53 protein-coding genes and 2 pseudogenes (1 of these 55 running past the window's edge) are annotated in these 57,671 nt (G+C 41.5%); 13 read left to right on the top strand and 42 right to left on the bottom strand.

The genetic code is table 11. The features are described from left to right. Positions 1–560 carry the 3' portion of an SMC-Scp complex subunit ScpB gene (gene scpB / locus WAE57_RS04385; protein WP_337708589.1) on the top strand. The gene continues 31 nt to the left of window position 1, outside the view, so 560 of the gene's 591 nt are visible here — the last part of the coding sequence; its start codon lies off the left edge, out of view; it ends in the stop codon at positions 558–560. Positions 561–601: 41 nt separating this feature from the next. Continuing rightward, a pseudogene (rluB, locus tag WAE57_RS04380) lies at positions 602–1,456 on the top strand (23S rRNA pseudouridine(2605) synthase RluB); the annotation flags it as partial. A 418-nt stretch (positions 1,457–1,874) separates the two neighbouring features. On the opposite strand, the gene bioD reads toward rluB, so the two are convergent. The 5 genes from bioD to WAE57_RS04355 all read right to left on the bottom strand — a co-directional run bounded on the left by bioD (position 1,875) and on the right by WAE57_RS04355 (position 6,561). Continuing rightward, entirely contained in the window at positions 1,875–2,519 is a 645-nt protein-coding gene (bioD, locus tag WAE57_RS04375) for a dethiobiotin synthase (protein ID WP_337708587.1), read from the bottom strand. Beyond that, on the bottom strand, positions 2,516–3,286 hold the full coding sequence (gene bioC, locus WAE57_RS04370; RefSeq protein WP_337708585.1) for a malonyl-ACP O-methyltransferase BioC: 771 nt from the start codon (positions 3,284–3,286) through the stop codon (positions 2,516–2,518). Before bioC ends, bioD begins: the two co-directional genes overlap by 4 nt. 9 nt (positions 3,287–3,295) lie before the next feature. Next, positions 3,296–4,453, bottom strand: a complete 1,158-nt coding sequence (locus tag WAE57_RS04365; RefSeq protein WP_337708584.1) for an 8-amino-7-oxononanoate synthase — start codon at positions 4,451–4,453, stop codon at positions 3,296–3,298. Continuing rightward, positions 4,450–5,745, bottom strand: a complete 1,296-nt coding sequence (bioA, locus tag WAE57_RS04360; protein WP_337708581.1) for an adenosylmethionine--8-amino-7-oxononanoate transaminase — start codon at positions 5,743–5,745, stop codon at positions 4,450–4,452. The genes WAE57_RS04365 and bioA overlap by 4 nt, the downstream gene beginning before the upstream one ends. Before the next feature lie 84 nt (positions 5,746–5,829). Continuing rightward, positions 5,830–6,561 (bottom strand): hydrolase, encoded by a 732-nt coding sequence (locus WAE57_RS04355; RefSeq protein WP_337708579.1) that lies wholly within the window; start codon positions 6,559–6,561, stop codon positions 5,830–5,832. A gap of 147 nt (positions 6,562–6,708) precedes the next feature. On the opposite strand from WAE57_RS04355, the gene WAE57_RS04350 reads away from it, so the two are divergent. After that, on the top strand, positions 6,709–7,278 hold the full coding sequence (locus WAE57_RS04350; protein ID WP_337708577.1) for a peroxiredoxin: 570 nt from the start codon (positions 6,709–6,711) through the stop codon (positions 7,276–7,278). Between the two features lie 151 nt (positions 7,279–7,429). On the opposite strand, the gene bfr is transcribed toward WAE57_RS04350, so the two are convergent. Next, a complete protein-coding gene (bfr, locus tag WAE57_RS04345) occupies positions 7,430–7,894 on the bottom strand; it encodes a bacterioferritin (protein ID WP_086174911.1) in 465 nt (154 codons plus the stop codon). Between the two features lie 477 nt (positions 7,895–8,371). On the opposite strand from bfr, the gene WAE57_RS04340 reads away from it, so the two are divergent. Then, positions 8,372–9,439, top strand: a complete 1,068-nt coding sequence (locus tag WAE57_RS04340; protein WP_337708574.1) for an aldehyde reductase — start codon at positions 8,372–8,374, stop codon at positions 9,437–9,439. A 42-nt stretch (positions 9,440–9,481) separates the two neighbouring features. Here the strand turns inward: WAE57_RS04340 and ligA are convergent, their stop codons facing one another. From ligA to WAE57_RS04315, 5 genes are all read right to left on the bottom strand, one after another. Next, positions 9,482–11,515, bottom strand: a complete 2,034-nt coding sequence (ligA, locus tag WAE57_RS04335) for an NAD-dependent DNA ligase LigA (protein WP_337708572.1) — start codon at positions 11,513–11,515, stop codon at positions 9,482–9,484. 91 nt (positions 11,516–11,606) lie between these two features. Beyond that, entirely contained in the window at positions 11,607–12,548 is a 942-nt protein-coding gene (locus WAE57_RS04330) for a cell division protein ZipA C-terminal FtsZ-binding domain-containing protein (protein WP_337708570.1), read from the bottom strand. A gap of 1 nt (position 12,549) precedes the next feature. After that, on the bottom strand, positions 12,550–16,002 hold the full coding sequence (smc, locus tag WAE57_RS04325) for a chromosome segregation protein SMC (protein ID WP_337708890.1): 3,453 nt from the start codon (positions 16,000–16,002) through the stop codon (positions 12,550–12,552). A 10-nt stretch (positions 16,003–16,012) separates the two neighbouring features. Continuing rightward, positions 16,013–16,708 (bottom strand): GntR family transcriptional regulator, encoded by a 696-nt coding sequence (locus WAE57_RS04320; protein WP_301433857.1) that lies wholly within the window; start codon positions 16,706–16,708, stop codon positions 16,013–16,015. Between the two features lie 349 nt (positions 16,709–17,057). Continuing rightward, the gene (locus WAE57_RS04315; protein ID WP_337708566.1) at positions 17,058–17,867 is read right to left on the bottom strand and encodes a sulfite exporter TauE/SafE family protein; all 810 of its coding nucleotides are present in this window, start codon (positions 17,865–17,867) and stop codon (positions 17,058–17,060) included. A gap of 440 nt (positions 17,868–18,307) precedes the next feature. On the opposite strand from WAE57_RS04315, the pseudogene WAE57_RS04310 reads away from it, so the two are divergent. The 3 genes and pseudogenes from WAE57_RS04310 (at position 18,308) to WAE57_RS04300 (ending at position 20,501) form a co-directional block, all read left to right on the top strand. Continuing rightward, positions 18,308–18,834 (top strand): annotated as a pseudogene (locus tag WAE57_RS04310) (GNAT family N-acetyltransferase). A 161-nt stretch (positions 18,835–18,995) separates the two neighbouring features. Then, positions 18,996–19,754 carry a biotin--[acetyl-CoA-carboxylase] ligase gene (locus WAE57_RS04305; RefSeq protein WP_337708564.1) on the top strand — a complete coding sequence of 253 codons (759 nt, stop codon included), beginning with the start codon at positions 18,996–18,998 and terminating at the stop codon, positions 19,752–19,754. A gap of 9 nt (positions 19,755–19,763) precedes the next feature. Beyond that, on the top strand, positions 19,764–20,501 hold the full coding sequence (locus WAE57_RS04300) for a type III pantothenate kinase (RefSeq protein WP_337708562.1): 738 nt from the start codon (positions 19,764–19,766) through the stop codon (positions 20,499–20,501). On the opposite strand, the gene WAE57_RS04295 is transcribed toward WAE57_RS04300, so the two are convergent. The 3 genes from WAE57_RS04295 to ffh all read right to left on the bottom strand — a co-directional run bounded on the left by WAE57_RS04295 (position 20,480) and on the right by ffh (position 23,416). Continuing rightward, positions 20,480–21,067 carry an alpha/beta fold hydrolase gene (locus WAE57_RS04295; protein WP_337708560.1) on the bottom strand — a complete coding sequence of 196 codons (588 nt, stop codon included), beginning with the start codon at positions 21,065–21,067 and terminating at the stop codon, positions 20,480–20,482. The genes WAE57_RS04300 and WAE57_RS04295 overlap by 22 nt on opposite strands. A 189-nt stretch (positions 21,068–21,256) precedes the next feature. Continuing rightward, entirely contained in the window at positions 21,257–21,838 is a 582-nt protein-coding gene (locus WAE57_RS04290) for an alpha/beta hydrolase (protein ID WP_337708558.1), read from the bottom strand. A 168-nt stretch (positions 21,839–22,006) separates the two neighbouring features. Beyond that, on the bottom strand, positions 22,007–23,416 hold the full coding sequence (ffh, locus tag WAE57_RS04285) for a signal recognition particle protein (RefSeq protein ID WP_086174922.1): 1,410 nt from the start codon (positions 23,414–23,416) through the stop codon (positions 22,007–22,009). 138 nt (positions 23,417–23,554) lie between these two features. Between ffh and ccsA the strand changes: the two genes are divergently transcribed. Continuing rightward, the gene (gene ccsA / locus WAE57_RS04280) at positions 23,555–24,361 is read left to right on the top strand and encodes a cytochrome c biogenesis protein CcsA (RefSeq protein WP_237788379.1); all 807 of its coding nucleotides are present in this window, start codon (positions 23,555–23,557) and stop codon (positions 24,359–24,361) included. Between the two features lie 168 nt (positions 24,362–24,529). Here ccsA and WAE57_RS04275 read toward each other — a convergent pair whose 3' ends face one another. Beyond that, complete coding sequence (locus WAE57_RS04275; protein WP_337708554.1) at positions 24,530–25,069, bottom strand: TetR/AcrR family transcriptional regulator; 540 nt, start codon at positions 25,067–25,069, stop codon at positions 24,530–24,532. Between the two features lie 92 nt (positions 25,070–25,161). Here WAE57_RS04275 and WAE57_RS04270 point away from each other — a divergent pair, with 92 nt between their 5' ends. Both WAE57_RS04270 and WAE57_RS04265 read left to right on the top strand, forming a co-directional pair. After that, on the top strand, positions 25,162–25,692 hold the full coding sequence (locus tag WAE57_RS04270; protein WP_337708552.1) for an HPP family protein: 531 nt from the start codon (positions 25,162–25,164) through the stop codon (positions 25,690–25,692). A 357-nt stretch (positions 25,693–26,049) separates the two neighbouring features. Continuing rightward, complete coding sequence (locus WAE57_RS04265; protein ID WP_337708550.1) at positions 26,050–26,985, top strand: tRNA-dihydrouridine synthase; 936 nt, start codon at positions 26,050–26,052, stop codon at positions 26,983–26,985. A 38-nt stretch (positions 26,986–27,023) separates the two neighbouring features. Here WAE57_RS04265 and WAE57_RS04260 read toward each other — a convergent pair whose 3' ends face one another. From WAE57_RS04260 to rpe, 7 genes are all read right to left on the bottom strand, one after another. After that, positions 27,024–27,683 carry a nuclease-related domain-containing protein gene (locus WAE57_RS04260; protein WP_337708548.1) on the bottom strand — a complete coding sequence of 220 codons (660 nt, stop codon included), beginning with the start codon at positions 27,681–27,683 and terminating at the stop codon, positions 27,024–27,026. A 46-nt stretch (positions 27,684–27,729) separates the two neighbouring features. Next, positions 27,730–28,215 (bottom strand): methylated-DNA--[protein]-cysteine S-methyltransferase, encoded by a 486-nt coding sequence (locus tag WAE57_RS04255; RefSeq protein ID WP_337708547.1) that lies wholly within the window; start codon positions 28,213–28,215, stop codon positions 27,730–27,732. Positions 28,216–28,262: 47 nt separating this feature from the next. Then, the gene (gene sugE / locus WAE57_RS04250; protein ID WP_166171056.1) at positions 28,263–28,580 is read right to left on the bottom strand and encodes a quaternary ammonium compound efflux SMR transporter SugE; all 318 of its coding nucleotides are present in this window, start codon (positions 28,578–28,580) and stop codon (positions 28,263–28,265) included. 237 nt (positions 28,581–28,817) lie between these two features. Next, the gene (locus WAE57_RS04245; RefSeq protein ID WP_337708546.1) at positions 28,818–29,732 is read right to left on the bottom strand and encodes a copper resistance protein B; all 915 of its coding nucleotides are present in this window, start codon (positions 29,730–29,732) and stop codon (positions 28,818–28,820) included. Further along, complete coding sequence (locus WAE57_RS04240) at positions 29,719–31,656, bottom strand: copper resistance system multicopper oxidase (RefSeq protein WP_337708544.1); 1,938 nt, start codon at positions 31,654–31,656, stop codon at positions 29,719–29,721. Before WAE57_RS04240 ends, WAE57_RS04245 begins: the two co-directional genes overlap by 14 nt. 45 nt (positions 31,657–31,701) lie before the next feature. Continuing rightward, on the bottom strand, positions 31,702–32,157 hold the full coding sequence (locus WAE57_RS04235; RefSeq protein ID WP_337708542.1) for a hypothetical protein: 456 nt from the start codon (positions 32,155–32,157) through the stop codon (positions 31,702–31,704). A 394-nt stretch (positions 32,158–32,551) separates the two neighbouring features. Then, positions 32,552–33,238, bottom strand: coding sequence for a ribulose-phosphate 3-epimerase (gene rpe, locus WAE57_RS04230; protein WP_337708540.1), 687 nt, complete (start codon positions 33,236–33,238; stop codon positions 32,552–32,554). Positions 33,239–33,427: 189 nt separating this feature from the next. On the opposite strand from rpe, the gene WAE57_RS04225 reads away from it, so the two are divergent. Then, a complete protein-coding gene (locus WAE57_RS04225; RefSeq protein WP_337708538.1) occupies positions 33,428–33,703 on the top strand; it encodes a DUF2218 domain-containing protein in 276 nt (91 codons plus the stop codon). 39 nt (positions 33,704–33,742) lie between these two features. Here WAE57_RS04225 and fghA read toward each other — a convergent pair whose 3' ends face one another. The 7 genes from fghA to WAE57_RS04190 form a co-directional block, all read right to left on the bottom strand. After that, the gene (fghA, locus tag WAE57_RS04220) at positions 33,743–34,579 is read right to left on the bottom strand and encodes an S-formylglutathione hydrolase (protein WP_337708536.1); all 837 of its coding nucleotides are present in this window, start codon (positions 34,577–34,579) and stop codon (positions 33,743–33,745) included. Positions 34,580–34,590: 11 nt separating this feature from the next. Further along, positions 34,591–36,003 carry a C13 family peptidase gene (locus tag WAE57_RS04215; protein WP_086174934.1) on the bottom strand — a complete coding sequence of 471 codons (1,413 nt, stop codon included), beginning with the start codon at positions 36,001–36,003 and terminating at the stop codon, positions 34,591–34,593. A 123-nt stretch (positions 36,004–36,126) separates the two neighbouring features. Next, the gene (locus tag WAE57_RS04210) at positions 36,127–36,933 is read right to left on the bottom strand and encodes a class I SAM-dependent methyltransferase (RefSeq protein ID WP_337708533.1); all 807 of its coding nucleotides are present in this window, start codon (positions 36,931–36,933) and stop codon (positions 36,127–36,129) included. Beyond that, the gene (locus WAE57_RS04205; protein WP_086197691.1) at positions 36,933–37,754 is read right to left on the bottom strand and encodes an undecaprenyl-diphosphate phosphatase; all 822 of its coding nucleotides are present in this window, start codon (positions 37,752–37,754) and stop codon (positions 36,933–36,935) included. Before WAE57_RS04205 ends, WAE57_RS04210 begins: the two co-directional genes overlap by 1 nt. Positions 37,755–37,762: 8 nt before the next feature. Continuing rightward, on the bottom strand, positions 37,763–38,431 hold the full coding sequence (tsaB, locus tag WAE57_RS04200) for a tRNA (adenosine(37)-N6)-threonylcarbamoyltransferase complex dimerization subunit type 1 TsaB (protein WP_337708527.1): 669 nt from the start codon (positions 38,429–38,431) through the stop codon (positions 37,763–37,765). Between the two features lie 131 nt (positions 38,432–38,562). Continuing rightward, positions 38,563–39,093 carry a gamma carbonic anhydrase family protein gene (locus WAE57_RS04195; RefSeq protein ID WP_337708525.1) on the bottom strand — a complete coding sequence of 177 codons (531 nt, stop codon included), beginning with the start codon at positions 39,091–39,093 and terminating at the stop codon, positions 38,563–38,565. A 35-nt stretch (positions 39,094–39,128) separates the two neighbouring features. Then, positions 39,129–39,746: a CoA pyrophosphatase gene (locus WAE57_RS04190; protein WP_337708523.1), complete on the bottom strand. Its 618-nt coding sequence runs from the start codon at positions 39,744–39,746 to the stop codon at positions 39,129–39,131. Between the two features lie 125 nt (positions 39,747–39,871). Here WAE57_RS04190 and WAE57_RS04185 point away from each other — a divergent pair, with 125 nt between their 5' ends. Further along, positions 39,872–40,420 (top strand): NUDIX hydrolase, encoded by a 549-nt coding sequence (locus WAE57_RS04185; RefSeq protein WP_086174940.1) that lies wholly within the window; start codon positions 39,872–39,874, stop codon positions 40,418–40,420. Between the two features lie 66 nt (positions 40,421–40,486). Here WAE57_RS04185 and WAE57_RS04180 read toward each other — a convergent pair whose 3' ends face one another. The 6 genes from WAE57_RS04180 to WAE57_RS04155 form a co-directional block, all read right to left on the bottom strand. After that, positions 40,487–42,418, bottom strand: coding sequence for a hypothetical protein (locus WAE57_RS04180; protein WP_337708521.1), 1,932 nt, complete (start codon positions 42,416–42,418; stop codon positions 40,487–40,489). 21 nt (positions 42,419–42,439) lie between these two features. Continuing rightward, the gene (filE, locus tag WAE57_RS04175) at positions 42,440–43,606 is read right to left on the bottom strand and encodes a putative pilus assembly protein FilE (RefSeq protein WP_337708519.1); all 1,167 of its coding nucleotides are present in this window, start codon (positions 43,604–43,606) and stop codon (positions 42,440–42,442) included. 32 nt (positions 43,607–43,638) lie between these two features. Further along, positions 43,639–45,303, bottom strand: a complete 1,665-nt coding sequence (locus WAE57_RS04170) for an outer membrane protein transport protein (RefSeq protein WP_337708517.1) — start codon at positions 45,301–45,303, stop codon at positions 43,639–43,641. Positions 45,304–45,315: 12 nt separating this feature from the next. After that, complete coding sequence (locus WAE57_RS04165) at positions 45,316–46,548, bottom strand: hypothetical protein (RefSeq protein ID WP_337708515.1); 1,233 nt, start codon at positions 46,546–46,548, stop codon at positions 45,316–45,318. A 46-nt stretch (positions 46,549–46,594) separates the two neighbouring features. Further along, entirely contained in the window at positions 46,595–47,428 is an 834-nt protein-coding gene (locus WAE57_RS04160; protein ID WP_237788397.1) for a C39 family peptidase, read from the bottom strand. A gap of 198 nt (positions 47,429–47,626) precedes the next feature. Continuing rightward, positions 47,627–48,580 carry a DUF6160 family protein gene (locus WAE57_RS04155; RefSeq protein WP_237788398.1) on the bottom strand — a complete coding sequence of 318 codons (954 nt, stop codon included), beginning with the start codon at positions 48,578–48,580 and terminating at the stop codon, positions 47,627–47,629. Between the two features lie 256 nt (positions 48,581–48,836). On the opposite strand from WAE57_RS04155, the gene pabB reads away from it, so the two are divergent. Then, positions 48,837–50,189: an aminodeoxychorismate synthase component I gene (gene pabB, locus WAE57_RS04150; protein WP_337708511.1), complete on the top strand. Its 1,353-nt coding sequence runs from the start codon at positions 48,837–48,839 to the stop codon at positions 50,187–50,189. 101 nt (positions 50,190–50,290) lie between these two features. Here the strand turns inward: pabB and hisC are convergent, their stop codons facing one another. From hisC to WAE57_RS04115, 7 genes are all read right to left on the bottom strand, one after another. After that, complete coding sequence (gene hisC, locus WAE57_RS04145; protein ID WP_337708509.1) at positions 50,291–51,382, bottom strand: histidinol-phosphate transaminase; 1,092 nt, start codon at positions 51,380–51,382, stop codon at positions 50,291–50,293. Positions 51,383–51,617: 235 nt separating this feature from the next. Then, a complete protein-coding gene (gene hisD / locus WAE57_RS04140) occupies positions 51,618–52,916 on the bottom strand; it encodes a histidinol dehydrogenase (RefSeq protein ID WP_337708889.1) in 1,299 nt (432 codons plus the stop codon). Between the two features lie 182 nt (positions 52,917–53,098). Next, on the bottom strand, positions 53,099–53,794 hold the full coding sequence (gene hisG / locus WAE57_RS04135; RefSeq protein WP_337708507.1) for an ATP phosphoribosyltransferase: 696 nt from the start codon (positions 53,792–53,794) through the stop codon (positions 53,099–53,101). Beyond that, positions 53,794–55,050 carry a UDP-N-acetylglucosamine 1-carboxyvinyltransferase gene (gene murA, locus WAE57_RS04130; protein ID WP_086174949.1) on the bottom strand — a complete coding sequence of 419 codons (1,257 nt, stop codon included), beginning with the start codon at positions 55,048–55,050 and terminating at the stop codon, positions 53,794–53,796. Before murA ends, hisG begins: the two co-directional genes overlap by 1 nt. A 6-nt stretch (positions 55,051–55,056) precedes the next feature. After that, on the bottom strand, positions 55,057–55,308 hold the full coding sequence (gene ibaG / locus WAE57_RS04125; protein ID WP_086174950.1) for a BolA family iron metabolism protein IbaG: 252 nt from the start codon (positions 55,306–55,308) through the stop codon (positions 55,057–55,059). A 137-nt stretch (positions 55,309–55,445) separates the two neighbouring features. Next, positions 55,446–55,778, bottom strand: coding sequence for a ribosome-associated translation inhibitor RaiA (gene raiA, locus WAE57_RS04120; RefSeq protein WP_337708502.1), 333 nt, complete (start codon positions 55,776–55,778; stop codon positions 55,446–55,448). Positions 55,779–55,950: 172 nt separating this feature from the next. Next, positions 55,951–57,405: an RNA polymerase factor sigma-54 gene (locus tag WAE57_RS04115; protein WP_337708500.1), complete on the bottom strand. Its 1,455-nt coding sequence runs from the start codon at positions 57,403–57,405 to the stop codon at positions 55,951–55,953. Between the last annotated feature and the right edge of the window lie 266 nt (positions 57,406–57,671).

The raw sequence follows: 57,671 nt of genomic DNA, 5'->3' as shown, positions 1-57,671 counted from the left end.
TTGCTGATAACCAACATGAAGTTTTGATGCAACTGGAAGCCATTATTTTTGCCAGTGAAACAGCTGTTTCGCTTGCACGTTTGAAAGAAGCCTTCCAAAATCAATATAATAAACAGGAATTGCGTCAGTTGTTACAACAGCTCGCCATGCTACAACATGGCAGATCAATCGAACTGGTAGAAACCGCACAAGGGTTCCGTTTCCAGGTTCGGGCTAAATATCGCAATATCATTACTCAGGTGTGGCCGGAACGACCAACTCGTTTATCGCCTACCCTGCTCGAAACCCTTGCTGTGATTGCTTATCATCAACCAGTAACCCGAGCAGATATTGAACAGATTCGTGGAGTTTCAAACAATAGTCAGATCCTTCGATCATTGTTTGACTGGAACTGGATTAAAGAGTCCGGTTTTAGAGAACTTCCGGGAAGACCCGCGTTGTTAGTTACAACGCCACAATTTTTAAATGCTTTTGGCCTGTCTTCACTGGGTCAATTGCCTCCCCTGCAGGATGCCAAGGAAGCTTTTATGGCGCTCGATGCTCACGCACCGAGGTCATAGATAGGTGAACTGTTGATGATAATTTCTAAGGTTATGCTGTCATGAGTGAAAAATTACAAAAGGTGCTTGCACGCGTAGGTTTGGGTTCTCGCCGTTATATGGAAGAAGTCATTGCTGCTGGTCGTGTGAGTATCAATGGACGCGTTGCCCAAGTGGGTGAACGCATTGAACCGGGTGATGAGCTTCGCATCGATGGTCGTAAAGTCCAATTCCAGATTGAAGATGAAATTCGTCGTCGTGTTCTGATTTACTACAAACCAGAAGGCGAAATTTGCTCACGCAATGATCCTGAACAACGTCCAACCGTATTCGAGCAACTGCCTGCGATTGCCAATGATCGCTGGGTCATGGTCGGCCGCCTGGATATTAACTCGACCGGTCTTTTACTGTTCACGAATGATGGTGAATTGGCCAACCGCCTCATGCACCCATCAAACGAAATTGAACGTGAATATGCGGTTCGCGTAATGGGTGAAGTAACACCACAAATCAAAAACAATATGCTTAAAGGCGTTGTTTTAGATGATGGTCCGGCAAAATTTGAATCATTCACTGAAATTGGTGGTGACGGGATTAACCGTTGGTATCAGGTGGTGGTGAAAGAAGGTCGTAACCGCGAAGTGCGTCGTATTTTCGAATCACAAGGTTTAAAAGTCAGCCGCCTGCTTCGTACCCGTTATGGTACTGTCATTCTACCGCGCGAACTTCGTACCGGTCGCTGGATGGAACTCGATAAAAACGATATCGATAACTTAACCAAAGCTGTTGAGTTAAAACCGCGTCAAGGCACAGGCTTGTTTGGTATGGCAAAACGTCGTACTGAGCGCATGCAAGATAAACCAATGGCGGCACGTCGTGGCGGTTATTTACGTCAGCAACGCCGTGACACCGAAGAGGGTGAAAATCAAAACCCAATGGCCTATGCACAGCGTGATCGCCGTGAAAACCAGAATGGTCATGCGCAACGCCGTCAAGAGAACACCCAGACCGGTAATGCTCAACGCGAACGTCGTGATAGCAATAGCAATGGTTTTGCCCAACGCGGTGAGCGTCGCCAAGACAGCAACCAAAACACTTATGCTCAGCGTGAATCACGTCAAGGCAACAGTAATAGCTATACACAGCGTGAAAACCGTCCTGAAAACTTTGGCAATCAAGGTACTTATGGCCAACGCGAACGTCGTGATGAAAATGCACCACGTAAACCATTTGGCAACAAAAGCTTTAAGAAGTTTTAATTTTTAAAGCTTTTCCTTGCAAATAAAAAGGCCACTCTATTGAGTGGCTTTTTTATACCCTTTTTTTAGGGGAGAATTAGGATAAAACAGGAATATCAATCCAGTGTGCTTTGGGAAAATGTTTCGCCAAATACGCTTTTAAATACTCAGATGTATCTTTAGAAATCAATGCATCTTGCGATTCGTCATTTAAATTATAAGCCAGGGCAAACAGTTCCAGACCACGACTTTTTAAAGCTTCTAAGCTCAGCAAAGTATGATTAATACTGCCTAAACGACCTGAACTGACCAAAATTACCGGGAATTTCTTTTCTGCCACATAATCAATGGTCAGTAATGTTGTGGTTAAAGGCACCATCAAGCCACCAGCACCTTCCAGCAAAACCACCTCATATTTATTCGCCAATTGCTGAGTTGCATCTGCAATTTTCTGAAAATCAATTTCGCGACCATCAATTTTGGTCGCCAAATGCGGCGAAGCCGGATAAGTAAAAATTTCCGGCATGGTCAATTTAGTTTCATCTTCCGGAAACCAGCCCATTTTCATAATTTCACGATGCTGTTCGATATCTTCAGAAATATCGGTATTGCCGGTTTGCACCAGCTTTTGGGTAATGGTTTTTTTGCCCTGCCGATTCCATAACTTGGCCAAGTAGCCTGTGGTATAAGTCTTGCCAATTCCGGTATCAATCCCACTGATAAAATAAACATCTGCTGTCATGCTGTGCTCCGAGCAATGCAATAAATAGGATGGTAACTGAGCTGGTATTGTCGTTGTCCCATCTGATCAAGTTGTGAAAATTGCTGATAGCCCTGATAAAACTGCTGTAAAGACTGTTTGCTCCAGCGATGCTGCGAAGCGGTTGCAGTGACCCCGGTAGCCTTTAAATGTTGTAGCACAGCTTTAGGATGGGAAAAGCTCAGCATTTCCAGGTTTTCGGAAAGATGCAGGATTTCAAAGCCTTGTTTGAGCAGCTTGTGCTGAATCTCTGCAAGAGTGAGATAATCTAATCCCTGTCCAGTCAGTGCCTTAATTTCTTGTAAATTCTGCTGACCAAAAGTCGAGAAACACAAATAGCCTTGCTGCGTTAAAGCATCTGCACAATTTTTAAAAACAGCCTCCAGATCACCGACCCATTGCAAGGCCGAACTGGACGCAACCAGATCAAGGGATTGTGGAAAATCCAATTGCTCAATATCGCCAATCCACCATTTTAGTTTCGGATCATTTTGAAAATGCTGCTGAACTTCAGGATACAGGTCATTTAAAAACAGTTGTTGGATTGCAAAATGCTGCATCAGCAAGTGACTTAAATTGCCTGATCCACAACCGATTTCAAACACACGGTCTAAACTGTTTTTGGATATGTATTCTTGCATCAACCCAATTAAATGCTGGCAAATCTGTTTTTGCACCACCGCATGTTGAGCATAACTTTGCCCGGCCTTGGCAAAACGCTGTGAAATTTGGGATTTATCAATATTCACGGCTAGAACTCACAACAATGCCACCAATTGTTCAAGATCGGTCTGATTGACTTGTGAAGTCAGTGAAATACGCAATCTGGAACTGTGTTTTGGCACTGTGGGCGGACGTACCGGCATAATATAAAAACCGGCCTGTTGTAGCTGCTTGGCCTTTTCCACCGTGCTTTGCGACTCACCAATAATTACCGGCACAATATGTGAAGTCGATGGACACTCAAAGCCTTTGGCCTGTACCGACTGTTGCAGATTTTGGCTGATCTGTTGCAGATGCTGGCGTTGTTGCTGTAAGTCCAAAACTTTCTGGAAAATAAAATTGCTCCAGGCCATACACATGGGTGGCTGGGCGGTACTGAAAATCAGTGGACGCATGGTATTAATCAGATATTCACGGATAATGGGATGACAGATCAGATATCCTCCGACCGAAGCCATTGCCTTACCAAAAGTTCCGACCAGCAGGTCAATATTATCAATCACGCCATATTGTTCTGCACAGCCCAAGCCTTGCTCACCTCTCACACCAATGGCATGTGCTTCATCGACATACAGCATGACTTTAGAAAATTGCTGTTTGATGCGCACCAGTTCAGCTAAATCTGTTTCATCACCATCCATGCTGAAAATGGATTCCGTGACCACAATAATGCGCTCAAAAGCCTCATCTGTATGATATTGCTGTAAAAGCTTTTGCAGATGCTTCAGGTCATTGTGCCGATAACGCACATATTTGGCGGTAGATAAACGAATACCGTCAATCATGCTGGCATGCACCAGTTTATCGGCAAGAATCAGGGTTTTACTGTCACTAAGCGCAGGTAAAATACCGATATTCATGTGATAACCACTGTTAAATAACAGCGCAGCGCGACCATGAAAAGCCTGACTTAAGCTGGCTTCCAGCTGTTCATATTCAGCAAAGTTACCGGTCAGCAAACGTGAAGAAGATGAACTCATTCTGCGCAGCTCATTTGGCGTTTCATCAAAAAATTGTTCACGTAAACTCAAGTCAGAGGCCAAACCCAAATAATCATTGGATGAGAGATTAAGCATTTTATGACCCTGGATTTCAATCATTCGGCCTTGCTGAACATTGGAAGTAAATTGCCGCAAATTGCCCTGCTGTTTTAATTCATCCAGCTTCGCTGCATAGTTATCCAACAGGCTCATGCCATTTCCTCCTGCATCTGTTTTACGACTTCGACCAGTTGTTGCAACAAGGTATTGAGTTCTACTTCAGTAATGACATAAGGCGGCATTACATAGACCAGTTTGCCAAAGGGACGAATCCAGATGCCGCGTTGCACAAACTGCTGTTGCAGGGTTTTCATATCGACGTTAAATGTCAGCTCCACCACACCAATCGCCCCCAGCACCCGAACATCCTGCACATAATCGAGCTGTGCCAGCGGTTGCAGCTGTTGCTGTAACTGTTCTTCGATGCGTTGAATATTGCTTTGCCAATCTTGTGCCAATAAAACTTCGGTACTTTTTAGCGCTACAGCACATGCCAGTGGATTGGCCATAAAGGTTGGGCCATGCATAAACACACCCGCCTCACCCTGACTGATGGTTTCTGCTACATGTTTGCTGGTTAAGGTAGCCGAAAGCGTCATATAGCCACCAGTTAGCCCCTTGCCGATACACATGATATCCGGTTCAACCCCGGCATGTTCCCAGGCAAACAGCTTGCCGGTACGACCAAAACCGGTGGCAATTTCATCAAAAATCAGCAGCACATTATATTTTTCACACAGCAATTTGGCCTGACGCAAATATTCAGGATGATAAAAACGCATACCACCCGCACCCTGAACAATCGGCTCCAGAATTAAGGCAGCAATGCTTTGATAATGTTCAGCTAAAATTTTTTCCAGTTCAGCAATATCATCCTGATTCCATTCATCATAAAAACCGACTTGCGGCGCAGCAACAAAGAAACGGTTGGGTAAACTGGAGCCAAAAATTTGGTGCATGCCCGTGACTGGATCACAGACTGACATGGCATTCCAGGTATCACCGTGATAGCCAGAACGCGGCGTGACAAAATTGGTTTTCTGAGTTTGGCCTTGTGCAGTCCAAAACTGTACCGCCATTTTTAACGCCACTTCTACCGCGACCGATCCAGAGTCCGCATAGAAAATTTTGTCCAGACTGGGCGGCGTTATTTTTAATAAAAGTCTGCCGAGTTGAATCGCGGGATCATGAGTTAATCCACCAAACATGATATGCGACATGTTTTGCAGCTGATCGGTTATTGCCTTGTTCAGTTCAGGATGGTTATAACCATGAATGGTACACCACCAGGAAGACATGCCATCAATCAATTGTTGTCCATCTTCCAGCTCAATGATTGCTCCATAAGCCTGCTTAACCTTAAAGGTCGGCAATGGATCAGTCATGGAGGTATAAGGATGCCAGATATGCGCAAGATCAAAGTCCAGATCGGTTAACTCGGTCATCCATCACTCCATGCAGATGCTTGAAATCAATTTTTCATGATCTTAAACCTGACGAAAATAAAAAGAAATTGCGAGATAAACCAGTTATCCGTTTATTTGTTCTATTTTCTTTAAAAAATGACAGATTTTGCCAGTTATTATTTCAGCTTCAAACAAAGGAAAACCATGAGAGCCACTCATCAGCTCAGACTCTAAAAACTTTGCATTGAATTTCTGATAATTTCTTTGAACTTTGTAACTAACTAAAAAATCCTGTTTTGCAAAGACATGCAATTGAGCACCTGAATAGTTTTTCAAGATATCTACATTATTTAACTGTTCAAGACACAATAATCCCTGTTTTAATAGGTCAATAGATTGTGGCTGAATCAAACTTTGTAAAGTGATGAAGTCAGCTTTGGTGGTTGCTGTGCCCTGACACACCATATAGCCAAACTTTTTTAAGGTTGAAATGGCATCCTGCTCAAATGACTGTTTGAACTGCTGAAATGTCGGCTGATCCATTGCCATAGACCATGTATCATTTGCTACGAAACAGGGATTAGAACCCAAAGTAATCAATACTTTTTCCAGCCCATGCTGCTTTTGAATCTGATCGACCAAAACTGTGGCCAGCTGACCACCCAATGACCAGCCAGCAATTACATCAAACTGGCGGGCCAGTTCGGCTTGCTGCACTAACACCTGCTCATCCAGAGCATTGAAGATATTCCACAGTTCAACCTGATGCCCTTGCTGTTCTAAAGCCTGCTTTAAAGGATTGAGCAGTTTGCTGCCACCGCCCCAGCCTGTGATGAGTAAAATACGTTGCTGCAATGTTGACCTTTAAACTTATGCTCTGATTGACTGCAGTATATAAAATTTTATTGCTTTTAAACTGCACCAAATCCATCAAAAAATGATGTACGTCTAATGAAGATTATTTTGTTAGTATTTAAGCATTCTTCCAACAACAAAAATATTATGAAAGCTTCTAAAATATGCAAAGCTGGATTGCTATGGATCAGTTGTATGACTGTATTGTCTCAGCCGGGTTATGCTGAAAACTCCATTTTTTCTAAATCAGAACAGGCTCAAAAACAGTGGGTCGGAAAAGCTGCACCTGCATTTAAATTGCAGGATCAAAATGGTCAATGGCATTCCTTGAGCCAGTACAAAGGCAAATGGGTGGTGTTATATTTCTATCCTAAAGACAACTCTCCCGGCTGTACTCAGGAAGCCAATCAGTTTAAGGCACTCTATCCGCAGTTTATAAAAAATAATGCGGTAGTACTTGGCGTCAGTCTGGATGATGTGAAGTCTCATCAAAAATTTTCAGAAAAGTTAGCTTTACCTTTTCCTATTCTGGCAGACCACAATCATCAATTGGCAGATCAATTCGGAATTGTCCGTAACCTAGGTATTACTAAAATAGCCAAACGGGAAAGCTTTCTGGTTGATCCCAAAGGAACCATTGTTTACCACTACAATAGTATTAATACACAATCACATGCGGCTCAGGTTCTGACAGATATTCAAAAGTTTTCTAAATAGATCTTCGCTTATTCAAATATTCAAATATTCAAATATTCAAACTCTAGACAGTACGATTCGGCACAAATGATAAACCGGGTTCAAATAATAAAAATAAAGATATAAAAAAAGCCCGACTACTGTCAGGCTTTCTATGTCTAAATTTGCAATCTTACATTTGCGATTGAATATAGTTTTGCAAACCAATGAGTTCAATTAAACGAATTTGTTTTTCCAACCAGTAGGTATGATCTTCTTCAGTATCAGACATTTGCTGACGCAGCATCTCACGGGTAACGTAATCGCCTTTTTCTTCGCAAAGTTTCACACCTTGCGCCAGTTTTTCACGCACATGATATTCGAGTTTTAAATCCGCTTTTAAACATGTGACCACATCTTCACCTGTTTCGATGTCATCACGGTTCATATTCGGTGTACCTTCCAGGAATAATACACGGCGAATAATCGCATCGGCATGCGATGCTTCTTCCTGCATTTCATGGTCGATCCGTTCAAAAATCTTAGTTAAACCCCAATCTTCATACATGCGAGAATGAATAAGATATTGATCACGAGCCGCCAGTTCGCCACCGATCAACATATTTAGATAGTCTACGACTTCTGGATTGCCACGCATTTCAATTACTCCATACCCTTTTTCTAATATTATGGACAAAACCGCCCCTTAATGCAAAATATAAATTATGTAAGTTTATGATTTTTATAAAATTAAAATGAGAAACATACGCATTTGCAGTTTATTTAACAAAACTTTCCATATATAAAATAAGCCTTTGCGTAATTGAAGAAATTTCCACAAGGCTTATTTAAACTGTAAAAGTATATTTTTAAGATTTGTAACGCTTACAAATAGTTCTTATTTCCTCCGCCAATAAAAAACATGAACTTTGCAATACCTGTCTCACTTGACAGGCGTTCAGCAACCCACCCTGCTGGTTTTAAACCAATTAGATACAAGTAGATTATTTATTTATAGGAAATAGAGCATTACCAAGTACAACTTTTAGCTAAAGTAAGCATCAATCAGTCAAAGACACGCCTGTGATTTCACTCTAAGATATGCGCAAACTTAAAAACAACAATGGTTTAACTCATGACGAATCTACAACATAGCACACCCATTCTTGTGACAGGTGCGACAGGCTACATCGCTAGTTGGGTCATTAAAAATTTACTGGAGCAAGGTTATACCGTACATGCTACTGTCCGTGACCTGAACAAAAAGCCAAGCTTTGCACATTTAGATAAAATTGCCGCTAAAACCACGGGAACACTTAAACTATTTAAAGCCAATCTACTTGAAGCCAATTCATTTGATGAAGCCATGCAAGGCTGTGAAATCGTGTTGCATATGGCATCGCCTTTTGTGGTGAACAACTTTAAAGATGCGGTAAAAGACATTATTGAACCTGCTATTTTAGGTACTGAAAATGTGCTGAACAGTGTCAATAAAACCGAGTCAGTTAAACGTGTGATCGTGACCTCGAGTATTGCCTCTACTTATGGAGATGCGATTGATATTCAACACACCGCAAAGAATGAGTTTGATGAGTCACATTGGAATACCACCAGTTCAGAAACACATCAACCCTATTCCTACTCCAAGGTTATGGCAGAGCGTAAAGCATGGGATATGCAACAAGCACAGCAACGTTGGGACTTGGTCTGTATTAACCCTGCGCTGGTTCTCGGTCCCTCATTAACCGCAAATACCCAGTCAGGCAGTGTAGAAGTGCTGCAACAGTTTGCCAACGGCATGACTTTACTCGGTGTACCGCCGATGTGGAATGGCATTGTGGATGTCCGAGATGTAGCGGATGCACATACTCAAGCTGCTTTTAATCCGGATGCCAAAGGTCGCTACATTATTAGTGGCGGCACAATGAGCTTACTGGAAATGGGGAAGATTTTACGTCTGAACTTTGGTCCTAAATTCCCTTTCCCACGCAACCAGCTCCCGAAAGCGGCTTTCAAACTGTTTGGGCCTTTGGCTGGTTTTTCCAAGTCATTTGTTGAACTGAATATGGGTTATCCAATCTATTTTAATGCCAGTAAAAGTCAGCAGGAACTGGGCATGCAATACCGTAATATTGAAACCAGTTTGGTTGAGCATTTCCAGCAATTACTGGATGATGGTGTGGTGAAAAAGTACATTCCTTAAGCTGTAAAAAAGCCACCTTCGCGGTGGCTTTTTAGTTGAACTTTACATTTGTCCGTATTCAGCCATCAAGCTTAAAAAGTCAGTTTCATTCATCACTTGCACGCCCAGCTTTTCAGCTTTTTCAAGTTTAGAACCGGCTTTTTCACCTGCAACCACGCATTTGGTTTTACTCGACACGCTACCGCTGACACGCGCGCCTAAGGCTTGGAGTAACTGTGTCGCTTCATCACGTCCCATACTGCTTAGCGTCCCGGTAACCACCCAGCTCTCACCATTAAGAGGCTGACGTGTAGGTGCAATTGGTGCATCCCAGTGAATGCCGGCTTCAAGCAAACGATTCACCACTTCCAAGTTATGTTCAGCCTGGAAAAAATCGATAATCCATTCAGCGGTAATATCACCGACATCTGGTGTTTTCTTTAAGGCTTCAAGATCGGCAGCTTTGAGGGCATCAAAAGTCTGGAAGGTATTGGCTAGCATGCGTGCTGTGGTTTCACCTACGCCACGAATCCCCAGTGCATAAATGAATGAAGCCAGCGTGGTTTTCTTGCTGTTTTCAATTGCATCAAACAGGTTCTGAACAGATTTTTCCCCCATTTTTTCAATGCTGAGTAGTTGTTCACGATGTTCATGCAAGCAATAAATATCGGCCACATTTTTCAACAACTCGAGGTGCAATAAAGATTCCACCCAGCGATCACCCAGGCCTTCAATATCTAGCGCTTTGCGCGAAACGAAATGGCGAATCGCTTCAATACGCTGTGCTGCACAGTACAAACCACCTGAACAACGCGCCAAAGCTTCACCTTCCGGCATCACCACCGGCGAATCACAGACTGGACAATTTTCAGGAAGATGGACGGCTACCGCCTCATCAGGACGAAACTCAGGCCAAACTTTTTCCACCTTGGGAATCACATCACCACTACGGTAAACACTGACCGTATCGCCAATACGGACATCCAGACGGTGGATTTCACCAATATTATGCAAAGTGACATTGGATACCGTTACCCCACCCACTGCAACAGGGTTTAAACGCGCGACTGGGGTTAAAGTACCGGTACGTCCCACTTGCCAGTCAATATTTTCAACCGTAGTTAAAGCGGCAACTGCGGGGAACTTGTACGCTGTTGCCCAACGTGGTTCACGACTTAAGAAACCCAATTGTTTCTGCTGTTTTAAGTCATCGACTTTAATGACCATACCATCAATTTCAACACTCAAATTCGCGCGTTTCGCATTGATTTCTTCATAAGCCTTTTGCACATCCTGAATATTGTCACAAATAAAATGACATTCCCCCACCGCAAAACCAAATTGGGTGAGCCATTCCAGGCTGGCATACATAGTAGTTTGACCATGATGCGGTTCACACTGCGCAATACCATAAGCATAGAAGGCCAAAGGACGCGAGGCGGCAATATTTGGATCGAGCTGACGCAAACTGCCTGCAGCGGCATTACGCGGATTGGCAAAAGTCTTCTCACCTTTGGCTTCATTTTCCGCATTCAGTTTTTCAAAGCCGGCTTTAGGCATCAGCACTTCACCGCGCACTTCTAATAGCGCAGGAACTGAACCTTGAGCAGATGAAAGCACTTTCGGCAAGTTACGAATGGTTTTGACATTATGGGTAATATCTTCACCGGTTTCACCATCGCCACGTGTAACCCCCCGTACCAGCACCCCATTTTCATACCACAGTGAAATCGCCAAGCCATCAAACTTCAGTTCGACATCATATTGAATCTTCTGATTCGGTAAACGCTCTTCGATACGGCGGGCAAAGGCAAACAGGTCTTCCTGGTTAAATACATTACCCAATGACAGCATTGGTACCGCATGGGTCACGCTTGCAAATTTAGTCAGTGCTTTGCCGCCAACTTTATTGGTCGGGGTATCCGCTTGTATATATTCTGGGTATTGTTCTTCTAAGGCTTTGAGCTGATGAAAGAGCTGATCATATTCACTATCTTCAATGCTTGGTTGATCCATCACATAATAAGCATGATTATGCTTGGCTAAAATTTGAATCAATTGACGCATTTGCGCTTTGATAGTTGAATCTTGAGTCATTTCTACACCATAAAAAAGGGCGGTCTAGTTCCGCCCTTCACAAATATTTGATCTACTCGCTATTATAGAAATCGAGTCGTCCAGTTTCAAATTAAACTTCTGTACTCTGACCTACACGGTAGTCGATCGCAAAATGACGCCATTGCTCACGCAGTTGTGGCGTAAATTCCTGATTATTCTGATCATACACGGTACCGTCAACTTCACGCGCAATTAAACGTGAAAGACTGTCCATGGTATCAAAGGCATTTTGTACATCACTATGTGGTAAAGCCAGGAAGAAGGCCAAGCCTTTCACCTGTTCAGTGGATAAGGTTTCCAGATCGAAACCGGATGCACCCTCATCGGTAATTTGCAATACCGAGAACAATAACTTACTGCCATCTTCACTATAGCGATGGAAACAAGCCATTTCACCAAAACGCAGACCGTATTTAAGCAATACTTTTAGGGTTTTTTCCCCTGAAAGTACGCGACGTTCTGGATAAACATTTAAAGCCACAAACTCGGCCGCAGTAGATAATGCACTGGCTTCATCCACGCGTTGCTGTTCGTGCAAGTGTTCATCCAGAATGCTGCTTTCATCTTCAAAGTCTGAAATTTCAGCTTTGTCGATATTGCTGTTCAGGTTAAATTCAGCTGACGCTTGTTCTGCAGTTTTTTCAGCTTGAAGTGTTGACTCCTGTTTCACTTCTGCTGTTGTATCTGCCAGTGTATTTTTTGCTTCTACAGGTTCAACTTGAGCAGTTTCAGATTTTTCAGTTTTTACTTCTGCCTGCTTCGGCTCTGGTTCCTGTTCAGCAGTCTTTTCAGCTAAAGTCGGTTCAACACGTTCTGCTTTTTCAGCTTCTTGGGCACTTTGTAATTGATCACGGACATGGCGAGGAATGACCGGTTGCTGGCTATCTGTATTTACATGAAGTTCTGAATCTAATGAAGGTGCTGCATCCGCAGGTTTTTTAAACAATAACCTTAAACCGAATAACATAATGATAACGGCGATAACAATACCAACAATCGTGGTGACTTCCATTTTATGACTCCGCAACTAAACCGTATTCTTTTGCCTGTTCCAAATCGACAGTGACTAATTTTGAGGTGCCCGGTTCCGGCATGGTAACACCTAACAAATCGGTTGCCATCGTCATTGCAACTTTATTATGGGTAATGTAAATGAATTGAACCTGTTCAGAAAGTTCTTTTACCAGGTTACAAAACCGACCCACGTTTGCATCATCTAAAGGTGCATCCACTTCATCCAGTACGCAGAACGGTGCCGGATTTAAACGGAAGATGGCAAACACCAATGCCAATGCTGTTAATGCTTTTTCACCACCGGACAATAACGCCAGAGAACTGTTACGTTTACCCGGTGGTCTGGCCATTAGTTTTACACCCGATTGCCAGTCATCTTCAAGGCTTAAACTGGCTTCCCCGCCATTAAATACTTTAGGGAACAAGTCTTGCAGTTCATGATTGACCTGATCAAAGGTGGTCATAAACAATTTACGGGTTTCCTGGTCAATGCTCTTCATAGCACCTTGCAATTGATCGACCGTTTTTTCCAGATCTTCAATCTGGTGGCTCAGTTCTTCAAAACGTTTGGATACTTCCTCATATTCTTCAGAAGCCGCCAGGTTGACCGCACCCAGTTTTTCAAAGCGCTGCTGTGCCTGTTCCAGCTGTTTTTGATGTGCGGTCGGATCAATCGTTAAACCGCTAATCACTTCACTATTCAGTGCAGCCAATTGTTCTGAATAATGCTGGAAGTCCGATTTAGCCACTTGCCAGGCCAGACGCTTCTCTTCTAACTGACCACGCAATTTTTCATCTTGCTGCTGGTGCTGATGACGCTGTTCAGTCAACTGCTGCTGTTTTTCCTGAACACTGTTCAGCTCAATTTGCCATTCACTCCAGGTTTTTTGCAACTTCTCGGTAATTTGCGCCTGCTCGTTGAATTGTGATTGAAGCGCTGGCAGTTCCAGCTGCACCGGATCGACAAACTTTTTTGCTTGCTCCATTTGCGCAATAATCTGCTGATATTGCGCTTTTGAGAATGAAGCATCTTTTTCCAGTAGCTCAATCTGCTGCTGGGTCTGCGTGGCTTGACGACGCAACAGTTCCAATTCCTGTTGCGCCTGCTGCCAGCTGTGCTGGGTATTTTCCAGCTGTTCACTCAGCTCATCAACCTGAAACTGCATGGTTTTGTAATTGGGTAAAGCCTGCTCCAGTTTCAGATTCAAGGCATGCAAATCAATTTCCAGATCATCTTTCTGCATGGCATCTTCTTCCAGCTGCTCATCCAGTTGTTGTAACTGACTTTGCAATTGCTGCTTTTGTACTGAAAATGCCTGAACCGTGCTTTGTATTTTCGCAATGTTGACATCAAGCTGTTGCAAGGCCTTTTGCTGTAGTTTTAACTGCTCTTGCTGCTCTTGAAGGTTTTTTTGCAGGCTCTGAGTCTGTTGTAACACGGCTGGCAATTGCTGTTCCGCGGCTTCAAGCTGAGGTAGCTGCTGTGCCAGTGCAGTTTCAATTTCATCTAAACGGATACGATGGCTGAGTGCCCCTTGCCCGGCTTGACTTGCTTCGTCATAAAACAGACCGATCACCCAATCCGCACCGACATGATAGCCATCCAAACTCAAGATAGTCTGACCCATGCTTAATTGTGATTGCAAAGACAAGGCTTGAGTGAGCGTGTCTGCTACAGCAACCTGCTGCCAAATAGAATGTTGCGGTGACTCAATCCAGTCGGCTAAACACGGTAAACCAGCTAGCTGCATCCGATCTTGCGAACTATTGCTTTTAAGCTGACGGGCAATACTCTCACTAAAACCAGCATTCGCCTCTAATACTTGTGCAGAAAGCCATTTTGCCAAAAACTTTTCAATCAGATTGGCATGTGCTTTGGCCTGATCTTTCAGTTTCAAGACTTGCATCAACTGTACAGCATCATTCTGAACTTTCGGACTATGCTTAATCAGCAACTGTTCGAGATTTTTCTGTTCCGATTGCAACACATGAATGGCTGACTTCAAACTTGCAGCATCATTTTTTTGCTGCGCGTATTGTGTCTGTGCAAGTTCTAAAGTTTGCTTCTGGGTTTGAATATTGTGTTCTAACTGCTCAATCTGCTGGCTAAGTTGAACTTTTTCATGTTCCAGCTGTTCAATGTCATCTTGCTGATCCTGATTTTGAATCTGCGCTGTTTGCTGTTGCAGGGTTTGTTTTTGCTGCTCGATCCGGGCAATGTTTTTGGCCAGCTGCTCACTTTGCGCCAGCATCTGCATTTTTTGCTGCTGCTGTTTTTCAACCTGGGTTTTGACCAGTTCAAATTGCTGTTGTACCTGTTGCTGTTGCGCTTTCAAGTCACCCAGATTTTGGCTCTGATCCTGCCCCTGACTTTCTTGCTGCTGTAACTGTTCGGTCTGCTGCTCATGCTGAGCTTGCAAAGTTTCAATTCGCAGTTCAATCAGTTGTAATCGCTCTTTGGTCTGTGATTTTTGCTGTTCCAGCTGGCTTAACGTTGTCGAATTTTGCTGGAACAAGGACTGCTTCTGTTCCAGCGTCATTTTCAGTTCAGAGAGTTTCTTTTCAGCCTGTTGCCACTCATTTTGCAGTGGCGTGGACTGCTGAATCAGGCGCTGAAATAACTCACTGGTTGCGGTCAGGTCATGTTCCAGCGTGGTGAGTTCAGAGCGCACCAATTTAAAGTTATCACCCAAGTCGTTCATTTGAAGGGTATATTCTTGCTGTAAGCGGCTGCTTCGCTCACATTGAAAAGACAGCACTTCCACTTTGATGGTGCGAATCTGGGTTTCCAGTTCTTTATATTGAATGGCTGTTTCTGACTGACGTTTTAGGGTTTTCAGCTGCGACTTCAATTCCGCAGCAATATCTTCCAGACGCGATAAATTCTGTGTGGTGTGATCCAGATGCAATAAAGTTTCACGGCGGCGTGCCTGATAGCGTGAAACACCGGCAGCCTCTTCAATAAACACCCGCATTTCTTCAGGTTTGGCATCGACCAGACGGTTAATCATGCCCTGTTCGATAATCGCGTAGGAACGTGGACCTAAACCGGTTCCCAAGAAAATATCGGTAATATCACGACGACGACATTTGGTGCCATTCAGGAAATATTCAGACTTGCCATCACGGTTGACCTGACGACGTACTGCCAGTTCATTATAGGCATTGTAGGCTCCGCCGAGTTTGCCGTAGGTATTGTCAAAACGCAGTTCTACGCTGGCTACCCCGACAGGTTTACGTTTCGCAGTTCCGGTAAAAATCACATCCTGCATGCTGCCGCCACGCAGCTGGCGCGCGCTGGATTCCCCCATCACCCAACGTATGGCATCAATCACATTCGATTTACCACAACCATTGGGTCCAACCACAGCGGTACGATTCGCCTTGAAATGTAAAGTCGTACTATCGGCAAAAGATTTAAAGCCGGAAAGTTTTAAGCTGCTTAAACGCATAATGTCCTGATCAACGTCGTGAACGTCTTGCCCATGCAAGTTCGATTTGTTTCATCCGTGTTAGAGATTCCAACACAAGGTTGCGCAAGTGTCGACAAAAATCGTCCATAAATAAAGTAGCTTGTTGTGATTTTCGGATCAAAACTGCATCAGTCACCAACTTAAACAAATCAAATGATTCCTGTAGCTCACGACGCGAGATATTTAAGGTTAAAAAATAGCTGCGGCGCAGTGACGGTAACAGTTCCTGATAGACCTTCATTAAGTAGGGATTGCCGACCATTTCATGTTGCCGAGCCAAGCCTTGAAAGATCAGGTCATAGAATTTTTCGGTATGCCCCTGACGGGTTTCTTCCTGCAATTGTTCCAATAAGGCCTGAATTCTTTCGGCTTCATGGCTACGCCAGGTTTCGGCCATGCGTTGCACAATTTGACCACAGAGCAATGCACACAGCTCAAACAAGGCACGTACCTGTTGAGCAGACATTTCCGAGACAATCGCACCACGGCGAGGGTAAATTTCAATCAGCTGCGTACGTTCCAGCAACAGTAGCGCTTCACGTACCGAACCGCGGCTGACATCCAGTTCCGAGGAAATTCGCAATTCTTGAATGCGCTCACCCTCAACCAGTTCACCGCGAATGATTTGTTCACTAATATGCCTGGCAATTTGCTCGGACAAACTGTCCTTTTCTTGTTCTTGCATACTGTTCCTATCTTGTTTTTATAAGATGCAACCAAAGAACTTTGGATAAATCCTGATTGTTACTTGCTTTTTTACTTAATTTTAACTGTAAAAAATATGACATTGTCAGACAATTTTTAAGTCGTTAAAGCCAATATCAATTGGTTATAAAAGAATAGAATAAAACTGTTTCTCCCCTTTTATCATCTATCCTTAGATTAACCTCACAATAAGTTATTAATTTTAATTAAAAAATAAATTTCATTTTTTGAGTATTCACATCCTATAAAATAACAGGATGAGCAATACTCAAGTGTGTATGCAAAAAACATAGCACACTTTTTAATCTCTTTTATATCGCTTTTTAAAATTAAAAAAAGGTCGAAAAACCTTGATAAATAAAATACAAACCCACAGTTGCCAATAGACAGGCAAAACATCTTTTCAGCATGGCTGGCGATAACTTATGCGCCACTTTTGCGCCTAATTTCGCTGTCATAAAACTCATGATACTAATACCAATGAAAGCATAGATATGCACATAGCCAATGCTATGCGGTATTTTGGCCTCAGTATTGGAACCAAACCACATAAAGCCCAAAGCGCCGGCAATGGCAATCGGCAAGCCACCTGCGGCCGAAGTCGCCACCGCTTTTTGGATCACCACGCCGTGACGGCTTAAATACGGCACGGTCAGGCTGCCACCACCAATACCAAAAATGGCAGAAGCAACACCGATTCCTGCACCCACCATGATTTGCATACCTTTGGAAGGTAAATGATGGTTAGGGTCAACCGGTTTGCTTGCGCCATTAAACATGGTGTAAGCCACCCAAATGGCAAAAAAGCCGATCAACAATTGCAAGCCCTGACCAGACAGATAATCTGCAATGCCTGCCCCTAAAAATGCCCCGAATGCCAAACCCGGAGCCAGATTGCGAAATACGTCCCACATCACTGCACCTCTTTTATGATGTGCTGTAATGGAGCTAATAGAGGTCACAATAATGGTGGCCAGGGAAGTCCCCAGAGCCAAATGCATAATCACCGAAGGATCATAATGTAACTGGGTAAAGACGATATAGAGGATGGGAACAATAATCAGGCCGCCACCGACACCAAACAATCCAGCAGCAAAACCCGCCATTGCACCAATCAATAAATATATGATTAATTCCATTCGGTCATTTCCAGCCATTCGTAAATACAAGTAGAGCGTGATATTAGATGAGTTTTACCGTTTTTTCCAAAAAATTAGTAAAATCATTGAATTGTATTTCTTGTCATCATCCATTTAACGCATAATCATCCTATCCATTAAAAGAGCTGTTCTTTCCGGCTCAATTCTGGTTTTGATGATGCATCATTATTTTATGATAAACCGAGTTTGAATAAGGAAGTGGATCGTTTTTTAAAAATTAGCAACGATTTGTATTCCATTCATTCCCCTACCTTTCAAGTTTTTTAAACCCTCTGCATTTTTTAATCTATAGCATGAATTTCATGGCTCACCATGCAATTCAGAAGTATGGCTTGAATCATCCACATTTCGATTATCCGTATGATCAGAATTACAAACAGGCTAAAATTTATTCTTCATTTTGCTGTTGGATGGATCGCATGATAGAAACTGAGCGCTTAATACTTCGGCAATGGCAAGCAAGGGATCATGCAACTTTCATCAAGATGGGATTAGATCCTGACGTAATGAAATATTTTCCCCGTTGTTTAACCCCAGAGGAGAGCCTGAATTTTGTTGATAGCGTGACAAGCTTTATTGATAAAAATGGATGGGGATTTGGGGCTATAGAATTAAAACAGATGCATGAATTTATTGGATTCATTGGCTTACGCAGCCAACCGACCCAATTCGATTTTTCTCCCTGTATGGAAATCGCCTGGCGCTTAGCAAAACAGTTCTGGCAAAAGGCTATGCCACCGAAGGCGCTCAAGCTGTTTTAGATTATGCCTTTAATATGCTAAAGCTGAATGAAGTGATTTCCTTTACCGCTTCAGTCAATACGCCTTCTGAAACGGTGATGAAAAAATTGGGCATGCACAAGGTCAAAGAGTTTAATCACTCTCAACTACCTGTAAATCATGTTTTGGCAAGACATGTTTTATATGAAAAATATAAGCCTATTTAGCATAATGAGCATGAGATAAAAATCACGCATAGCTTGATTCATGCTTCATCGTTTAGGCTTTACTCCCTCTTCCGCAAAGACCTGTAGTACCAGCTACCATTGCACCCCTCCATACATATATGATTAACTCCATTATTCACATGCCACTAGCTTAGATTTAAATGGATTTAGAGACCCGACAGCTGCAAAAAATCCTCGATGATGCCCATCATCTTCCTGAAGTTTTGTTACTCAAACCCGTCACCACCTCGACCAATGATGATGTACGTGAAATTGCACTCAAAGGCGTACACAGTGTTCTGGTTTGCAGTACCCGACAAACCCAAGGTCGTGGACAGCGTCAACGAGAGTGGGTATCGCCTGAAGGCAACATCTATTTGAGTACCTTGCTAAATACACAAACACCTATTGACGGCCGACTGGCGCTTGAAATTGCACTGAATATTTTGCAAATGCCCAGCCTTATCCCGCTTGAACTGCAAGTGAAATGGCCAAATGATCTGTATAGCTCCCAAGGTAAATGGGGCGGTATTTTGATTGAACCGATTTCCCCGCATCAGGTCATTGTCGGGGTCGGTATCAATCTTGAACCTGTTCCACAACAACAGATTGACCAGCATGCAACCTCGTTGCGTGAATTGGGATTAAAAGATATTTCCCGTATTCAGCTGATTGCAGAATTGTATATGGCCATCCAGCAAGCCAGTGCATGGTTTGATCATGACTGCTATAACCTGGCAGCACGCTTTAACCACTATGCCGCTTTTAAAGATCAGGCGGTTGAATTTGAAGACCATTCAGGGCTATGTTCGGGTATCTTCTTGGGAATTCAGGACGATGGTTCGGTCAGTATTGAAACCCATGAAGGATTAAAACAGTTTTATCAAGGGCGTTTACGCTGCCTGAACCCCTCTGCGTAGAGAAATGCAATGAAGAATTTATGGCTGGATATCGGCAATACCCGACTCAAATACTGGATTACTGAAAATGAGCAGATTATTGAACATGCTGCAGAATTGCATCTGCAATCTCCTGCCGAGCTGCTATTAGGCTTAATCCAGCATTTTAAAAGTCTAGGTCTGCAACAAGTCGGGGTGTCTTCGGTTCAGGATAAAAAGAACAATGACCGTATCCAGAAAATTCTCAAGTTTTTAAATATTCCGGTGACTTTTGCCAAAGTACATGCCGAATATGCCGGTTTGCGCTGTGCTTATGAAGATACCACTAAATTCGGTATAGACCGCTGGCTGCAAATGCTGGCCGTAGTCAATAATCCAGCGCAAAAATATTGCGTGATCAGTTGTGGAACCGCATTGACCATTGACCTGACAGATGGCATGCAACATTTGGGCGGTTATATCCTGCCAAATCTGTATTTACAGCGTGATTCGCTGATTCAAAATACCAAAGGCATCAAGATTCCCGATGCAACATTTGATGAACTGACCCCAGGTCGTAATACCATCGATGCCGTACACCATGGCATTCTGCTCAGTCTGGTCAGTACCATTGAAAAAGTGCTGGATAAATATCCTAGCCAACTGATTCTGACGGGTGGTGATGCGCCATTATTTGCCAGATATCTTGCACAATATCAGCCTGCAATTGAGCCTGACCTGCTACTCAAAGGTTTGCAGAATTATATTTATTCGCTCACTGAAGCCTGATCTTGCCGAATCAAATAGGGTTGGATGCTGTGCCAGACTTCAGGCAGTTCGGTACAACCTTGGGAATCGATAAAATGTCCCTGATGCTCGGCGGCAATCAGTTCGGTATCCAGACTTTTGGCCTGTTCGATGCTGAATTTGGGCTGGACGCGATCATCCCCTTCTGAATAAATCACTACCCGATGTTCGATCTGACGTTTTAGCAATTCAAAATCTATCCGGGCAGCGTCAATAAAAGGATTCACTTCATCTAAGCGTCCCAGACGCCCATTAAAACCGGCAATCAGAATCAGCTGCTTGATACGTTGGGTTTTTAAATGTCGGGATAAATAATGCAGTGCCGCAATACAACCCAGACTATGGGCAATCACGATACTGTTTTCATCCAGACTGCCAGCCTGCTCAGCAATTTGCGCTTCCCACACCGACAATTCCGGACGTGGTGAAGGATCGAGATGCAGGATTTTCAGGCTAAAATGTTGTTGAGCCGCAAGCTGCTGAAACCACGGATACCAGTTTTCTTCCGGGCTTGCGGTATAACCATGTATCACAATCACTTGAGCCATTGTTATTGTTCCTTATCCATGAACTCTTTGAGGATGTAACCAGCCTAACCTGAATAAGATGTTTCAATTGTTATATGTTTTTATCTCAACGGAACTGGAGTAGGTATTTTTTTATCTCTGTCCAATCAACCTGATATTTTCTCAGAATTTAGCTTAAGCCTCATAGCCTTTAGCTACCCAACATAGCCTTTAGCTAGCCAACATAGGCTTCAATATCTCCCACACCTCTTTAAACTCAGTAAAGCCATCTTGACGCATAAAATGCCCCGCATCTTGCACTTCCTGCATTTGCGCATTGAGATAATGCCCAAGCAGTACGGCCATCGGCGGTGGAACAAAGGGATCATTGCAAGAAAATAATACAAAACGTCGGGAAATCTGTTTTTGTAAAATCGACATATTGAGTTTGGCTTGCTCAATAAAAGGATCCAGTTCAGGGAGCGCAGTCAATTTATCCTTAAAACCAGCGACCAGAATCAGACCTTTAATTTGAGTTTCACTTAAGGCTTGGGCTTGCGATAAAAAATGTAGGCTGGCCAGACTCCCCAAGCTATGCGCAATAATAATACTTTGCTGATCCAGTTGAGGAATTTGCATCTTTAACGCTTGTTGCCAGAGCTGAAAATCAGGCGCATTGGCATCTGGCAATATTAAACGTCTGGCAAAATTCCCAGAATGCTGTATCTGCTGGCTCAACCATGGAAACCAGTGTTCATTAGGTGAGGTACGATCACCATGCACGATATAAACTTTCTTTTGAATCGATGGCATCTGTTTTCTTCTTATTATGTGTTTTAGTGTGATTGTTTTCACGTAATTATTAAGCAAAGGGCTACAAAATGGAATGAGAAAATCCAGCTGATTGGTAAAAAAATGAACTGAAAAATTGAAATAACAATAAAAAAGACGCCCTAAAGCGTCTTTTTGGTGTTCAAAAGATTATTTCTTTTGATCGTTATTACCGAACAATGGTCCCATACCGCCGCCACCGCCAAATTTATTTTGCATGCCACTCAATGACTTCATCATTTTTGCCATACCCGACGGATTGGCAAATTTCTTCATCATTTTAGCCATTTGTGCATGTTGTTTAATCAGTTTATTGACTTCAACAACTTCCATACCACAACCCGCTGCGATACGTTTTTTACGGCTCGGGTTCATCAGGTCTGGGTTACGGCGTTCTTTAATGGTCATCGACTGGATAATCGCTTCCATTTTTTTCACTTGCTTTTCAGGGTTCGCTTGCGCAATCGCATCTTGAATACCTGAGTTGCTCATGCCTGGAAGTTTATCCAGAAAGCCCATCATGCCGCCCATTTTGTTCATTTGTTCAAATTGCATCAGCATATCTTCAAAGTTGAAGCTGCCGCCTTTTTGCAATTTTTTCGCCATTTTTTCGGCTTTTTCTTTGTCGATTTTACGTTCAACTTCTTCGACCAAAGAAAGTACGTCACCCATACCCAAGATACGCTGTGCAATACGCTCAGGATGGAATGGCTCAAGCGCATCGAGTTTTTCACCCATACCCAGGAATTTGATTGGCTTGCCGGTAATGGCGCGTACAGAAAGCGCTGCACCACCGCGTGCATCACCATCAGTCTTGGTGAGGATCACACCTGTTAAAGGCAAGGCATCATTAAAGGCTTTGGCAGTATTTGCAGCATCCTGACCGGTCATGGCATCGACCACGAACAGGGTTTCAGTTGGCTTGATGGCTGCATGAAGCTCTTTAATTTCGTCCATCATGTCGTCATCGACATGCAAACGACCTGCGGTATCGACAATCAGCACATCAGCAAACTGGATTTTAGCTTGCTCAATGGCACGAGTGGCAATAGTAATTGGTTTTTCATCGGCGCTAGATTCAAAGAAAATCGCGCCAACTTCACCCGCAACGGTTTGTAGCTGTTTAATCGCTGCAGGACGGTAAACGTCGGCAGACACCATTGCGACTTTTTTCTTTTGACGCTCTTGTAAGAATCGAGCAAGTTTTGCTGCAGTCGTGGTTTTACCTGCACCTTGCAAACCAGCAAGAAGTACAACTACAGGAGGTTTTGCAGCAAGGTCTAGGCTTTCATTGGCCTCGCCCATCATTTTGGTCAGTTCGTCATGTACAATTTTGACGAACGCCTGGCCCGGTGATAACTGAGTCATCACTTCTTGGCCCAATGCCTCTTCCTTAACTTTCGCGATGAACTCACGAGTTACAGGTAACGCCACATCGGCTTCAAGAAGTGCCATACGCACTTCACGTAACGTATCTTTAATATTGTCTTCGGTTAGCTGCCCTGAGCCAGTAACATTTCTTAAACTCTGCGTGAGTCGTTCTGTTAAGGTATCAAACATTGCAAATTCCGCTTAAAATAGCCGTGAGCAAAAAATTGTTTCTTAAAATAGAAAATTTATGCATAGAATGCTATAGGATACTGTAGTTCGCATCGAATTTATATAAATGAATATTCATCATCCTGAAAAAGGTTTGACATGATTAGCCTGCCCTTGGTTTACACGATCTTAGCATTAATCGCTTATACCTCATCTTTCTGGTATCTGTTTATCCACTTAATGTCAAAACGTGATCCAAACCATTGGCTTATTGGGCTGGTACTGGGTTTAGGGGTAATGTTGCACGGGGCTGTGCTGTATAGCGATATGCTGACCCCTTTAGGCATCAATTATGATGTTTTTGTATTAATGTCATTTACCTCTGGTCTGATGCTGCTGCTTAGCCTGCTGTTCAGTACCTTTCGTCCCATTTTGGCACTGAATTTACTGGGTATTCCTGTTGCTGCAATCGGTCTCATTTTAGGTTTTACCTTAAGCAAGACCAATCAGGTGATTGAACAGCATTCTTTGGGCCTAGACATTCATATTATTTTGTCTTTATCCGCCTATGCGGTTCTGTTGATGGCCACCATTCAAGCCGTGATTTTGTGGTTTCAAGACCGGGAATTAAAAAATAAAACCAAAAGACTATGGGTTAATTTATTACCTTCATTCCAGGCGATGGAATCCTTACTGTTTGATTTAATCATTACCGGTTTTATCTTGCTGACTTTAGCGCTTGGTTTTGGTTTCTTTACCATTGAAAATTTCTTTGCACAGCATTTGGCGCATAAAACGGCGTTTAGTATTATTTCCTGGTTTGTTTATGGCTTCCTGTTGATTGGCCATTACCAGTTTGGCTGGCGCGGTCAGAAAGCCATTCGCTTTACTTTGATTGGTTTCTTCTTATTGGCAGTGGGTTTTATTGGTTCCAAGTTTGTACTGGAAATGATTTTGGGCAAGTAAAATTCTTTTGTTCAGTTTGCCTAATTAAAAGCGTGGAACATGATAAATTATTAAAAAGGCCCACCCCTTATGGTTTGGACCTTTTTTTTCACACGATATATCATTGATTAAAAATAATAAATTGATGGTTTCGTATAACTTGTATATGTTAATTTTAGAAAATCTTAATCATCGATCAAATAAATTATTAATATTTTTCTTCAGAGTAGTAGCAACATTAGGATCAAATCCATCTACTAAAAATCTACTAATTAACCCTTCTATTAAAGTATAAATTAGCTCAGACAAATCTTGATGATCTGCTAATAGGCAATTTTTCGATACTAAATCTTTTATCCACTGCTTATGCTTTTTAGAAACGGAAATTATATCTTTTTCATTTTGACCAGACTCAGCTACAGCTCTAACAAATAAGCACCCTTTGAAAGATTCTTGTTGAAACCATTCCATATGCCAATCAAAAATTTTATTAATTGCACAAATACCTTCTGCCGTTCCAATGTATTTGAATAAGCTCTCTTTAAATTTTTCATCACGAGCTCTAAGAACCGACTGAACCAACTGATTTTTATTTTTGTAGTAAGTGTACATAGTGGTTTTAGAACAACCAGATTCATCTCGAATTAGATCTACCCCGACGCCAACAAAGCTATTTTGATTAAATAGTCTTTCTGCTGTATCTAAAATTTTTAATGCTGATTTTGACATTTGTCGCATCCTAAAAAATAGTACAGATCTGTACTATTTTTTATTTTATCTATATTATGGTTTGAAAACAATATTTTGAAAGAGGGATAGACATGTTTTCGATTTTTGAAGGAAAGGAAAAATTAGCTGCATTTCCCAAAAGGCATGAAGTTTTTAGAAGTTTATTTGGAGGAACGATCAGCATCTTTCTTCTACTTTTGCTTACTAAATTAACAGGTAATCTCTACATCATGGCTCCTTTTGGCGCTACTTGTGTAATTCTGTATGCTGTTTCACAGTCACCATTGGCACAACCTAGAAATGTTATATTTGGTCATTTCATTTCAGCTTTTATCGGCTTATTTTTCCTTAAGTTTTTCCCTGATTCTATTTTGACTATAGCTTTATCTGTAGGCTGTGCAATTGCCTTAATGCAAGTTTTTAAATGTGTACATCCCCCAGCGGGAGCTAATCCATTAGTGATACTTTTAACAGCAAATTCCATCAACTATGAATGGAGTTTCTTGGTTTTTCCTGTGTTATTAGGATCTATAGCTTTAGTTTTGGTTGCTACTGTTGTAAATAATATTAAAACTAATAATAAGTGGCCTCTATATGGCTTAGGTTTAATCAGAACCAAGTAATAAATTGACTGAAGGTTAAATCTATTTAACAGAGTGGCACTTATGCGAAATGCAAATGTTAGAAACCATTTAAAGTATCTGTATTCTTACCAATTAAAATGTATAGTCTATGATATACATCAACATCATGGATTGAATATGCATTTGAGATGCTGATCACTATGTCTAACAAAGAGATTTAAATCCTGTTTTTGACTCTTGCAGTTTAAAACAGGACATTTCTACTTAGGAATAACAATACGAAATATAAGGCTTAAGACCTATCTCACACTACAATATTTCAAAGCCCTTTACCTAGACAACCCACATAAAAAAACGTATAACACCGTTTTTCAAATTTAACGGGTAAACCTCACTGTGAAACTCATCCTTGCACCCATGGAAGGCTTAACAGACCCCATTATGCGTGATGTACTCACGTCTGTGGGCAGCTTTGACTGGTGTGTAACCGAGTTCATTCGTATCACGGATTCCGTTCTGCCTGAACACATTTATCATAGCTACTGCCCAGAACTCCTCAATGATGGTAAAACCACTGCTGGCACACCTGTGCATGTACAGTTTTTAGGAAATAATCCTGAAATGCTGGCAGCCAATGCCATTCGTGCAGTGGAACTGGGGGCTCCTGCGATTGATATGAATTTCGGTTGCCCTGCAAAAACGGTTAATCGTCACCGTGGCGGTTCAGTGCTGCTGGATGAACCCGAAGTGGTACATCTGCTGGTCAAAGCCGTTCGGGATGCTGTACCCAGTCATATTCCAGTTTCAGCCAAAATGCGCCTAGGCTATATGGACCGTAACTATACTCTGGAAAATGCCCATGCCATTGAAGATGCGGGAGCAGCCTGGGTCACTGTGCATGCACGCACCAAAGCAGAAGGTTATACTCCGCCAGCGTTCTGGGATCAATTGCAACCGATTCGTGAAGCACTAAAAATTAATGTCATTGCCAATGGTGAAATCTGGACCAATGCAGATGCCAAGCAATGTCAGCTTGAATCCGGTTGTGAAGATTTAATGATTGGTCGGGCTGCAGTAACCACACCGGATATCACGCAATGTATCCGCCAAAATCAAGATGATCCTATGATTACCTGGGACGAGCTATTGGCTTTGCAAAGCCGCTTTTTAAGTGGTCCCTATAAAAAAGAAATTAATATGGTGGGACGTTATAAACAGTGGCTCGGCATGATGTCCAAGCATTATCCAGAAGCCAAAGAATTGTGGAACGAGGTCAAAAGGATTAAAGCTTTGACTGAAATCATTGAAAAGTTGAATCAACTACAGCACTAAAAAATAAAAGCCTTTGCATATGCAAAGGCTTTTTTCGATCAAGTTCCCTGTTTACGCTGTTTTAAGTTTGCTACATGTAGGCGATTGGTTTTCCAGGATTTCTCTAAAACTTCTTTTTCAATCCGTAATTGAATCCGTTTCAATTTCATCGCAGGAATCACTTCGTCCTGAAAACCTCTAACATAATCAGTCCATGCCGCGCCACGAAACACATTACTTGGCATGGCAGTTTTAAATTCACTTTCTGGCATAAATACAATCACCGAATGCAAATGTTGCGGTTCAATAATATCGGACAACACATCTTCCAGCACTTTCGTGTGTTTATAATTCTGATGTAAGGGGTTTTGAAATTTATAGCTTTTTTTATAAATCTTTTGTGTCCACATTTTTTGACGTTCACCACCAAAAATCCAACCCGTATAATTTTTGGTCTCGATAATAAAGATGCCATAGGGACTTAACAGAATATGGTCTATTTGGGTCGTTCCTGCCTGTTCATCTGGCAAAGTACAATCATTTAATAAAATATAACGCTGGTCTTTCAAATAGAGTTTGACGTGTACAGCTACCGCTAATTCCCCAACTTTTCCTTTCAAAAAAGGTTTAAATATCTTAAAAAGAACAGCGGCAGCAAATAATAAAATGATCCACCACAACTGTGAAAAAAGTGGTATAAAAATTTGAGAAATGTTCATTCAATGAAGTTCATATTATATTTTTAATAACAATAACATAAACTTATTAAATTAGTGAAGATTCAAGTTTCAATAAAATTTCTTTGTTCTCCAGTCCACCGGCAAAACCCACCAGTTTTCCGTTTGCACCTACTACGCGATGGCACGGCGCGATAATCGAAATCGGGTTTTTGCCATTGGCTGCACCCACTGCACGTACCGCTTTGACGTTACCGACTTGCTGGGCAATATCTCGGTAACTGCGGGTTTGACCAAATGGTATGGTGAGTAAGGCTTGCCAGACTTTCTGCTGAAATTCAGTTCCTTCAAAATCTAAGGGCAAATCGAATTGCTGTCTTTTTCCAGCAAAATATTCATTTAACTGCTTTTGAGTTTCCAACAAAATAGGATGATTAACCTGTTCGATCAATTCAGCTAAACGTAGCCGTTTGGGATTTTCATTTTCCCAAAGTACTGCCACCAAAGCCGTGTCATTGGCAACCAGTTTTAAAGTGCCCACAGGAGAAGCCATTTCCATAAAAGCCAGTTTCATTGTCTTCTCCTGTAGTGCAATAGTAGTGCAATAAATAAGCGAGATAGTTAGGATGATGACAGTTTCATCAACACTAATCCAGAAATAATCAGTACCGCAGCGAGCATACGCATGGCTGATGCAGGCTCACCCAAAATAAAAACACCGACCAGAAAAGAACCGACTGCTCCAATCCCAGTCCAGATGGTATAAGCCGTACCCAGTGGTAAAGTGCGCATGGCATAAGCTAATAAGGCAAAACTTAACACCATAAAAACCAGGGTAATAATACTCGGTGTGAGACGGGTGAAACCTTCTGAAAGTTTCATGGCATAGGCCCAGACAATTTCAAAAAGACCCGCTAAAACCAGAATGACCCAAGCCATGACGACGATGCTCCATTTGATTAGAGTCAGGTCGTCCTGACGAATTTTCTCGGTGCAATACTGATTTGTATTGCATCAAGGGAGGTCGTTCCTCCTGCAACTTATCTGATAATTATATAATGATTGAGCTAAATAGAACCATATTTTACATTTTTTGATCAATTGCTCACTTTAAAAATGCAAATAAAAATACGATTGGCACAAACCAATCGTATTTTCTGAATCATCTAAATAGGACTAAAATTTAAAACGGATTCCTGCACCATAAAGCCACTCATTTTCAGAAGATGATTGCTGCTGCCAAACCGTTTCCTCATTGCCCTGACGATAACTATAGCTAAGATCCACAAAAGGCATGACCTTTTTATTGATTTCATAACGGGTTTCCAGCCCCAATTGTGCGGTACTTAAACCGGTTTTTTGCGCATAGCTGGAGTCATCACTCAACACCACATTCAGATCCAGATAAGGCTTTAGAATCAGTTTTTGGGTCAGCAGCAAATCACGTTCCGTTTCCAGACTCAAAGACGTTTGATTGTCCTGACCCACATATAAATAAGCATTGGTTTCAAAGAAATACGGTGCCAATCCATGCACCCCAATAACGGCATCGACCTGATCCTGATCGACTTCTCGATTCTGGTCATTGCGATAGCGTAGACCGGCCTGTACATCCCAGAAATCGGCAACATTGCGACTGTACAACACTTTGGTCTCATATTCCGCTTGCTGTGATTCAGCATCATCGGCATGCAGCTTGATGAAGATTTTATTTTCATCCGTCCCGATTCGGGTTTCCAGTTCCGATTTTAACACCCCTTCGCCATGGTCATTGCGCAGCCATTTACTTTCCACAGTGGTTTGCTGATAAATCTGCCCGCCATGCTCTTTGATATGCTCGGCAGATGCAGCATCGTTTGCGTTCGTATTTTCATCCTGTACAGATGGTGCCTGTTTTGCTTCAACAGGTGTTTGGGCTGTAGTTGATACGACATGATGCTGCGAATGGTTGGCTGGCACTTTATCCGATTCTAGGGTCTGCACTTCCGCCATCGACATGGTTTGATGACTTAGCTGTGCAAAACTTGGTCCAGATAGCAACAGGAATGAGACACTCAATGTGGTCATTGCAAAGTGATTAATGATGCGCATGTGAGTCTCCTTGCTCAACTTGAGCCGGCGTAGCAGGTGAAGCTAGCATTTTATGTCCATCCACATTGGCCACCACCAGTTTACTCATCATGCCCGATGACATGTGATAGAGCAGATGGCAATGAATCGCCCATTCGCCTACTTCATCGGCAGTCAGCAAGGCCGTGACCGTTTTACCCGGCGGCACAATCAGGGTATGTTTATTGGGCAAATCTTGGCTACTTTGACCATTTTCCAGCTGCATAAACATGCCATGCAGATGCATCGGATGTGCCATCATGCTGTCATTAATAAATTTCAGGCGGATACGTTCGCCATATTTCACCTGTAACGGTTCAACTTCAGTAAATTTCTTGCCATTGATAGTCCAGATATAACGCTCCATGTTGCCGCCCAAACGCACTTCCAGCTCTCTCTCTGCCGGACGGGTATCGGGCTGTGGAGTTAATGATTTCAAATCGGCATATTGCAGTACCTTATGTCCAGCTGGTGTGGATGCATTGGCCCAGCCATAAACCACGGGCGCCTTATTATCTGAAGCGGGTTGTGCTGTACGATGCGTTGCATGGCTTTGCTCGTGCTGCTGATCAGACTCAGGCTGTGCGGATGGCAGAGTCGCATGTTGCGAATGCTTCTGCATGACAGCATGATTCATTTGAGTATGATCCATGGTCTGATGATCCATTGTAGCCATGTCATGTTTCATTGACGAATGATCCATCTTTGAATGATCCATCATTTGATGCTTCATTGCGCCTGGACTATGTGGATCTGCACTGGCTGGATTTGTACCACTCTGATGACCATCCATCTGGGCATGGTTGGCATGATCACTGGATGAAGAACCGTGTCCCATATCTTCCATCGTCAGTAATGCACGTGGACGCGGCTTAGGCATGTGAATCGCATGCGTCACTGGAGAATTTTCATTATGCAGTGTCCCAATCGCAAACCCGCTCCGGTCAATCGATTCGGCTTCAATTTGATAATGATTGGCTTTCGGCTCAACAATCACGTCATAAGTTTCTGCATTGCCAATGCGAAACTCATCTACAGGCACCGGTTGAACCGGCTGGCCATCGGCGCTCACCACAGTCATCTTCAAGTCTGGAATACGCACACCATAAAAGGTCATGGCTGAAGCATTGATAAAACGTAAACGGACTTTTTCATTCGGCTTAAACATGCCGGTCCAGTTTTGTTCAGGCGTTTTACCATTGATCAGGAAGGTATAACCGGTGACATCAGACAAATCGGTTTTCAGCATGCGCATCTGGTTCCACATGGTACGGTCTTGCCAGGTACTTTTGAGTCCATCGCGCTGCACTTGCTTCAACACGTCGGCCACAGTTTCACGCCTATTTTGATAATACTCTGCAGACTTTTTCAGATTCTTTAAAATCTGTGCACTGCCCGACTGATGAAAGTCGGACAGCATCACCACATAATCACGATCAGCCTGTTCATGCGCTGCTAGCGGCTTTTTCCCTTGAGGATAAATCACCAGGGCGCCATATAAACCATCCTGTTCCTGTCCTTTGGAATGCGCGTGATACCAATAGGTGCCGTTTTGCCGCACCTTGAAACGATAGACAAAATCAGCTTGCGGTTTAATCCCTTTAAACTGGTTAAAACCCGGTACGCCATCCATCAATCCTGGCAACAATAAACCATGCCAGTGAATGGAGCTATCCTTGTTTTTCATATTGTTATGCACATGAATCACAGCATCATCACCTTCTTCAAATTCCAGAAGGGGCGCAGGAAATTGACCATTTACGGTAATCCGTTTTAAGGACTTTCCAATGATATTCACTCTCTGTTCATCAATGTTGAGATGATATTCTTTGACTGCGGCAAACGCCCACGACGATGACACTAAACACACCCCAATCACGAGGCTTTGACTTAATTGTATAGACATGACTGAACCTATAATTTAAAAATAAATAGTTTTTTTAAATCACGGTCAAGCTTTTGGGGGACGTAAAATCTGCTGCCAGAAACCGCTTAAATGCTGGGCGGAATAAGCAAAATTCAGCTGTGGATGTTCTTGAATGGCTTGCACATGCACCAGAGGGTGTGCTTGAGAATCCAGCCAGAGACTGAGACTCTGGCAATGCAACTGCAGGCAATCATTACAGCTGAAATGCTGCTGTTGATCACTCATGCCCTGATGACAATCCAGATCATGGGACACGTCTACCTGTTCGACAGGATGCTGCTGCATGTGCGGTTGAGTTTTGAGTGAATCATGGCAACCTGACATGGTCGTCATGGACATTTTATCTTCATGTTGAGCCGTCAATTCACTCATCATTTGCTGATGCATCGGCTGTTCAAATGCCAAGACAGCATTACTCCACCCGATGGCAAAAACCATCAGGAACACAAACCAAGCCTGTTTGCGTAATAAAGTGAGCACAGTATTGTCCTTAGCCGATGCACAACAAAAGATAAATCATGTTCTTTTGATTTCAGTCTACCAGCATAACCAAGATCTAAGTTATACACAATTTTTAAATTTATGCTAAACAGTATCAAGTCCGGTTGAATAATGCCAACTTAAACAATAAAGTTATTTTTTAAACAGTGGTATTTTTAAGCATAGATGAATAAAGCATCATATTTTTTAATAGCTTAACAAGCTAAAAAAGGACTCATTTGAGTCCTTTTTATACATTTAACGTCTAATTATTAAGCTATTGATCTACAATTGTTTATAAACTAATCAAGTTATCCATATAGTTATCTACACAGATATCCATATGGTTATCCATAAAGTTATCCACAACTTAGCAATAATTAATTGTAGATTATTAAAGATTAACTGAAGTTACTTTTGCCAGTTCTGAACGCATTTCATCAATCACAGCTTTATAATCCGGTTTGCCAAAAATAGCCGAACCAGCAACAAACATATCTGCGCCTGCTTCGGCAATTTCGCGAATATTGGCTGGAGTCACGCCACCATCAACTTCTAAACGGATGTCACGGCCAGAGGCATCAATGATCTTGCGTGCCTGACGAAGTTTATCCAAAGTCATGGGAATAAATTTCTGACCGCCAAAGCCCGGGTTAACACTCATCAACAAAACCTGATCGACTTTGTCCAATACATAGTCCAAGTAATGCAATGGCGTGGCCGGATTAAACACTAGACCCGCTTTGGCACCACCCGATTTAATTAACTGTAAAGAACGGTCAATATGATCTGTAGCTTCCGGGTGGAAAGTAATAATGTCAGCACCGGCTTCCAGAAAATCACCAATCATGCGGTCTACCGGTGACACCATAAGATGCACATCAATCGGCGCCTGAATACCGTATTTTTTTAATGCCTTACATACTCCAGCACCAAAAGTCAGGTTAGGCACATAATGGTTATCCATCACATCAAAATGTACAACATCTGCACCTGCAGCAAGCACATTTTCAACTTCTTCACCCAAGCGGGCAAAATCGGCAGATAAAATGGAAGGTGCAATTAAATATGGCTTGGACATGGGAGAACCTGGCTATGCATTTGAATTGATTTTTCACATTATAACAAATTGAACTGGACTTCTGTGATTCAATCCTTATGTAGCGCTGTTTATTCGGCATTCCAAATCTGCAACGGTACGTTCTATTTTTTTAACTTTAGCGATTTCTTTAATTTGTTATTTTGACCTAAGCACACAAGGTAAATAAGAATGAAAAGTAATACACAAATTATCACATCAGAAGCAGCCCGTATCGCCAAACGTTTACTCAATCATTGGAAACATAGATTTGAAGTTTCTGAAACTGAAGACAGTTTCAGTATTTTTATGCCAGATGCGACGGTTAAGCTGACGCCACAATCAGCAGTATTGTTGGTTTCAATTGACAGTCCATTAGAAGACTTAAGCAAACTGGAAACAGTGGTTCTGGATCATTTAAGCCGAATGGCACAGCAAGAATTTACTGCAACATGGCAGCATCAATAAGTAAGGGAGAATTGAATTCCCCCCTTTTTGAATGAACGATCAGGCTTCAAGTTGTACCGCATGAAACTGCAGATGGTCATCCATAAAGGTCTGAATAAAATAATACCCGTGGTCATAGCCAGCGTGTTCACGCAAGGTCAGTGACTGTCCTGCCTCGGCACAGGCTTGCTTGAATAATGCCGGATTCAGTTGTGTATAGAATTGATCATTCAATCCTTGATCAATCAGAATTTCATTAAACAATGCGCCCTTAGACTGAACCAGAGCTGTTGCATCATGCTTTTTCCATTCTGCCTGATCTGCACCTAGATAATGTGAAAATGCCTTTTCACCCCATGGACATTCGCTCGGTGCACAAATAGGCGCAAAAGCAGAGACTGATTTAAATTTTTCTGGATATTTAAAGGCCAGTGTAAGTGCACCATGTCCGCCCATGGAATGGCCAAAAATCCCGACTGCATGTGCCTGAACCGGAAATTCCTCGATGACTACATCATAAAGCTCTTCAGCGATGAAGCTTTCCATTTGATAATGCTCAGCCCAGGGTGCCTGAGTAGCATTAATATAAAATCCGGCACCCAGACCAATGTCCCAGGAATCTCCAGCTGCGACCTGTTCACCTCGCGGTGAGGTATCCGGACTAATCAGGATAAAACCTAGCTGGGCTGCCAAACGTTGTGCATGTGCCTTGATGCTAAAGGTTTCTTCAGTACAGGTCAGACCCGCCAGATAAAACAGTACCGGACAAGCCTGCCCGCTTAAGGCTTGCGGCGGCAAGAAAATACCAAATCTGGATTCCCCGTTCAATACCTTGGAATTCAGGCTATAAATTCGCTGTTCACCCTCAAAACATCGATTCTGCTGGATAAGTTCCATTGTTCTTGTCCTTATTGTGCTGCCACGCTTAATTGTGGGGTTTCTGTCTTGATTTCTGTTTTCAGGTCTGCTGGAAACAGGCGCTGCTCTAATTGCGGCAGCATAAATTCCATATTTTTGCCAATCGACCATTGCGGTTCAGAAGCTTCAAATCCTTGCGCTGTTTCCCATTGTGCCACGGTTTTTTTGGTCTGCTCAAAAGCGCCTTCTATAGACATCTGCTCGCGCATGGCCTGATCAAAAAAGGCTCGTCCGAAATAGGTATAATCGGCTTCGTTAGAACAGCCAAAAGAAGAACGGTCCGCCGCAGATGCGGTAATAATTAAAGTATTATCATCTTGTAAGGCCGGGACAAAACTACCTGAATAACAGGCCGAAATCACAATCACCCGCCAGCGAATGCCAGACTTATCCAAGGTATCTCTGAGCCATTTGGGATCGACATCATTCAGATCGATCGGTGCATTTTCCATTTCAAATTCATTCGGCAAACCGTGCGAAGTCATGTATAAAAATAACACATCACTTTCTTTATTCATTTGCTGGCCAATACGGCGTAATGCCATCTCCATACTGGTACGCGAAGCAATGGGTATCTGGGTTCGGGTTTCCGGATTATTAACCAAAACCATTGAACGGCCAAAGGTACCGAAGCGCGTATCAAATTGTTCTTTAATCCGTTCTACTTCAGACTTAAAAACATCTTGATAGCCTGCACCTGCGACCCCAAGAAAATACCAGTGTGACTGGGCAAACTCACCATATTGGATAGATTCCAGCGACTTGTTCAAGATCCGGCTTTGCGCATAAAAGGCATCTTCAGCAAAGCTTGGCGGGGTTTCTTCCACTTTCCAGATCGGCTGGTTTTTAACCGACATTTGCCACACCACAAGGGTGAAAAGTGTCGCGGCAACGATCAATGCCCGCTCCCACCACGGCCATTTTAATTCACGTGAAAACACCCATACTACCGCCAGACTTTGCCAGACAAACAGCACCATGAAGATGGTCGGCAAATAGTCATAGAACATGTAGGGCAATACATCAATATAGCCCAGATACTGGATCAAGCTTTGTAATAAGGCAATATGAGTATCCAGTACCAGCCACAGCAAGGCCGGTACCAGCATAAGACGAAGATTATTAATCCGCTGCGACAGGAAAATACCGACAATCAACGCGATAAAAGGCCATAAAGCATAACTGATCAGGCCCTGTGAGTTAAACTGCCCGATCTCATCTGCACTGAGCCAACTGAATAAACTGTTGGCACTGCCGCCTAAAATTCCCCAAAAAATCAGTTGCAGAATGGATGGTCGAACAATTTGCAAAGATCGGCGCGAACCCAAAAAAAGCCACATCCCGGCAGTTTGGTTGCTCTTAAAATCATGCCAAAAATTGATGGAGGGTTTAAAGTCGATCATAAGATTTTCGGGGGGCTTTAGCTCGCGAGTTTACACTCTAAGTTTATGCTTGATGGAATTTTTATCAATGCTGCTTTGGGACTATATAACAAATTAATGCACATTATTGAAACAATTACCAAACTACTCGGGAAAATGATGCTGAAAATATGCATCAAAACGACAGGCATCTCCCTGCCATTGATGATCTGGTTCTAGGTTAGCCAAATAGACAGCCAGACGTGGCCGCTTCACCACTACACGTTTTGCCACTTTTTGTGCCAAAGTTAACAGATTATCGCCCAGATCCATTTCTCCATGTTCAGGCAATAACAGATGTAACAATTGCATCTGCTTTTTAACTTGTGCCTGTTTTTTAATGGCTTGCTGATTCTGATCGCGCTGTGGAAACATCGGATCAAGATAAACCACATCCACCACATTCTGCTGCTCAGCCTGCTGCCTTAAATAATCGGCAGAATCAGAAAAAACCAGATGAATTCGTGACACTACTGAACTGAGAAAAGCATCATTTTGCGCATGGTTTTTACTGTCTTCCAGTAAGGTAAACAGGACTGGATGCCGTTCAACCAAGGTAACTTCAGCACCCAAATGTGCCATTAACAAACTGTCATGACCTAAACCGGCAGTCGCATCAATTAATGTAGGCTTTTCACCCAGATTACAGGCGCGTGCAATCATTTCAGATTTTAACGAGGAACGTTTTAAACGCGGTACTTCAGCTTGCCAATCAGGCTGCATCTTCATGCCATTGGCACACAACCACAGACCCGACTCGTCTGCACATAAAGCCAGTTCAGGATTTAAACGCAGAAATCGGGCATTCAGCTTTTCAATGGTCTCAACATTTACAGTGACTCCACGCGAAGAAAGCACAGCAGAATACTGCTGTGCTTGTGCTTGAAACTGAGCTTCTGTAAACAAATGCATTACCAAGAAACCCAGCCTGTCCACCAAGTTGCCAAAATAAACAGACCAAAACCTATGCGGTAGTACGCAAATGCAGTGAAATCATGTTTCGATACATAGCGGATTAATGCACGAATCACGATAAGTGCAGAAATAAATGCCACAATAATACCCACAGCTAGAACAGCCATATCATTGCTATGCAAATCAGCCCTCATTTTGTACATATCTAGTAAACCAGCACCCATTAATACAGGAATACCCAGAAAGAAGGAAAATTCTGCTGCTGCTTTACGTGATACACCTAAAAATAAAGATCCGATAATGGTTGAGCCTGAACGTGAAGTCCCTGGGAATAAGGCTAAACATTGAATCAAACCAATTAAAGTCGCTTGCTTGTATGTCAAGTCATCCACTTCTTGAGTTTCAATGCTATGCGGACGGCGTTCAGCCCATAAAATAATAAAACCACCCACAATTAAGGCAATCGCGACAGTAATCGCATTAAACAGGTACGCCTTGATGATATCGCCAAACGTTAAGCCGATAATGATGATTGGAATTGAAGCAATAATTAAGTTAATACTTAAACGGCGGCCCTGTTCTTGACCTTTTAACCCACCGATTAAAGCGCCCCAAAGTTTGCCCCAGTACTCGTAAATCACCGCTGCAATTGCACCAATCTGCACTGCAACCGCAAACATATCTCTTTTTTCAATGGTCCAGAAATCTAAAAGCTGACCTGCTAAGATTAAATGCCCGGTACTTGAAATCGGTAGAAATTCAGTAATCCCCTCTACCAAGCCCATGATGGCCGCTTTAAATAATAATAAAAGATCCATATCTAACCTTAAGTTGCTTTAATTTGTTCTGGAATTTTTTTCCACGCATTATCACGCAAATATACTGGTAGTGCTTCTTCAGCCGCAACCCACTGCTGCTGCAATGCAGCAATACGTGCAATTTGTGCAATATCTTGTGCTGTGGCAACAATCTCTTTGAATTCTATAGCTTCAGGCTGAATTAAAGCTGAACCTGAACCGACAAGTTCAAATCTGATGGCCTGATTGGCAGCACTATAATTTAACAGTTGCTCTGTATCCACAGCCTGCATAATGCCGTGCTGATCTAGCTCAAAACTGGCAATATAAACTTCGTTCATGCGGGCATCCAGCACCGCAGTGACTGAGCGTAGACCCGCTACACGATAGGCTGCCTGCGCTAAGGCCTGTAAGCTTGAAACTGGAACTACCGGCAAATCGTTTGCCCATGCCAAGGCCTGAGTGACCGCCGCATTAATGCGCACTCCACTAAACGAACCGGGACCACGGCTAAATGCAATTGCAGTTAAGTCAACAGCAGACAAATCAAGCTGGTTAAAAGCTTGTTCGATCATTGGGAGAATCGTTTGCGTTTGTGCTTTTGCTCGTGCATCTAATTGAAAAAATAATTCTTGAGTGTCATCTACAATAGAAACGGAACACTGCTCATTGGCAGTTTCCAATGCCAGCAATTTCATGCACAACCTTAATTCATTTACATATAAAAACGTCGGATATGATACTCCACTCATGCGTGCTAGGCGAGATTTTCCATTCGCAGGATACAAAAAAGCCAAGTCTATACTTGGCTAAACCTATCCTTTAGAAATTAAAGTTCAACAGACTCTAAATGCTGAAAATTCTTGAAATGTTCTGCGTAGTGCATGGCACTCATTTTTAATTTGACTTCCGCTGCCTGATCTAAAGTCTTCACGATTTTTCCAGGTGAACCCATCACCACAGAATTGTCAGGAATCACTTTCCCTTCAGGAATTAAAGCATTGGCACCAATGATGCAATTTTTACCGATAACGGCATGATTCAAAATCACGCTGTTAATGCCAATCAAGCTATTATCACCAATGGTACAGCCATGCAGCATCGCTTGATGCCCTATCGTGACATAACTGCCAATATGCATTTCAATGCCGGCATCGGTATGTAAAACCGCATTTTCCTGAACGTTGGTAAAATCACCAAGTTTAATCTTGCTGTTATCGCCTCGGATCACGGCACCAAACCAGACACTGACCTGCTTTCCCATTTCCACTTGACCAATCACTGTGGCCGTATCTGCCACCCAGCCATCCCAAGGCTGATGTGTTGCTTGAGGTGCATGTCCCTTAAATTTGTACATCATTTTTTTCATCTTCCTTAATCTTGATATTGCTGAATTTATCTGGTCTGCTTAAGTTTTTTGCCGTAAAAGGCAGGCGAATTTAATAAAAAAGGCCATTCTTTTTGATAATTCAAACCATACTGAAACAGTGACACCAGCATCCGCGCAGTTAAGCCCCAAACAATTTCATTTTCCACACGCATGCTGGGAAAATACAAGGACTGATGCGCATATCGGACTTCATAGGGAATAGGTGGCGCATTCATTAAATTGCTGAGCGATGCAAAAAAAATACGATCAATTTCAGTTGGTTGAGGTATCAATTCCACTTCAGCAGGAATCAGTCCAACCACAGGTTTGACTAGCATGCCATTACGGGCTTTTTGCATGGGCAAATCACCAATCAACTGCACATCAAATGGATTAAGTGCGGTTTCTTCATAGGCTTCACGCAAAGCGACCACAATGTTACTGGTATCTTGTGGATCTCTTTTCCCACCTGGAAAAGAAACCTCCCCGGCATGATTGGATAAATATAAAGAACGGCGTGTCAGCAAAACTTTGGGATCGGACTCATCGGTAATCGCAATTAGTACAGCAGCCTGAGCAGGCTTTATACGCGTAGAAAAGCGCAACCTGTGCTGTAATAATTGTATTAATGAGTAGTCATCCATGTGTTACTGCTCCTGCTACCTTCTTTATTTCATCATAGCTGAATTTTTATTCCAAAGGATAGAAATGATGCCAAATTTGGATTTTTCAGTTATGCTGATCAACACCTTTATCATTGACGATGAATATGAATTTCTGTGTAATTTGCGGACATAAAACAACGGAAAAAATTCCACTCGGCGATCATCAACTACGCCGTGTATGTACAGATTGCGGCAATATTCATTATGTCAATCCCAAAGTGATTTGCGGTGCACTTGTATTGTGGGAAAATAAAGTTTTGCTTTGCCGCCGTGCTATTGAACCACGCTATGGTTTATGGACCCTGCCTGCAGGTTATATGGAACTGTTTGAAACCATGGAACAAGGCGCTGCCAGAGAAACTCGGGAAGAAGCTGAAGCTGAAGTCGAAATTGAACAACTTTACTGTATGTACAATATTCCCCGAATTGGGCAAATTTATGTGCTGTTTAAAGCCAATTTAGTGAATGGAATATTCGGTGCAGGTGAAGAGACCATTGAATCGCATTTATTTGAAGAACATGAGATTCCCTGGACTGAACTTGCTTTTCCAAGCGTAGAACGGACCTTAAGACATTATTTTGCAGACCGTAAAACTGCTTCATTCGATATGCATTTAGAAACTTTAGGAACCCGTTTAGATCATACCGGTTAAAATTTTCTAATTTTTTAACCTACAATAAAAAAGCCCATCATGAGATGGGCTTTTTTTTTGCTTTTGTTAGATTTTAGGTTTTACGGTATAACATGAAGCCAAAGAAAAAGTTAATGTGCCTCCACTCAACTTGGCAAGTTGTTTATCATCAGTAGTATGCGTTTGATTATTGGTATTATAAACTTTTTGGAAGCTTGCTAAGGTACTTGCCCATTTTACCGTATCAACAGCAGAATCTTTAAATGTAACCTCTGCTGTGCCCGTATTAAGATTTAATAAGTTACTTACATTAAGTAAAGCTCCGCCAATCACAATATTATCTCCAGAACTTGAAGTCTTAATATTGGAATTCATACCGACTAAAGCACCATTAATATTACCCAACTTTGCATTCGCCAATACCATACGTAAGGAAAGAGTCTTATCATTTGTGAAAGCACGAGATACCGTACCTATGCGATATTGTTGTACACCATCATTTACATAAGTTGATGCATTAAATTTACTGCTATCACAAGAAGCCGTACTCATATCTCCTGTAGAGTCTGACTTCATATTGGTTCGAATGTTCCCCTTTTCGTCAATGACTATTCCGAGTACTACATCTGGCACCGTTGTATCTGTAAATTTAAATGTTAAATCTGCATACATCGGGAATAGATAACCTTCACCAAATTTCACATTATTAATTGTCTTAAATACCCTTTTATCTAAATACGTAATAGGGAAAATTTTGTACAAGTCCAATGTACCTTGAAAATTTTCACTTCCTATCGTCTGACGCCACAAACCAAAATCATATCTATCCGCCAGAGCCACTTCTGTTTTTCCAGTTAATAACTTATAGAATTTTTCTTTACCAGCAATCATATAGTCATTATATAAGGTTCCCTGATAAATGCTTAGAGGTGTAAGTACGTTATCAACCTGGAAATCAAAATTCTGATCAATTTTTTTGGTCACTGGATTAATCCAATGATTTTGTGCATTTGCTGTCATACGAATAGGTTTTGTGGTGGTCAGCAGTTTTGTATTTAAGCCACCTATAGTCGATGTATTACTGATACCTGCTCCACGCCATTGCAAACCACTTCCGAAAGTATAACCATCACGATCGGTAATCAACATGAAATGTCCAAATAGATGCTGCGTTGAATTATCCGTAGTATCACAGGTACTTTTATTACACCCAACCAAACCATCTGAACCACTTAATAAACTACCAAGAACACCAGATGTTGAAAATAACGAAAACTCCGGTTGATACACCCCTGCATTTGCAATAGTGATGAGTTTTAGTACGGTAGTACGTGCCTGTTCATCACTTATAGTAGAAATATCAACCCAAGGTTTAAGGAGAGATTCAAATTCAATATCTGTTGCATTGACAAATTTTTCCTGTGCAATAGATTCTAGGATATTTTCAAGATCAGATCTCATCTGATCGGTGATATATAAGGCTTGGATATCTGTTGGATCCATAATACTATTGCCCTGTTGTGCCAGTGCTTGCAATATTTTTGCAATTCGTATCGCAACTTTTACAGTGCCATCCGTATTCGAATTAATATCTACAGCCTTCTTCCCTGTTATTCCAAAAGCAATATCTAAAATAGTCAAACGAGGTAGTTGTGATGTGCTTACTTTGGCAATTTCGTTTAAGTTTAATGTGCCTAAATTAATTTTTTTATCTTTTTCACCCTTGATAAAGAAAGTAATTGTATCCCCAACTTTACACGCGCCTTGTGCTACGCCATTTTGTAAATCTAAATAGGTGACAAAGCTATTTTTTTTATCACTACTACAGGTAAAATTTAACCCATCCAATGGATAATCTAATGCAAATCCTAGGCAGCCTGCGGAATCTATAGTACACGCCCCATGTGCCGTACTGGAATCATAGACTTCAGGAATAACATTGGCACTTTCACCGCCACAACCACTTAAAGCTGCCATCAATGTCGTGAGGGCAAAAGGGAGTAAATATTTATTTTTCATCCTAATTCTCTTCTTATATCCTTAGCGAATTGCTATTAATTTTAATTGACCCTGATTGGTGAGCGCTTTATTTTCCAAATCTATCGCACTAGCTAAAGGAGTCAATAATATATATCGACTTTGAACAGGAATATGAACAATTCCTTCAATTTTTTGATGTGTAGTGGATGACTCAACAGCTTCATGATTTTTAAAACCTCCTGCGCCCTCAAGCACACAACCACTCGAATCTAAAAAAACTACAAATGGCCAATAAAAGGTCGGATTCTGTTGCCTTGATGCATAAGAGTTAATCTGAATATTCTGAATTGCATTGGAAATTTCCACAATTTCAAAATCAAATTGTTCTTTTAATGGTGCACGGGGCCAGACATTGACTTCCTTATCCAAACTGACAGTTTTCGCATTTTTAATTTTTTTATCCTGAATACATTGTTGACCTAAACTTTTAACAGCATCTACTTGAGAAACCCGATAATAGGTCGATGACAATGCGATGGGGTCACTATCCTGTTTTTGATTCTTCTTAAAAATTGATTGCAGCAGGGATTTACTCACCCCTTTTTCACGCTCAACCATTTGTAAACGCGTCGCTCCATGCTTGGTATCGATGATACCTTCGGGCATAGCATAAAAACGCTTCTTACCTTCCAGATTAAATTCCTGGTCTTCCAGATATTCATTTTTTATATATTGCGTACCATCAATCGTTACATAGTTTTCCGCATTTTTAGCTTCTTTTACTTCTTTAGCTGTACTGGTCGCGAGATGTATAGTTTCTTCCACCTTTTTAGGGTTGGATTGAGGTTGCAATACAGCTTTTTTCTTTTCCTCAGTTTTAGGTTCTACATACTTCGCTTGTGGTATTTTAGCCACATCAAGATGGGTAGAAGCTGTTTTTTTGGCATTTTGAACTACTACTTTATTTTCCCCCTTTAGTTGCAATGATGGGGGTGTTTGAGTAGCAGCAGTCTTAATTTCCGATTGATTAATTGAGGAATGGACTGATTGATTTTCTTGAACAATAGTATCTGCTGATGCAGATTTACTTACCTCAGTTTCTCTATTTTTGGGCTGGTATTTTTGCTGTACCACCATAGGTCGGCCATCTGGCCCAATAATAGTATAAAACTCGCCCGCATGCGAAAAAGATACCTGCACCATACATAGTGTAAGTATCGATTTCACCAATGAATTCCCTTTCATTATTTTCAATTTACCTACCATCGTGTTCTATAGTTCAATCCTAAAATCGTAACTTTGGTATCCGTTTTAACATTTAAACCCGCATATGGATTTAACAGAATATTATTTACACCCGTTTGGTTTGACAGACTACTTGTATTTGCCGGAATATTATCTTTGCTACGTAAAAAACCAATCGATAAATCTAAATCGGTATCTGCATCAAAACGATAGCCCACACCTAACCCAAACAATTGTGCATTGTTAATCGGAACCATTGTATTTCGCTTATTATCAGGAATTGCACTGCTACGAGGTTCATAACCGGCTCGTAATTTCAAACGATCCGTTGCAGAATACTCCACACCTATGCCAAAATTCCAAGGTGAAGTAAATGCCAGCGGAAGTGTAAGAGAACTGTCCCCAATATTTTCAGATAATAATTTGGCAATTTTTAATGCTGAAACTTGTCGGTCAAATTCAAATTTAAACTTGTCCCAAGCTTTATAGTCTGTCCAGCCTACATCAAAATTAACTTGTAAATCAGGTAAAACCTTATATTTTATTCCCGCCTGAAAATGTGCTGGATATTCAAAGTCCATTGAAACAAGTCCAGACTCGCTTGCAGGTATAGAATTCGGAAAACCTAAAATTGCAGCAAGAATTTGGCCCGTAGGAGATGACATTAAGCCATTAATCAGCTCACGAGGTGCCTTTGCATTATCAATATGATATTTGCCTTTTAAACGCATTTTTGCCGCACTTTGATACACCATACCAAAGCTAAAATCGTCAGTCGGCTCCCACATTATACCCAAGTTATAACTTGGACTAAGCGATTGCTCCATGGAAAGTTGCAATTGACCAAACTTACCAAATGGATTCATTCCCTCTTTGGTGTTACACATTCCTAACAAAAGAATGTCGGTAATAATGTCCGAGTTTTCTTTAAAAGGCGTACAAACGACTTCATCAATCATTCGTAACATACCAATTAATTCATTGGGAAAACGCAAATCCGTTTTTAGACCAATGGCTTGGTATGACATACCAATAGAAGCACCCACAGATAACTCATCATTCACTTGATAAGCAATAGATGGAGACAAATAGGTAATCCTTTCTAGAGCAACCTGTTGCCCCATATAATTCCCAGGATTACCATTTTCGGCACCAAAACCGGCAACCAAAGGTGCATACATTGCCGTGGCAAATGTTGTTTTGGAACCTGGTGGCTTATAGGCAATACCTGCTGTAGGTGCTGCCATAGGTAGACCTTCACCAAGATCAACCATTTTTTTCAATACGGGAACGTATAGACTTACGTATTCTACATCCCCATTGACGGTACCTTTAAAGTCTGTACATAAATCGGAAGAAACCTCTGGTCCATCATTACACACCATCGGGTCATCTGAATAGCCAAATACGTTATAACCAGCAGGAACTGAGAATTCCCGTTTAATGTCAAAATTTGCAAGAATCCCTTGTACATCGGTCTGCAGACCTTCAATTTTGGTCAAGGCTGCAGGGTTAAAATGAATTGCACTAATTCCTGGAGGATCTGCAGTAACAGCATTCCCCATACTTAATGATCTGATATCAACAGATAAGTTGGTACCTAATTGAGCAAAAGTTGCACTTGAACAGCCCGATACGATAATTGCTGCGGCTAACGGGCGAAGTCGAATCTTATACATACGACTACCCTCTTAGCGAAGTTTCTTACCGAAACCTAAAATATCAAGTGGGAATGACAGACCTAATGATACATCTGGTGCATCTTCTGTTAAGCCTATACCCACAGTTCCGTTGACAATGGTCTCAGGTGAAACACGAACACCCAATGAAATTGCTAAAGTGGAACTCGTCTGATCAGCCGGTGAATAACTTTCACCCGAAGTATAAGTAAATTGTGAACCTGTATTAAAACTTTGCTGATATGACATAGTCATAGACACATCATAATTAAATGAATAAGCAAAGCCTAAAGCAAAACCACCGCTGATTCCTGGTTCAAACTCATCAATGACGCGAGTACCACGGCGCTGGTTCAGTCCGGTTTCCTTAAAACCATAGTTGGCTGAAACGGAAGCGAAAAGTACAACAGGATCAATATACTTACGCGTACTTGCACCAATACCAGCAGAGTAATAACCTTTACCTGTAGCTAAATCATCAGTCGCATTAACTTCATAAGGACTATCACCCGTTTTGGTTGAAACATTCCCAAATAAAATCAGTGGTAATCTGCCTGCTTTTAGTGGAAATGGTTCCCAACGTGCACCAAAAGAAATATCACCTAAGCCAGCTGTAGAGGCATCTTTTAATAAATCTGTTTTAGCAACTAAAGGGACTGAAGCAGTGAAGGTCAGATTATCTAAAATACCATACTGAGCAGTAAAGGTATTGGTAATGGAATGAGCTGCATTTTCTTGAACACGAAGTTGATACAACTGCCCATTAGCCATCTCTGCATCAATCTGTGTATCACGATAATATGTATAATCAATATCATAATAAGATGAAATATCACCTTTTTTGATTAATGAATATTGTCTCTCATTGGAGGTAAAAACTTCTTGCAGGTTTGCTTCTTTACTAGCATCTCCTTCTTGCTGTTGTAATGCTGAAGAAGCTTGTGTATGTGCATCAACGGGTTGTGATTGCGCCGTTGTACTACTATCTACAGACGCTAAAGCTGTTGCCTCATCAGCTTGTTCATCAACAGCTTCATATTCACCAAGTGCTGACTCTTCCTCTGCGCTCACAGTTGCTACCATTTGTGTATTTGCAGGCTGCGATGCTGTAGAGTCAACTTCAGTTTCTTGCTGATCTACAACCTCATATTCTCCAAGTGCTGGTTCTTCAGCTGCATATGCCCCCCCTATTGCCATTTGAACACTCAAAGCCAATAAAGTTTTGTTCATCCATTTACAATTCATATTCCATCCCACCATTTTTCTTTTTTTAATCTGCCACTTTTATACTTTATTTACTTTTATAATAAAGGCGTAAAAAATTATATGTTGATTCCCCAAACTTTTCTGAGCTTTCGTTTACATTTTTATCTAACCGAATTGTTGAGGCTTTATCTGCAATTTTATCCATATAAAATTGTGGATATTGAATATCTACAAAAGCATAGCGATTCACAGTGGCATCTTCAACATGTCGCAAATCTGTATCATGCAATGCCAATAAATTTTTTCTTTGTTCCGGTGCAACATTAATTAAAAACAGGGTATTATTTTCCCAAATATCTTTGAAACGCGTTTCATCAAAACTGATATTGCCCAGCGCAGGATCAGCCACATAAACACGTCCATTTTTATATGCTTTAAACACAACAAAATGTTTAAATCCTGCATAAGAAATTGGCACAATTGCCGGTTCAGCCTGTTTAACTAAATCTGAAAACTCCCCTTTATATCCACCACTTTCCAAACCCATGGCTGCGACAAAGCGTTTCATATCTAAAAGAGAAAAACTACGGCGTTCAATAATTTTTTCAGTTTCACCAAACTTTAATAGACCATTCATGGTCTGTTGTTCTGATAATTGGGTACCCACATAACCATTCATCAATGTGGTTAATGCAGCTGATCCACAACTATAGTCATAGGCCTGGCGAACAATACCTCTAAACTGATCTTCTAGGGCGGGCTTAATAAGTACAGCTTCCCGGTGCATGCGATTGAAGGAATCTTGCCGAGAATCCAAGGTTTCAGTGTAATACACAGCTTCCGCTGGTTTTTTCTTAATTTCAAAGGCTTCTTTGGCAGCGTAATATATCAATGCCGAGCCTAGTGCGATCTCTAACATATATTTTGACTTTTCTAGTTAGCGGCATGACGTGCCTTTGTTCATTATTTTTTTAGAGCTTATGCTCTACATCCATGTAAAAAGGAAGATAACCTTTTTTATAAAAAAAAACAGCTTTTTTTTAGTTTTTTTGAAGAATTTCACATTATTTTTGTAAAAAAAAGCGCGTGATTTCACGCGCTTTTTTTTAATTCAGAATTAACGACCGGAAATCGTAATTACAGAACCTTTAGCCATTGATGTAGGTGAATTCATATAATAGGTTTGTAAACCTTGCACTTCTACATCACCAATAGTACCTGCAGTAGCAGTACCACGAGCACCTAGAGGTGTAGCAGTAGTAACAGATGCTGGCTTAGAACCTAAAGCAATCGCTTGAACATAAATGTCTGTTGCATTTGGACTATCATTTAAAATAACAAGCCCACCTGGAGTGACTTTAATTTTATTCGAAATAGACAAATCAGTACCATTAGCGTCAGCTACTTGGATCTTACCTAACCAGATGTCACCGCCACCAGCAGAATCATGAATACCAAGATCTGAAATTGTCAAACCACCTTGCATAGTTGTAGAAAGGTTAATCATAGCCCCTTGTGGAGATGCACCCAACTGAACATTTGCAGTCATTACACCAGTTTTAATATTAAGACCAGTTATGATTTTATTATAGTTATCTGATGCACCGCGACGGATTCCAGTTGCAGCTGTATCACCAGACTTCGCTACACCAATCTCACCAATACTAATATCTAAGCCAGATACTTGTGCAGCAATATTAATAAATGCCCCACCAGCTGCAGTAGTACCAGCATCGGTATCAATTTGTAAATCAGCCAAGTTATGTGAAGGTAATAAACTTGCCATATTTGCAGCAATTACAATACCATTAGTAGCAGTAGCACCAGTGCCATTACCTTTAATAACAATTGCACCTGCAGTCGACGTACCACCTAAAGCAGTAGCAGTTAAACCATCATTATCATGAATTAATAGCTTTTCAATTTCGATTTTAGAAATACCAATCCCGATGTTAATACCATCTTGACCAGTTGTAGCACCCAATGAAGCATCATCCATTGCTTGCATTGCCATAGCATTTGCACTAATTGCTAATGAAGAAACTAAAGCAAGTTTAGTAAATTTTTTCATTTCGTACTCTCCCAAGAGTATTATTTTTTTGATTGTTAACTACTCGATTTCACTGATTGTTTTTTATTTTTCGACAATAGTGAGTCTTTCCTTGAGCAGCTGATTTGCCCTAGTTAAGTTATATCTGTGTGATTTTTTGTTCAACTGCTGTTGGTCGCAATCTATAGGTTACCGATAAACGGTATTTACAAGTTTTATGCATAAACAATGTTATAGAATATGTCATCTATGTATCGACTTTATAAAGCAACCTCGTATGAATAAGTCTGTTATTTTTGAAAAATTGCTGATTAAACAACAGCTTAATCCTACTCAATTTCTTTTATGCCTATCGCATCTAAACCATGTCGTTTACTTAAAAAATTTAAACCAACCTGTTATTGCACTTTTTGCCTCCGAATATATGCTGATTCAGAATCAAAAAATTCAGAAATTTAACAGGACATCATTAAACCAATATCAACAGAATGCTGAATCAATTGATTTCAATCATTTTTTCAAGAAAAGCTTACAAAACTCTCATTCTGATTTTAATGGCGGTTTAATTGGTTTTATCAGTTATGATGAGGCTGCCCAGCAACAGGTCAACATTCGATCCAAAAATCAGCCTTCTTTATTTTTAGGTATTTATTACAGCTATATTAAATTGACCGATCAAGGCTGGACTTTTTTTAGTTATGAGCATGATGCTGAAGCGATTTTTCAAGTGATTCAGGAGGCCTTACAAGATAAAGACAAGCAAAATAAAAACCATCAAACATTTACACTTACGCAACCTTGTACTGCACGCTGGAGTCAACAACAATATGTCACTGCCTTTAAGCAGGTTCAAGATTATATTCGGGCCGGCGATTGCTATCAGATTAATTTGACTCAGGAATTTACAGCCAAGGCACAAGGGTTGTTGCTGGATACTGCAGGAGCATTTTGGCAACTGACCGATGCCCCTTATTCGGGTTATCTTAAAATTGATGATTTTGAATTATTAAGCTGTTCTCCCGAACTGTTTATCAATTTTGAAGCAGACCGAAAAATCACTACAAAACCGATCAAAGGTACAATGCCCCGCTATAAAGATGCCGAACAAGATGAACAATCCAAGCAGAGTTTAATTCATTCGAAAAAAGACCAAGCCGAAAATGTGATGATTGTGGATTTACTGCGTAATGATTTAAGCGTGTATGCGGAAACAGGATCTGTTAAAACTCCAAAACTTTTTGAAATTGAGTCATTTAATCAGGTTCACCATATGGTCAGTGAAGTTACTGCCACTTTAAGGGAAGAGGTCAATCCTTTTCATATGCTCATGTCTGCTCTGCCGGGTGGTTCGATTACTGGCGCGCCCAAAATTCGGGCCATGCAAATTATCGAGGAACTTGAAGGTGCTCCACGCGGAGCCTACTGTGGTTCTATGGGTTATTTTAATTTTGATGGTACAGGTTCATGGAACATACTGATTCGCTCCATTCAAAAATATCAGGATGAGGTTTCCATTTGGGCGGGTGGCGGCATCACCATTGCATCTGATTGCGATGCTGAATATCAGGAATGTTTTGATAAAGTTTCTGCCATGCTGGATTTGCTCAATAGCTGGTATAAACCGGAATAATCCTTATAAAAACGAATAAAAAAGCGAACTCGAGTCTTAACTCAGGTTCGCTTTTTTATTGCTTAAATCCTGCTTTTTCGCAAAGCGGGATTTAAAAAGATTCAAGCTAAAATATCATCTTTTAAGGTATTCACCAGACGCTGGTTTTGTTCATCCGTACCGATGGTAATACGTAGGAACTGGTTAATACGTGGCTTATTGAAATAACGTACGATAATGCCACGTTCACGTAATTCAGCAGCTAATTCAGCAGCATCTTTATCTACTAAAGATGCAAAAATAAAGTTTGCACTCGATGGCAAGACTTTAAAGCCAAGCTCAACCAATTGCGTCACTAACTTTTCGCGGCTTGCAATCACTTTCTCATTTTGCGCTTCGAAGTATTCTTGATCTTCAAAAGATGCCACAGCAGCTGCAATCGCAAAACGATCGATTGGATAAGAGTTAAAACTGTTTTTGACTGCTTCCAGTGCAGCAATGAGATGTGGCTGTGCAATGGCAAAACCAACACGCAATCCAGCCAGTGAACGTGATTTAGAAGTGGTTTGACATACGACTAAATTGTCGTATTTTTCCACTAAATTGACCGCAGATTCTGCACCAAAATCAACATAAGCTTCATCAATCACCACCACAGAATTGGGGTTGGTCTGAAGAACTTCTTCAATGGCTGATAAGCCGAGTGCAATACTGGTTGGTGCATTCGGATTGGTAATGATAATCCCACCGTTGGCTTGCTTGTAGTCATCCACCACAATTTCAAAGTCGTCATTGAGCGGCAGCACTTTGGTTTTTACCCCAAAGAACTGGCTATAAACCGGATAGAAACTGTAGGTAATGTCCGGGTACAGCACTGGCAATTCCTGTACAAAAAATGCTTTGAAGATGTGTGCCAGCACTTCATCAGAACCATTCCCGACAAAGACATTACTCACATCGACTTGTTGCTGCTTGGCAATGGCTTGTTTTAAAGCCGATGCATCAGGGTCTGGATATAAACGCAATACATCTGCTGAATTTACCAATACCGCTTGAACCGCTTCCACTACTTTAGGTGATGGTGGATACGGATTTTCATTGGTATTGAGTTTTAATAAATTTTGGATTTTAGGTTGTTCGCCAGGTACGTAAGGTTCTAGTTCACGTACTTCAGGACTCCAAAAACGCATTTGTTCTGTTGTGATGGTCGACATTTTATTTTCTCTTATTTCCCTCTCCTAACCTCTCTTGCGCTTTGCTTTAAAGCAATCCTTAAAGCTCGCTCAGGGAGAGGAATCTCCATCTCATGAATAATGGAATTAAACATCAAAACTATTCTCATCATATGAGTTTCCCATCTCATTTCAGGAGATGAGCAGCACTGCTGCGCAAGGGAGAGGTTTATAATTTTAGAAAACTAGATTTTTTCATCTAGCCTACAATTCATTACTAATAACGATAACGTGCTGAGCGTGCATGAGCATCCAAGTTTTCTTGCTGTGCCAATACATCTGCAGTTTTCGCTAAAGTTTTCACGCCTTCTTGAGAGCACATGATCAAGCTTGAACGCTTCTGGAAATCATATACGCCAAGCGGTGATGAGAAGCGCGCGGTACCCGATGTTGGCAATACGTGGTTAGGACCGGCACAGTAATCGCCAATCGCTTCAGGCGTATAGCGTCCCATAAAGATCGCACCTGCATGACGGATCTCTTCAGACATTTCTTGCGCTTCGTCTAGGCAAAGCTCTAAATGCTCAGGCGCCACTTGGTTGATCAAATCAATCGCTTCTTGACGATCTTTCACCAAAACCAAAGCACCACGATTGGCAATAGAGGTACGGGCAATATCAGCTTTAGGCAACTCAGCTAGATGATCTTCAATTGCCTGTTCAACATCGTTTAAAAGCTGTTCATCTGGTGTAATGAAAACAGCTTGAGCCACAGTATCATGCTCAGCTTGAGACAATAGATCCATTGCTAACCATTTCGCGTTATTTTCGCCTTCGGCATAAACCAAAATTTCAGAAGGACCTGCAATCATGTCAATCCCGACTTGACCAAACACCGCACGTTTAGCCGCAGCCACGAAACGGTTACCTGGACCGGTAATTTTATCGACAGAAGGAATCGTTTCAGTCCCATACGCCAATGCTGCAACTGCCTGTGCTCCGCCAATGGTAAATACACGGTGAACGCCGGCCAGATATGCTGCTGCCAAAACCAGCGGATTGAGTTCACCATTCGGTGCCGGAACCACCATGATAATTTCAGGCACACCCGCAACATGTGCAGGAACCGCATTCATCAACACAGAAGATGGATAAGACGCTAAACCACCCGGTACATAAATCCCGACACGGTCAAGCGGTGTAATTTTTTGACCTAAGGTATTACCCAAAGCATCGACATAAGTCCAGCCATCCTGCTTTTGTGCTTGATGGAATTCGCGAACACGGTTAGCCGCCAATTCTAAAGCTTCACGCACTTCTGTATTTAAGCCATCGAAAGCGGTCTTTAACTGTTCTTGTGACAGTTCAAGATCTGAAAACTGATGCGCTGGATGTCGATCGAACTGTTGAGTGAGTTTAAGAACATGAGCATCACCATACTGACGAACATCAGCAATGATTTGGTCTACGGTTTTTAAAAGTTCAGGATCACTAACTGTCTCAAAAGCCAACAAGTCAGCAAAAGCTTGCTTGAAGTTTTGATCTTGAGTCGATAAACGTCGCATCAATTTACCCACAAGGTTTGAATTGGAAAAGTTTAGTTTACCTTGTTTCCTGAGTATTGTGGGCATTTATACTGCAACTATTGCTTGGGATTTCATAGAAAATTACATTGATACGCATGAATATTTCTTATGATAAAAATCACCTATAAAAAAACCGCCCAGCAGGACGGTTTTTTATTTTCTATCCAGTAAGCTTATTTAGCTTTTTCACGTTCTTCCACAGCTTTTTCAAGCTGGGCCAGAATTGGATTCAATAAGGTTTGCTTACGTTTGAAGCTGGCTTTATTTACGATCAAACGTGAAGATACTTTGCAAATTTCTTCAAGCGGTTCAAGACCATTGGCACGCAAGGTATTACCAGTATCAACCACATCGACAATGTAATCACCCAAACCAACCAATGGAGCAAGTTCCATTGAACCGTAAAGCTTAATGACATCAACCTGCTCACCTAAGCTTGCATAGTATTGACGGGTTAAGTTCACGTATTTGGTGGCAATTTTTAAACGGCCTTTCGGACGAACCATATTCACTTTGCCCGCTGTCATGAGTTTACAGTTGGCAATTTTAAGATCCAATGGCTCGTAAACATTTTGTGCGCCATGTTCCATCAGCACATCTTTACCCGCAACACCTAAATCTGCCGCACCATTTTCAACATAAGTCGGTACATCAGAAGCACGTAAAATTAAAATACGTACATGTTTATGTGTGGTTGGGAAAATCAACTTGCGAGATTTATCCGGATCTTCCAGCAAGTTAATCCCTGCTGTTTCTAGCAGAGGTAAAGTCTCTTTTAAAATACGTCCCTTACTTAATGCTAAAGTTAAACCATGATCAAAATTACCCATAACGTCAAAGTTTGGATCATCGTTTCTCATATCGCTCATTAACTTACTCGCTTAATTTGGGCACCTAAACCTTGTAATTTTGCTTCCACATCTTCATAACCGCGGTCAATATGATAGATACGGTCAATCAGGGTTTCACCTTCAGCAGCTAAAGCAGCCAAAACCAAAGAGAAAGAAGCACGTAAATCCGTTGCCATCACTGGCGCTGCAGAAAGTTTTTCTACACCCGTAACCACAGCATCATTACCTTCGACCTGAATATTTGCTCCCATTCGAGAAAGCTCAGGCACATGCATAAAACGGTTTTCAAAAATCGTTTCAGAAATTGTAGCAAAGCCGCGACCAATCGCATTGACTGCCATGATCTGTGCTTGCATATCGGTTGGAAATTCTGGATGCGGCAAAGTCTGGAAGCTGACGGCTTTAGGACGCTTGCCCATCATATCAAGTTCAATCCAGTCGTCACCACGGGTAACTTCTGCACCCATTTCTTCAAATTTATCTAAAACTGCTTCAAGTAATGCAGGGTCAGTATGCGTTGTTTTTACTTTGCCGCCAGTAATAGCAGCTGCAGCCAGATATGAACCTGTTTCGATACGGTCAGCAACTACTGCATATTCACAGCCATGTAAGCTTTCAACACCTGTAACTACAAGCGTATCTGTATCCAGTCCTTCAATTTTTGCACCCATGGCAATGAGCATTTGTGCAAGGTCAGTAATTTCAGGTTCACGCGCAGCATTACGAATTGTGGTGACGCCATCAGCCAATACCGCCGCCATCAGAATATTTTCAGTACCGCCCACAGTCACCATATCAAAGACAACTTCGCCGCCTTTAAGACGACCGTCAACTTTGGCATTAACATAACCGGCTTCAACCTCGATCTCTGCACCCAAAGCCTCTAGCGCTTTTAAGTGTTGATCGACTGGACGTGAGCCAATGGCACAACCACCTGGTAAAGATACTTTTGCACTGCCATAACGCGCCAATAAAGGACCAAGCACCAAAATTGATGCACGCATGGTTTTGACCAGTTCGTATGGTGCAAATTGATTGTCTAATGTTGAGGTATCTGCTTTAACCGTGTCGCCTTCATAGGTAATTTGTACGCCCAAACCCGCAATCAACTTCACTAAGGTGTTGACATCTTTCAGGTTTGGCACGTTAGTCAAAACAGTGGGTGTTTCAGGCAAGATCATTGCAGCAAGTAATGGAAGTGCTGCATTTTTTGCACCAGAAATACGCACTTCACCTTCGAGCTTAACACCGCCCTGAATTAAAAATTTATCCATCTAGTTCTAAGCTCCGAATAAGCTTGCTTTACGCCATTCTTCTTGGGTCATTGCACGAATAGTTACTGCATGTACTTCGCCGCTAGCAATATATGAATTTAACGGAGCATAAACCGCCTGTTGGCGTGCGACAGGACGCTTGCCCTCAAATTGTTCATCGACAATTCGAAGATCAAACTTACCACCTTGCCCACTAACTGCAACTTCAGCCTCTGGAAAAGCAGCTTTTAAAATTTCAGTGAGCTGTTCACTATTCATCACAAAGACCTCTTATAGGACCAACGGTGTAAAAACCTGCCATTTTACTATAAATATGAAAAATAAAGCATTAACGTATAACATTTAATATATAAAAAAAGAGGTCATCAAAAACCTCTTTTCGTTCAAAAACCGAACTATGCTAGCAATGGCTGGGACGAAACCTGCATTTTCCGATGCTTATGTAACTGTCTTTTAAGTTTTTCTGTTAATTTTTTAATTGAAGTATACATATCATCAGCTGTTGCCTGTGCAAATAATTCTGCCCCCGGTACACGAATAATAGCTTCAGCAATATGATTTAAACTTCCTTTTCTTGAACGTTTATCTACTTGATGATCTTTGGTCAATTTTACCTGCATACTATTAACTTGGTCTAAATGCTTGGTCATTTCAGCAAATTTTAAGCGGATATTATCTTCAATTGCAGGGGTGATAGTTAAGTGATGACCACGAATTGTTATTTGCATAATTCTATCCCTCACCTTCTTTAGGATTAGTTAAAGTCATAGCCGAAATGATCTGATGACAGAAAGAAAAATTCTGCAATTCACAATTTAAATCATCTCAACCACTCCTTTAAAAGAAAAAAGATTCATTATGTTGTCATAATGAATCCATAGAATAATCAGATTTTAAAAATTAGATCAAGACTTTTCGCTCAGAAGATGATGGAATATGTAACGACTCTCGATATTTAGCAACAGTTCGACGTGCCACATCAATCCCATCTTCTTTCAATAAATTGGCAATAATATTGTCAGATAAAGGCTTACGCGGATTTTCTTCTGAAATTAATTTTTTAATTTTCGCTCGAATCGCAATAGACGAAGCCTCTCCACCAGAAGTAGTCGCAACATGACTGGAGAAGAAATATTTCAGCTCAAACAAGCCACGTGGTGTCAACATAAATTTATTGGTTGTCACTCGTGAAACAGTCGACTCATGCAATTCAACTTCTTCTGCAATATCGCGAAGTACCAAAGGTCTCATCCCTTCAGGACCTATTTCCAAAAACATTTTTTGATGTTCTACGATACAGGTCGCAACTTTCAATAAGGTTTTATGGCGCTCATCAACGCTTTTAATAAAGTTTTTTGCATCTAGCATTTGATTGCGCAGATATTGATTATCGTTACTTTGATCTGCACGTTTAATCATATTGGCATAAAAAGAATTGACCCGTAATTTAGGCATAACATCTGGATTGAGTTGTACTTGCCAATGATCATTCTTTTTCATGACCACCACATCGGGAATTTGATAATCCGAGTCTTTCTCTTCAAACTCCATTCCCGGATAAGCTTTTAATGTTTTTAACAGGTCGACTGCACATTTCAACTGATCTGGATTCAAACCAGTCTGTTTAACCAGCTTTGGCAATTCATTCGAAATCAACAACTCGTAATGACTTAACAAGGTTAACGCTTCACGACGATAAGCGGTATGCACAGGTAAACTGTCTAATTGCACAGATAAACATTCAGCTAGGTTACGGGATGCGACACCAGCAGGATCAAGATGTTGTATATGTTTTAAAACCACCAGAACTTCATCATCTTCCACTTCATCATCGTAATCCATCGATTCCAATAAATGCTGCACAGATGCGGTGATTTCAGAAATTTCTGCGTCCAAAAACCCTTTTTCATCCAAAGAATCAACAATACAATGTGCTATCAAGCGATCCACAGCTGAAAAATGCAACAAATTAATCTGCTCTAGTACGTGTTCTTTTAGGCCTAAATGCCCCTGACGATTATCTTCACGATCCTCATATTCAGGAGAGCCCAAGCTAGTCGGTTGATGGGTATATACATCATCCCAATCTGTATCCACCGGCAGATCATCAGGCAAGGTATTGGCATTCAACTCATTGGTTAAATCTTTGTCATTACGCTCCTGATCTTCCAAAGAAGTTAAACTTTCAATATTCGATAATTCTTCTACTTTTTCTAATAAAGGATTACTATCCAGTTGAACCTGAATTTCCTGTTCAAGCTCTAAACTCGATAATTGAAGCAAACGAATGGCTTGCTGCAACTGCGGTGTCAGTGACAAGGAGTTCGCAACTTTTAATCCAACCGATAACTTCATAATTCCTCTACTCTTTTTTTGAACATTTGTTATAAGCAATTTTTATGCCTATTTATAATTTTATAGCATAGATTTTTTTAAAATCCTACATTTTTGTCATCCGATCAGCCGAACCCGTTGCAAAATGCAAATACCATCAAACACGGTCTTTCAGCGTACTATTTAAATACAGACCAGATCAGGGGCAACAGCAGCTCTCGCTTTTTATACTTTTTGATGTTTATGACTTAATTTAAACTTTTTACCTTCCCTTTATTCCCCCGCAC

The organism is Acinetobacter sp. NS-4 (assembly GCF_037402435.1).
Taxonomy (GTDB): domain Bacteria; phylum Pseudomonadota; class Gammaproteobacteria; order Pseudomonadales; family Moraxellaceae; genus Acinetobacter.
Note: the sequence above shows the minus strand (reverse complement) of the source record. Positions and strands in the feature narration are given on the sequence as shown.

Excerpts from the sequence above, each read along its gene's own strand:
- bioD (WP_337708587.1), bottom strand. The coding sequence starts at position 2,519 with ATGACAGCAGATGTTTATTTTATCAGTGGGATTGATACCGGAATTGGC.
- WAE57_RS04365 (WP_337708584.1), bottom strand. The coding sequence starts at position 4,453 with ATGAGCCTGTTGGATAACTATGCAGCGAAGCTGGATGAATTAAAACAG.
- bioA (WP_337708581.1), bottom strand. The coding sequence starts at position 5,745 with ATGACCGAGTTAACCGATCTGGACTTTGATCTTGCGCATATCTGGCAT.
- WAE57_RS04350 (WP_337708577.1), top strand. The coding sequence starts at position 6,709 with ATGAAAGCTTCTAAAATATGCAAAGCTGGATTGCTATGGATCAGTTGT.
- bfr (WP_086174911.1), bottom strand. The coding sequence starts at position 7,894 with ATGCGTGGCAATCCAGAAGTCGTAGACTATCTAAATATGTTGATCGGT.
- WAE57_RS04340 (WP_337708574.1), top strand. The coding sequence starts at position 8,372 with ATGACGAATCTACAACATAGCACACCCATTCTTGTGACAGGTGCGACA.
- ligA (WP_337708572.1), bottom strand. The coding sequence starts at position 11,515 with ATGACTCAAGATTCAACTATCAAAGCGCAAATGCGTCAATTGATTCAA.
- WAE57_RS04330 (WP_337708570.1), bottom strand. The coding sequence starts at position 12,548 with ATGGAAGTCACCACGATTGTTGGTATTGTTATCGCCGTTATCATTATG.
- smc (WP_337708890.1), bottom strand. The coding sequence starts at position 16,002 with ATGCGTTTAAGCAGCTTAAAACTTTCCGGCTTTAAATCTTTTGCCGAT.
- WAE57_RS04320 (WP_301433857.1), bottom strand. The coding sequence starts at position 16,708 with ATGCAAGAACAAGAAAAGGACAGTTTGTCCGAGCAAATTGCCAGGCAT.
- WAE57_RS04315 (WP_337708566.1), bottom strand. The coding sequence starts at position 17,867 with ATGGAATTAATCATATATTTATTGATTGGTGCAATGGCGGGTTTTGCT.
- WAE57_RS04305 (WP_337708564.1), top strand. The coding sequence starts at position 18,996 with ATGGATTTAGAGACCCGACAGCTGCAAAAAATCCTCGATGATGCCCAT.
- WAE57_RS04300 (WP_337708562.1), top strand. The coding sequence starts at position 19,764 with ATGAAGAATTTATGGCTGGATATCGGCAATACCCGACTCAAATACTGG.
- WAE57_RS04295 (WP_337708560.1), bottom strand. The coding sequence starts at position 21,067 with ATGGCTCAAGTGATTGTGATACATGGTTATACCGCAAGCCCGGAAGAA.
- WAE57_RS04290 (WP_337708558.1), bottom strand. The coding sequence starts at position 21,838 with ATGCCATCGATTCAAAAGAAAGTTTATATCGTGCATGGTGATCGTACC.
- ffh (WP_086174922.1), bottom strand. The coding sequence starts at position 23,416 with ATGTTTGATACCTTAACAGAACGACTCACGCAGAGTTTAAGAAATGTT.
- ccsA (WP_237788379.1), top strand. The coding sequence starts at position 23,555 with ATGATTAGCCTGCCCTTGGTTTACACGATCTTAGCATTAATCGCTTAT.
- WAE57_RS04275 (WP_337708554.1), bottom strand. The coding sequence starts at position 25,069 with ATGTCAAAATCAGCATTAAAAATTTTAGATACAGCAGAAAGACTATTT.
- WAE57_RS04270 (WP_337708552.1), top strand. The coding sequence starts at position 25,162 with ATGTTTTCGATTTTTGAAGGAAAGGAAAAATTAGCTGCATTTCCCAAA.
- WAE57_RS04260 (WP_337708548.1), bottom strand. The coding sequence starts at position 27,683 with ATGAACATTTCTCAAATTTTTATACCACTTTTTTCACAGTTGTGGTGG.
- WAE57_RS04255 (WP_337708547.1), bottom strand. The coding sequence starts at position 28,215 with ATGAAACTGGCTTTTATGGAAATGGCTTCTCCTGTGGGCACTTTAAAA.
- sugE (WP_166171056.1), bottom strand. The coding sequence starts at position 28,580 with ATGGCTTGGGTCATTCTGGTTTTAGCGGGTCTTTTTGAAATTGTCTGG.
- WAE57_RS04245 (WP_337708546.1), bottom strand. The coding sequence starts at position 29,732 with ATGCGCATCATTAATCACTTTGCAATGACCACATTGAGTGTCTCATTC.
- WAE57_RS04240 (WP_337708544.1), bottom strand. The coding sequence starts at position 31,656 with ATGTCTATACAATTAAGTCAAAGCCTCGTGATTGGGGTGTGTTTAGTG.
- rpe (WP_337708540.1), bottom strand. The coding sequence starts at position 33,238 with ATGTCCAAGCCATATTTAATTGCACCTTCCATTTTATCTGCCGATTTT.
- WAE57_RS04225 (WP_337708538.1), top strand. The coding sequence starts at position 33,428 with ATGAAAAGTAATACACAAATTATCACATCAGAAGCAGCCCGTATCGCC.
- fghA (WP_337708536.1), bottom strand. The coding sequence starts at position 34,579 with ATGGAACTTATCCAGCAGAATCGATGTTTTGAGGGTGAACAGCGAATT.
- WAE57_RS04215 (WP_086174934.1), bottom strand. The coding sequence starts at position 36,003 with ATGATCGACTTTAAACCCTCCATCAATTTTTGGCATGATTTTAAGAGC.
- WAE57_RS04210 (WP_337708533.1), bottom strand. The coding sequence starts at position 36,933 with ATGCATTTGTTTACAGAAGCTCAGTTTCAAGCACAAGCACAGCAGTAT.
- WAE57_RS04205 (WP_086197691.1), bottom strand. The coding sequence starts at position 37,754 with ATGGATCTTTTATTATTATTTAAAGCGGCCATCATGGGCTTGGTAGAG.
- tsaB (WP_337708527.1), bottom strand. The coding sequence starts at position 38,431 with ATGAAATTGCTGGCATTGGAAACTGCCAATGAGCAGTGTTCCGTTTCT.
- WAE57_RS04195 (WP_337708525.1), bottom strand. The coding sequence starts at position 39,093 with ATGATGTACAAATTTAAGGGACATGCACCTCAAGCAACACATCAGCCT.
- WAE57_RS04190 (WP_337708523.1), bottom strand. The coding sequence starts at position 39,746 with ATGGATGACTACTCATTAATACAATTATTACAGCACAGGTTGCGCTTT.
- WAE57_RS04185 (WP_086174940.1), top strand. The coding sequence starts at position 39,872 with ATGAATTTCTGTGTAATTTGCGGACATAAAACAACGGAAAAAATTCCA.
- WAE57_RS04180 (WP_337708521.1), bottom strand. The coding sequence starts at position 42,418 with ATGAAAAATAAATATTTACTCCCTTTTGCCCTCACGACATTGATGGCA.
- WAE57_RS04170 (WP_337708517.1), bottom strand. The coding sequence starts at position 45,303 with ATGTATAAGATTCGACTTCGCCCGTTAGCCGCAGCAATTATCGTATCG.
- WAE57_RS04165 (WP_337708515.1), bottom strand. The coding sequence starts at position 46,548 with ATGAATTGTAAATGGATGAACAAAACTTTATTGGCTTTGAGTGTTCAA.
- WAE57_RS04160 (WP_237788397.1), bottom strand. The coding sequence starts at position 47,428 with ATGTTAGAGATCGCACTAGGCTCGGCATTGATATATTACGCTGCCAAA.
- WAE57_RS04155 (WP_237788398.1), bottom strand. The coding sequence starts at position 48,580 with ATGAAAAAATTTACTAAACTTGCTTTAGTTTCTTCATTAGCAATTAGT.
- pabB (WP_337708511.1), top strand. The coding sequence starts at position 48,837 with ATGAATAAGTCTGTTATTTTTGAAAAATTGCTGATTAAACAACAGCTT.
- hisC (WP_337708509.1), bottom strand. The coding sequence starts at position 51,382 with ATGTCGACCATCACAACAGAACAAATGCGTTTTTGGAGTCCTGAAGTA.
- hisG (WP_337708507.1), bottom strand. The coding sequence starts at position 53,794 with ATGAGCGATATGAGAAACGATGATCCAAACTTTGACGTTATGGGTAAT.
- murA (WP_086174949.1), bottom strand. The coding sequence starts at position 55,050 with ATGGATAAATTTTTAATTCAGGGCGGTGTTAAGCTCGAAGGTGAAGTG.
- ibaG (WP_086174950.1), bottom strand. The coding sequence starts at position 55,308 with ATGAATAGTGAACAGCTCACTGAAATTTTAAAAGCTGCTTTTCCAGAG.
- raiA (WP_337708502.1), bottom strand. The coding sequence starts at position 55,778 with ATGCAAATAACAATTCGTGGTCATCACTTAACTATCACCCCTGCAATT.
- WAE57_RS04115 (WP_337708500.1), bottom strand. The coding sequence starts at position 57,405 with ATGAAGTTATCGGTTGGATTAAAAGTTGCGAACTCCTTGTCACTGACA.